55 protein-coding genes and 1 tRNA gene (2 of these 56 only partly in view) are annotated in these 55,023 nt (G+C 61.6%); 33 read left to right on the top strand and 23 right to left on the bottom strand.

The annotated features are described in order from the left end of the window. A protein-coding gene (locus EFQ99_RS08145) for an acyl-[ACP]--phospholipid O-acyltransferase (RefSeq protein ID WP_126920519.1) crosses the window boundary here: on the top strand, window positions 1–1,823 show its 3' portion. The gene continues 1,573 nt to the left of window position 1, outside the view; the window shows 1,823 of its 3,396 coding nt (coding positions 1,574–3,396); its start codon lies off the left edge, out of view; its stop codon occupies window positions 1,821–1,823. Window positions 1,824–1,958: 135 nt separating this feature from the next. Here the strand turns inward: EFQ99_RS08145 and EFQ99_RS08150 are convergent, their stop codons facing one another. Further along, window positions 1,959–2,366, bottom strand: coding sequence for a hypothetical protein (locus EFQ99_RS08150; protein WP_126920520.1), 408 nt, complete (start codon window positions 2,364–2,366; stop codon window positions 1,959–1,961). Window positions 2,367–2,629: 263 nt separating this feature from the next. Here EFQ99_RS08150 and EFQ99_RS08155 point away from each other — a divergent pair. Then, a tRNA-Pro gene (locus EFQ99_RS08155) sits at window positions 2,630–2,706 on the top strand. A 268-nt stretch (window positions 2,707–2,974) separates the two neighbouring features. Further along, window positions 2,975–3,160 (top strand): hypothetical protein, encoded by a 186-nt coding sequence (locus EFQ99_RS08160; RefSeq protein WP_126920521.1) that lies wholly within the window; start codon window positions 2,975–2,977, stop codon window positions 3,158–3,160. A gap of 201 nt (window positions 3,161–3,361) precedes the next feature. Here EFQ99_RS08160 and EFQ99_RS08165 read toward each other — a convergent pair whose 3' ends face one another. Together EFQ99_RS08165 and EFQ99_RS08170 are read right to left on the bottom strand one after the other, a co-directional pair. Beyond that, window positions 3,362–3,562, bottom strand: a complete 201-nt coding sequence (locus EFQ99_RS08165; protein WP_126920522.1) for a hypothetical protein — start codon at window positions 3,560–3,562, stop codon at window positions 3,362–3,364. A 374-nt stretch (window positions 3,563–3,936) separates the two neighbouring features. Continuing rightward, a complete protein-coding gene (locus EFQ99_RS08170) occupies window positions 3,937–5,442 on the bottom strand; it encodes a DegQ family serine endoprotease (protein ID WP_126920523.1) in 1,506 nt (501 codons plus the stop codon). 555 nt (window positions 5,443–5,997) lie between these two features. Here EFQ99_RS08170 and EFQ99_RS08175 point away from each other — a divergent pair. Together EFQ99_RS08175 and EFQ99_RS08180 are read left to right on the top strand one after the other, a co-directional pair. Next, window positions 5,998–7,035 carry a LacI family DNA-binding transcriptional regulator gene (locus EFQ99_RS08175; protein WP_126920524.1) on the top strand — a complete coding sequence of 346 codons (1,038 nt, stop codon included), beginning with the start codon at window positions 5,998–6,000 and terminating at the stop codon, window positions 7,033–7,035. Window positions 7,036–7,207: 172 nt separating this feature from the next. Further along, window positions 7,208–8,053 carry a dienelactone hydrolase family protein gene (locus EFQ99_RS08180; RefSeq protein WP_126920525.1) on the top strand — a complete coding sequence of 282 codons (846 nt, stop codon included), beginning with the start codon at window positions 7,208–7,210 and terminating at the stop codon, window positions 8,051–8,053. Between the two features lie 190 nt (window positions 8,054–8,243). Here EFQ99_RS08180 and cysN read toward each other — a convergent pair whose 3' ends face one another. From cysN to EFQ99_RS08195, 3 genes are all read right to left on the bottom strand, one after another. Beyond that, a complete protein-coding gene (gene cysN / locus EFQ99_RS08185) occupies window positions 8,244–9,740 on the bottom strand; it encodes a sulfate adenylyltransferase subunit CysN (protein WP_126920526.1) in 1,497 nt (498 codons plus the stop codon). 1 nt (window position 9,741) lies between these two features. Further along, window positions 9,742–10,695 carry a sulfate adenylyltransferase subunit CysD gene (gene cysD, locus EFQ99_RS08190; protein ID WP_012556948.1) on the bottom strand — a complete coding sequence of 318 codons (954 nt, stop codon included), beginning with the start codon at window positions 10,693–10,695 and terminating at the stop codon, window positions 9,742–9,744. A gap of 136 nt (window positions 10,696–10,831) precedes the next feature. Next, window positions 10,832–11,572, bottom strand: a complete 741-nt coding sequence (locus tag EFQ99_RS08195; protein ID WP_126920527.1) for a phosphoadenylyl-sulfate reductase — start codon at window positions 11,570–11,572, stop codon at window positions 10,832–10,834. A gap of 420 nt (window positions 11,573–11,992) precedes the next feature. On the opposite strand from EFQ99_RS08195, the gene EFQ99_RS08200 reads away from it, so the two are divergent. Then, a complete protein-coding gene (locus tag EFQ99_RS08200) occupies window positions 11,993–12,439 on the top strand; it encodes an RrF2 family transcriptional regulator (protein WP_126920528.1) in 447 nt (148 codons plus the stop codon). 16 nt (window positions 12,440–12,455) lie between these two features. Here EFQ99_RS08200 and betA read toward each other — a convergent pair whose 3' ends face one another. The 3 genes from betA to betI form a co-directional block, all read right to left on the bottom strand. Continuing rightward, entirely contained in the window at window positions 12,456–14,108 is a 1,653-nt protein-coding gene (betA, locus tag EFQ99_RS08205; protein WP_126920529.1) for a choline dehydrogenase, read from the bottom strand. Between the two features lie 200 nt (window positions 14,109–14,308). Continuing rightward, window positions 14,309–15,772: a betaine-aldehyde dehydrogenase gene (gene betB / locus EFQ99_RS08210; protein ID WP_126920530.1), complete on the bottom strand. Its 1,464-nt coding sequence runs from the start codon at window positions 15,770–15,772 to the stop codon at window positions 14,309–14,311. A gap of 52 nt (window positions 15,773–15,824) precedes the next feature. Continuing rightward, window positions 15,825–16,412 carry a transcriptional regulator BetI gene (gene betI, locus EFQ99_RS08215; RefSeq protein WP_126920531.1) on the bottom strand — a complete coding sequence of 196 codons (588 nt, stop codon included), beginning with the start codon at window positions 16,410–16,412 and terminating at the stop codon, window positions 15,825–15,827. A gap of 139 nt (window positions 16,413–16,551) precedes the next feature. Between betI and EFQ99_RS08220 the strand changes: the two genes are divergently transcribed. The 4 genes from EFQ99_RS08220 (at window position 16,552) to EFQ99_RS08235 (ending at window position 20,583) form a co-directional block, all read left to right on the top strand. Further along, the gene (locus EFQ99_RS08220) at window positions 16,552–17,100 is read left to right on the top strand and encodes an HdeD family acid-resistance protein (protein ID WP_126920532.1); all 549 of its coding nucleotides are present in this window, start codon (window positions 16,552–16,554) and stop codon (window positions 17,098–17,100) included. A 205-nt stretch (window positions 17,101–17,305) separates the two neighbouring features. Beyond that, window positions 17,306–17,548, top strand: coding sequence for a ribbon-helix-helix domain-containing protein (locus EFQ99_RS08225; RefSeq protein ID WP_126920533.1), 243 nt, complete (start codon window positions 17,306–17,308; stop codon window positions 17,546–17,548). 154 nt (window positions 17,549–17,702) lie between these two features. Continuing rightward, window positions 17,703–19,508 (top strand): GGDEF domain-containing protein, encoded by a 1,806-nt coding sequence (locus EFQ99_RS08230; protein ID WP_126920534.1) that lies wholly within the window; start codon window positions 17,703–17,705, stop codon window positions 19,506–19,508. Between the two features lie 76 nt (window positions 19,509–19,584). Next, window positions 19,585–20,583 (top strand): NAD(P)H-quinone oxidoreductase, encoded by a 999-nt coding sequence (locus tag EFQ99_RS08235; RefSeq protein WP_126920535.1) that lies wholly within the window; start codon window positions 19,585–19,587, stop codon window positions 20,581–20,583. Here EFQ99_RS08235 and EFQ99_RS08240 read toward each other — a convergent pair. Continuing rightward, the gene (locus tag EFQ99_RS08240) at window positions 20,564–21,991 is read right to left on the bottom strand and encodes an MFS transporter (protein ID WP_126920536.1); all 1,428 of its coding nucleotides are present in this window, start codon (window positions 21,989–21,991) and stop codon (window positions 20,564–20,566) included. The two genes, EFQ99_RS08235 and EFQ99_RS08240, sit on opposite strands and share 20 nt — an antisense overlap. Before the next feature lie 94 nt (window positions 21,992–22,085). Here EFQ99_RS08240 and EFQ99_RS08245 point away from each other — a divergent pair, with 94 nt between their 5' ends. Further along, a complete protein-coding gene (locus EFQ99_RS08245) occupies window positions 22,086–22,718 on the top strand; it encodes a helix-turn-helix transcriptional regulator (RefSeq protein ID WP_208722731.1) in 633 nt (210 codons plus the stop codon). A 28-nt stretch (window positions 22,719–22,746) separates the two neighbouring features. On the opposite strand, the gene EFQ99_RS08250 is transcribed toward EFQ99_RS08245, so the two are convergent. Next, a complete protein-coding gene (locus tag EFQ99_RS08250; RefSeq protein WP_126920538.1) occupies window positions 22,747–23,958 on the bottom strand; it encodes an MFS transporter in 1,212 nt (403 codons plus the stop codon). Between the two features lie 410 nt (window positions 23,959–24,368). Between EFQ99_RS08250 and EFQ99_RS08255 the strand changes: the two genes are divergently transcribed. Both EFQ99_RS08255 and EFQ99_RS08260 read left to right on the top strand, forming a co-directional pair. Continuing rightward, entirely contained in the window at window positions 24,369–25,376 is a 1,008-nt protein-coding gene (locus tag EFQ99_RS08255) for an asparaginase (protein ID WP_126920539.1), read from the top strand. Between the two features lie 132 nt (window positions 25,377–25,508). Continuing rightward, window positions 25,509–26,246, top strand: coding sequence for a hypothetical protein (locus EFQ99_RS08260; protein ID WP_126920540.1), 738 nt, complete (start codon window positions 25,509–25,511; stop codon window positions 26,244–26,246). Here the strand turns inward: EFQ99_RS08260 and EFQ99_RS08265 are convergent. After that, on the bottom strand, window positions 26,221–26,976 hold the full coding sequence (locus EFQ99_RS08265; RefSeq protein WP_126920541.1) for a DeoR/GlpR family DNA-binding transcription regulator: 756 nt from the start codon (window positions 26,974–26,976) through the stop codon (window positions 26,221–26,223). The genes EFQ99_RS08260 and EFQ99_RS08265 overlap by 26 nt on opposite strands. Window positions 26,977–27,117: 141 nt before the next feature. Between EFQ99_RS08265 and EFQ99_RS08270 the strand changes: the two genes are divergently transcribed. Both EFQ99_RS08270 and EFQ99_RS08275 read left to right on the top strand, forming a co-directional pair. Continuing rightward, on the top strand, window positions 27,118–27,474 hold the full coding sequence (locus tag EFQ99_RS08270; protein ID WP_126920542.1) for a DUF4406 domain-containing protein: 357 nt from the start codon (window positions 27,118–27,120) through the stop codon (window positions 27,472–27,474). Between the two features lie 101 nt (window positions 27,475–27,575). Further along, window positions 27,576–28,196: a glutathione S-transferase family protein gene (locus EFQ99_RS08275; protein WP_126920543.1), complete on the top strand. Its 621-nt coding sequence runs from the start codon at window positions 27,576–27,578 to the stop codon at window positions 28,194–28,196. Here the strand turns inward: EFQ99_RS08275 and EFQ99_RS08280 are convergent. Both EFQ99_RS08280 and EFQ99_RS08285 read right to left on the bottom strand, forming a co-directional pair. Next, window positions 28,187–28,540 carry an MmcQ/YjbR family DNA-binding protein gene (locus tag EFQ99_RS08280; RefSeq protein ID WP_126920544.1) on the bottom strand — a complete coding sequence of 118 codons (354 nt, stop codon included), beginning with the start codon at window positions 28,538–28,540 and terminating at the stop codon, window positions 28,187–28,189. The two genes, EFQ99_RS08275 and EFQ99_RS08280, sit on opposite strands and share 10 nt — an antisense overlap. Before the next feature lie 39 nt (window positions 28,541–28,579). After that, a complete protein-coding gene (locus EFQ99_RS08285; RefSeq protein WP_126920545.1) occupies window positions 28,580–28,771 on the bottom strand; it encodes a hypothetical protein in 192 nt (63 codons plus the stop codon). 177 nt (window positions 28,772–28,948) lie between these two features. Between EFQ99_RS08285 and EFQ99_RS08290 the strand changes: the two genes are divergently transcribed. Further along, complete coding sequence (locus EFQ99_RS08290; RefSeq protein ID WP_126920546.1) at window positions 28,949–29,845, top strand: LysR substrate-binding domain-containing protein; 897 nt, start codon at window positions 28,949–28,951, stop codon at window positions 29,843–29,845. A gap of 3 nt (window positions 29,846–29,848) precedes the next feature. Here the strand turns inward: EFQ99_RS08290 and EFQ99_RS08295 are convergent, their stop codons facing one another. Continuing rightward, window positions 29,849–30,514 carry a glutathione S-transferase family protein gene (locus tag EFQ99_RS08295; RefSeq protein ID WP_126920547.1) on the bottom strand — a complete coding sequence of 222 codons (666 nt, stop codon included), beginning with the start codon at window positions 30,512–30,514 and terminating at the stop codon, window positions 29,849–29,851. A gap of 99 nt (window positions 30,515–30,613) precedes the next feature. Then, the gene (locus EFQ99_RS08300; protein WP_126920548.1) at window positions 30,614–31,984 is read right to left on the bottom strand and encodes a TIGR03808 family TAT-translocated repetitive protein; all 1,371 of its coding nucleotides are present in this window, start codon (window positions 31,982–31,984) and stop codon (window positions 30,614–30,616) included. Window positions 31,985–32,229: 245 nt separating this feature from the next. On the opposite strand from EFQ99_RS08300, the gene EFQ99_RS08305 reads away from it, so the two are divergent. After that, on the top strand, window positions 32,230–34,521 hold the full coding sequence (locus EFQ99_RS08305) for a sensor domain-containing protein (RefSeq protein ID WP_126920549.1): 2,292 nt from the start codon (window positions 32,230–32,232) through the stop codon (window positions 34,519–34,521). A gap of 3 nt (window positions 34,522–34,524) precedes the next feature. Here the strand turns inward: EFQ99_RS08305 and EFQ99_RS08310 are convergent, their stop codons facing one another. After that, window positions 34,525–35,496, bottom strand: a complete 972-nt coding sequence (locus tag EFQ99_RS08310; protein WP_126920550.1) for a glycerophosphodiester phosphodiesterase family protein — start codon at window positions 35,494–35,496, stop codon at window positions 34,525–34,527. A gap of 111 nt (window positions 35,497–35,607) precedes the next feature. Here EFQ99_RS08310 and EFQ99_RS08315 point away from each other — a divergent pair, with 111 nt between their 5' ends. From EFQ99_RS08315 to EFQ99_RS08365, 11 genes are all read left to right on the top strand, one after another. Further along, entirely contained in the window at window positions 35,608–36,438 is an 831-nt protein-coding gene (locus tag EFQ99_RS08315) for an alpha/beta fold hydrolase (RefSeq protein ID WP_126920551.1), read from the top strand. A 211-nt stretch (window positions 36,439–36,649) separates the two neighbouring features. Beyond that, window positions 36,650–38,008 carry a tetratricopeptide repeat protein gene (locus EFQ99_RS08320; RefSeq protein ID WP_126920552.1) on the top strand — a complete coding sequence of 453 codons (1,359 nt, stop codon included), beginning with the start codon at window positions 36,650–36,652 and terminating at the stop codon, window positions 38,006–38,008. A 196-nt stretch (window positions 38,009–38,204) separates the two neighbouring features. Beyond that, complete coding sequence (locus EFQ99_RS08325) at window positions 38,205–39,215, top strand: ligase-associated DNA damage response exonuclease (protein ID WP_126920553.1); 1,011 nt, start codon at window positions 38,205–38,207, stop codon at window positions 39,213–39,215. Window positions 39,216–39,449: 234 nt separating this feature from the next. Beyond that, window positions 39,450–41,075, top strand: a complete 1,626-nt coding sequence (locus tag EFQ99_RS08330; RefSeq protein WP_126920554.1) for a cisplatin damage response ATP-dependent DNA ligase — start codon at window positions 39,450–39,452, stop codon at window positions 41,073–41,075. Between the two features lie 104 nt (window positions 41,076–41,179). Continuing rightward, window positions 41,180–42,103: an alpha/beta hydrolase family protein gene (locus EFQ99_RS08335; RefSeq protein ID WP_126920555.1), complete on the top strand. Its 924-nt coding sequence runs from the start codon at window positions 41,180–41,182 to the stop codon at window positions 42,101–42,103. A 188-nt stretch (window positions 42,104–42,291) separates the two neighbouring features. Beyond that, entirely contained in the window at window positions 42,292–43,098 is an 807-nt protein-coding gene (locus EFQ99_RS08340; RefSeq protein WP_126920556.1) for a L,D-transpeptidase, read from the top strand. A gap of 177 nt (window positions 43,099–43,275) precedes the next feature. Beyond that, entirely contained in the window at window positions 43,276–44,010 is a 735-nt protein-coding gene (locus EFQ99_RS08345; RefSeq protein WP_126920557.1) for a L,D-transpeptidase family protein, read from the top strand. A gap of 298 nt (window positions 44,011–44,308) precedes the next feature. Further along, window positions 44,309–44,518 carry a cold-shock protein gene (locus EFQ99_RS08350; protein WP_008529019.1) on the top strand — a complete coding sequence of 70 codons (210 nt, stop codon included), beginning with the start codon at window positions 44,309–44,311 and terminating at the stop codon, window positions 44,516–44,518. Between the two features lie 144 nt (window positions 44,519–44,662). Continuing rightward, window positions 44,663–44,947, top strand: coding sequence for a cold-shock protein (locus EFQ99_RS08355; RefSeq protein WP_126920558.1), 285 nt, complete (start codon window positions 44,663–44,665; stop codon window positions 44,945–44,947). 53 nt (window positions 44,948–45,000) lie between these two features. After that, entirely contained in the window at window positions 45,001–45,237 is a 237-nt protein-coding gene (gene rpsU, locus EFQ99_RS08360) for a 30S ribosomal protein S21 (protein WP_003569533.1), read from the top strand. A 153-nt stretch (window positions 45,238–45,390) separates the two neighbouring features. Further along, window positions 45,391–45,624 carry a hypothetical protein gene (locus EFQ99_RS08365; RefSeq protein ID WP_126920559.1) on the top strand — a complete coding sequence of 78 codons (234 nt, stop codon included), beginning with the start codon at window positions 45,391–45,393 and terminating at the stop codon, window positions 45,622–45,624. Between the two features lie 33 nt (window positions 45,625–45,657). Here EFQ99_RS08365 and EFQ99_RS08370 read toward each other — a convergent pair whose 3' ends face one another. After that, window positions 45,658–46,146 carry a MarR family winged helix-turn-helix transcriptional regulator gene (locus tag EFQ99_RS08370; protein WP_126920560.1) on the bottom strand — a complete coding sequence of 163 codons (489 nt, stop codon included), beginning with the start codon at window positions 46,144–46,146 and terminating at the stop codon, window positions 45,658–45,660. Window positions 46,147–46,270: 124 nt separating this feature from the next. Here EFQ99_RS08370 and EFQ99_RS08375 point away from each other — a divergent pair, with 124 nt between their 5' ends. Further along, window positions 46,271–46,693, top strand: coding sequence for an organic hydroperoxide resistance protein (locus EFQ99_RS08375; RefSeq protein WP_126920561.1), 423 nt, complete (start codon window positions 46,271–46,273; stop codon window positions 46,691–46,693). 61 nt (window positions 46,694–46,754) lie between these two features. On the opposite strand, the gene EFQ99_RS08380 is transcribed toward EFQ99_RS08375, so the two are convergent. Further along, the gene (locus EFQ99_RS08380; protein WP_126920562.1) at window positions 46,755–47,276 is read right to left on the bottom strand and encodes a MarR family winged helix-turn-helix transcriptional regulator; all 522 of its coding nucleotides are present in this window, start codon (window positions 47,274–47,276) and stop codon (window positions 46,755–46,757) included. 87 nt (window positions 47,277–47,363) lie between these two features. Between EFQ99_RS08380 and EFQ99_RS08385 the strand changes: the two genes are divergently transcribed. The 3 genes from EFQ99_RS08385 to EFQ99_RS08395 are packed head-to-tail and all read left to right on the top strand — an operon-like array spanning window position 47,364 to window position 49,448. Next, window positions 47,364–48,092, top strand: coding sequence for a DUF899 domain-containing protein (locus EFQ99_RS08385; RefSeq protein ID WP_126920563.1), 729 nt, complete (start codon window positions 47,364–47,366; stop codon window positions 48,090–48,092). A 58-nt stretch (window positions 48,093–48,150) separates the two neighbouring features. Beyond that, window positions 48,151–48,618 carry a DUF1579 domain-containing protein gene (locus EFQ99_RS08390; RefSeq protein WP_126920564.1) on the top strand — a complete coding sequence of 156 codons (468 nt, stop codon included), beginning with the start codon at window positions 48,151–48,153 and terminating at the stop codon, window positions 48,616–48,618. A gap of 50 nt (window positions 48,619–48,668) precedes the next feature. Then, window positions 48,669–49,448, top strand: a complete 780-nt coding sequence (locus EFQ99_RS08395; RefSeq protein WP_126920565.1) for a VOC family protein — start codon at window positions 48,669–48,671, stop codon at window positions 49,446–49,448. Window positions 49,449–49,517: 69 nt separating this feature from the next. Here the strand turns inward: EFQ99_RS08395 and EFQ99_RS08400 are convergent, their stop codons facing one another. Both EFQ99_RS08400 and EFQ99_RS34945 read right to left on the bottom strand, forming a co-directional pair. Continuing rightward, a complete protein-coding gene (locus EFQ99_RS08400; protein ID WP_126920566.1) occupies window positions 49,518–51,038 on the bottom strand; it encodes an ABC-F family ATP-binding cassette domain-containing protein in 1,521 nt (506 codons plus the stop codon). A gap of 168 nt (window positions 51,039–51,206) precedes the next feature. Further along, window positions 51,207–51,383, bottom strand: coding sequence for a hypothetical protein (locus EFQ99_RS34945; RefSeq protein WP_164736348.1), 177 nt, complete (start codon window positions 51,381–51,383; stop codon window positions 51,207–51,209). 35 nt (window positions 51,384–51,418) lie between these two features. On the opposite strand from EFQ99_RS34945, the gene EFQ99_RS08410 reads away from it, so the two are divergent. Then, entirely contained in the window at window positions 51,419–51,937 is a 519-nt protein-coding gene (locus tag EFQ99_RS08410) for a metal-dependent hydrolase (protein ID WP_126920568.1), read from the top strand. Window positions 51,938–51,944: 7 nt separating this feature from the next. On the opposite strand, the gene EFQ99_RS08415 is transcribed toward EFQ99_RS08410, so the two are convergent. Then, complete coding sequence (locus EFQ99_RS08415; protein ID WP_126920569.1) at window positions 51,945–53,540, bottom strand: ABC-F family ATP-binding cassette domain-containing protein; 1,596 nt, start codon at window positions 53,538–53,540, stop codon at window positions 51,945–51,947. A 239-nt stretch (window positions 53,541–53,779) separates the two neighbouring features. After that, on the bottom strand, window positions 53,780–55,023 hold the 3' portion of the coding sequence (locus EFQ99_RS08420; protein WP_126920570.1) for a helicase HerA-like C-terminal domain-containing protein. Its footprint extends 319 nt past the window's final position; 1,244 of the gene's 1,563 nt are visible here — the last part of the coding sequence; its start codon lies off the right edge, out of view; the stop codon is at window positions 53,780–53,782.

The raw sequence follows: 55,023 nt of genomic DNA on the forward strand, positions 1-55,023 counted from the left end.
CCGAGGGCCGCCTGACGGTCACCGGCACCTTGATGAAGGTCTATGATGGCGCCGCCATGGTCGCCGACAAGACCGGCTCGATGGTCGTGCCGGTCAGGATCGACGGGCTGGAGAAGAGCTATCTCTCCTATCTCGACAACGGCAAGATCCGCCGCCGGCTGTTCCCCAAGGTCAAGGTCACCATTCTCGAGCCGGTGAAGCTGGAAGTGCCGCCGGAGCTGAAAGGCCGCAAACGCCGCACGGCGGCAGGTGCTGCCCTTTATCAGGTGATGTCGAACCTGCTGTTCCAGACCGCCGATACCTCCTCGACCGTTTTGGACCGCGTCATCCGGGCGGGCCACGAATTCGGGATGAAGAAGCTCGCCGTCGAAGATCCGGTCACCGGCCGGCTGACCTATGGCAAGCTGCTCACAGGGGCTGCCGTGCTCGGGGCCAAATTCCGCGCCCGCTTCCAGGAAACCAACCTCGGCGTCATGCTGCCCAATGCCAACGGTGCCGCCGCCACTCTTCTCGGTGTGATGACGGCTGGCAAGGTGCCGGCGATGCTGAACTTCACCGCGGGCGCGGCCAATATCCTCTCCGCCTGCAAGGCGGCCGAGGTCAAACATGTGCTGACCTCGCGCGCCTTCGTCACCCAGGCCAAGCTCGGTGCCGTCATCGAGGAGATGGAAAAGCAGGTGAAGATCGTCTGGCTCGATGATCTCAGGGCCGAAATCTCACTCAAGGACAAGATCCTGGGTTATCTGAGAAAGGCGCGACCGCTGGCAAAACGCCAGCCGGACGATCCGGCCGTCATTCTCTTCACGTCGGGCTCCGAAGGCACGCCGAAGGGCGTGGTGCTCACCCACCGCAACATCCTGTCTAACGCCGCCCAGGCCGCCGCCCGCATCGATTTCCACAGCGGCGACAAGGTGTTCAACATCCTACCCGTTTTCCATTCTTTCGGGCTGACGGCCGGCGCGGTGCTGCCGCTGATCTCCGGCGTGCCGGTCTATTTCTATCCTTCGCCGCTGCATTACCGTATCGTGCCGGAGCTGATCTATGTCTCCAATGCCACGATCATTTTCGGTACTGACACCTTCCTCAACGGCTACTCGAGAACGGCACATCCCTACGATTTCCGCTCGATCCGCTATATCTTCTCCGGTGCCGAGCCGGTGAAGGCCGCAACCCGCCAGACCTATATGGAAAAATTCGGCTTGCGCATCTTGGAAGGCTACGGCGTCACCGAGACGGCGCCTGTGATTTCCATCAACACGCCGATGTACAACAAGTCGGGCACGGTCGGCAAAATCCTGCCGGGCATGGAATGGAAGCTCGAACCGGTGCCCGGCATCGATGAGGGCGGCCGGCTGCATGTGCGCGGCGCCAATGTCATGGCCGGCTATCTCCGCGCCGAAAAGCCCGGTGTGCTCGAGCCGCTCGCCGACGGCTGGCACGACACCGGCGACATCGTCACCATCGATGAGGACGGCTTCGTCAAGATCCGCGGCCGCGCCAAACGCTTCGCCAAGATCGGCGGCGAAATGATCTCGCTCGCCGCCATCGAGACGCTGGCCGCCGAACTCTGGCCGGGGGCGCTGTCGGTCGTCTCCTCGCTGCCCGACGCCAAGAAGGGCGAGCGGCTGGTGCTCTTGACCGACGCCCCCACCGCCACCCGCGCCGAGTTCCTCGCCTTCGCCAAATCCAAGGGCGCCATGGACATGATGATCCCGGCCGAGGTCAATATCGGCACGGTGCCGGTGCTGGGTTCAGGCAAAGTGGATTTCGTTGCGGCGCGCAAGTTGGCGGAAAGCGCGGTGCAGGCGGGGGAGGCGGCGTGAGGGACAAGTTCTTCAGACGATAGCCTGGTTGAAAAGTGCCTCGATCCCTACAGGTCGAACGGCAGCAAAACGATGCCTGCCAAACTAAAACAGGCGGCACTGGGCCGCCTGTTTCCACATCGAACAAACCGTCCGTTACTTCTGTTCCGGCGCCAGGAATTCGGCGCAATAGGACGGACCGTCCACGCCGGGAATGTCGGCGACGGTGCGGATGTCGCGGATCGTGTAATCGGAGCTGGTGGTGATTTCGGTCTGGCAGCGCAGATAAGAGGTGCGGGCAGACGAAATCTGCTTGCCGCGCTTGCCGTCGGCGCCTTCGGCGTATTTCGCAGGGATGCGCACGGTCTTGTAGCCGCCGCGCCAGGTGTAGACTGTGGTCGAGCCTTCCTCGCGGTCGCTGATCGGCGGCCCGTAGGCAGCAAAGAAGATGCCGGCCGATTTGCCGACCCAGCGGGCCTCGATCGGATTGCCGGCGGAAGGTATGGTCGTGCATCCGGCAAGCGCAATTGCAAGCCCGGCCGCGGTCATGGTGCGGAGTTTCATCGTGTCGTCCCTGATCTCTAGCGCATTGGCTGCGAAGCCGCTGTCCTGAGCGGTTTCGCCTGTCCCGTCGAGCCCTTTAGCGCGGAACCCGACAAAAGAAAATTGCCCCTTTGACACTTGTGTTCGATTTGCAGGAGGTGTGGCTTTTTGCTGCAGGAGCCATGCCCGCGCTTTGTCATAAGCCCGTCAAAAATTCCGCCGGATTTTTGGAATTTGGTGCTTGTGCAACCAGATAGGCTGTTCTATAGAAGCGCCGCTGGTCACGGAGTGTAGCGCAGTCTGGTAGCGCACCACGTTCGGGACGTGGGGGTCGAGTGTTCGAATCACTCCACTCCGACCAGCTAGAAACCCCGCTTCGGCGGGGTTTTTCGTTTTCGCCGATATATGCTGATTGATCCCACAGAATGCGCTGTTGCGCCGTCCGGTGCGGAAACGTACGGGAAACTATCCAGTCGGCCATGGTCGATGTGCATCGTCACGCTGCAGGGCTGCGGGCAGACTGGCGTTTGTTCTCTCCAGCGGAACTGGGACAAGCAGGCTTTTAATTTTAGATATTTCTAACGAACAAATCGGCCGCGTGCTGGTTCTCCTCTCAAGGAGGAATTGTCATGAAGACCATGAACAATCGCCAGGTTCGCGTTCCGGGTCCCCGAGAGCACGATGTTGCGGAACATTGCCGTAAGTTCGGCATCGGTCCTGCGGAAGAAAAGAAGCTGAAGAAACTTCTCGGGTCTCGGGCGCCGCTCCATGAAATTCAGGCGAACGCTCCGCCGCGGCAGCCGAGGTGGCGTTAGGCTGAGGCGATGTACGGCAGCAATGACTGCCGAGATCATCGATTTCGTCCGCTACCTCTGGGAACTTCCAGCCGTGTTTGGCGGTTTGGCCGCCGGATCGTGCGGCAGGTCTTGTCTCCTGTCCCCTGCTTACCCCTGCAGGGTTGCCGCGCGATCCACTCGCGCCCCAGAGGCGCTGAGAAGCGAGCCTAGAAACGCGTGTCAGCGCCGCGGTTGCCGCGACAGCATGAGAATGTAGTCATCGGCGATATCGGCTACCACCATTGCAGCTTCCGCAGGCGAAAATCCTCTGCCGACGGCGTCGCCGACGATCTTCATTACGGCCGATTCAAGCGCTTCCCGGCAATCGGAGAGAGTCTCGACCTGCGGGCATTTAGCACGAAATTCCAATACGTTGTTCATGGCATACCCTCCGTTTGATATTGCTGAGCCATGCGTGGACGCCCGTCAACCGAGCCATGGTCCCGGTGGAGTGCCCTCTCCGAGACCAGAATGATTTTCGCAAGGCTACGATGGCACAGGAGCGGTGGTATTCAAGCGGATGCTGATATTAAGGTAAGCCAGTAGGGTTAATTCGTCCGTCGATTGTGGGTCGACGTTAAAGAGAGGCTGTCAGGCAATAGTGCAGCGTCTGTTCCTCTGTCACCTTCCTGGACAGGGGCGCGGTCTTTCTGCACCGAGGCTGGACATTTCATCCTCCAACACCCGGTCCGGCATTAACGCTTGCTCCGGTCAGGAAAGCCCGTTTTCACGGGCTTTCTTTATAGATCGCGGTCTCAAGCTGCCGCAAACGGCACGGCTACGAAGGTCTTGTTGCCGTCGCGTTCAATGAGCAGCAGCACCGATTTGCGGCCGGCCTTGCCGGCCTCGGCAACCGCGGTCTTGACGTCGCGGGCGTCGTGGACCGGCCTGTCGTTCACCGAGACGATCACGTCGCCCGACTGGATGCCGGCAGCAGCAGCCGACTTGTCCGCATTGACGCTGGCGACTACCGCGCCGTTGGTGTTGTGCGGTAGGTTGAGTTTCTGGCGAAGGTCAGGCGTCAGATCGGCAAGACCGATGCCGAGGCTCGGCTGGCCGGTGCTCTGGCCCTGGATGTCGGAGCTTTCGGCAGCAGCCTGTTTCTGGCCGTTCTCGTTGCCGCCGACCGTGACGTTGAGGTCGATCGTCTTGCCATCACGCCAGACGCTCAAGGATTCCTTGGCACCCGGCGAAAGATCTGCGACGAGGCGCGACAGGTCTTTCGGCGTCTTGACTGTCTCACTGCCGACCGCGGTGACGATATCGCCCGGCTTCACGCCGGCCCGTGCGGCTGGCGTATCGGTGGTGACGGCGGCAACCAGCGCGCCGCCTGACTTATCGAGGCCGACGGCATCGGCGACGTCTTTCGTTACCGGCTGGATCTGCACGCCGAGATAGCCGTGATCGATCGAGCCGTCCTTCTGCAGCTTGGCGACGATCGCCTTCGCCTCGTCCGAGGGAATGGCGAAGCCGACGCCGACGCTGCCGCCGTTCGGCGAATAGATGGCGGTGTTGATGCCGACGACATTGCCATTGCGATCGACAAGCGGGCCGCCTGAGTTGCCGTGGTTGATCGGCGCGTCGATCTGGATGAAATCGTCATACGGCCCGCTGTGCAGGTCGCGGCCGCGCGCCGAGACGATGCCTGCCGTCACCGTGGTGCCGATGCCGAAGGGATTGCCGATCGCAAGGATCTGGTCGCCGAGCTTCAGCTTGTCGGAATCGCCCCAGGCAACCGTTTGAAGCGGCTTCGGCGCTTCAATCTTCAAGACGGCGACATCGGATTTCGGGTCGGTGCCGATGAGCTTGGCGGGAAGCTCCGTGCCGTCATCCAACGTCACCTTGATGTCGACGGCATTGTCGATGACGTGGTTGTTGGTGACGATCACGCCGTCGCGGCTGATGATGAAGCCGGAGCCGAGCGCCATCGCATGCTGGGAGCCTTGATGTTGCGGCGCCGGGTGCGGCAGCGGGATGCCCTGACCCTCGAAGAACTGGCGGAACTGCTCGTCCATCGGCGATTCCTGTTGGTCGGCGCTGACGTCGGTCGCCTTCATCGTCGTGGTGATGGTGACGACCGCAGGCTTGTCGGCGTCGACAATGGAAGCGAAGGAGCCGCTGGAAGCCAGAACGCCGCCTGTATCCGAAGGTGCGGCAAAGGCGTTGGACGAGTTGATGGTGAAGGGCAGGTATGCGGCGCCGGCGATGATGGCCGCCCCGACAAGCGCTGCGGCACGATGTTTGCGGAGAATATGTGACATGGTGATAGTCCCTTGCGAGAGCGTTGGCTTTTGATGGCGTCGTGGTTCCATGTCAGGGACCTGGCGTCGGATGGCGTATCAGCCCAATTCCTCTGTTCAGAACGCGCTGTCGTCGAAATACTGTGACGACGGAGAGGGAATAGAGAAATTCGTGCTGGGGATTCATATGACCCCGCCAGACAGATTTACAAATTAAATATTGATCATGTTTATATTGCCAATTTGTAAGATATTACTGGAATTTAACCTTTGTTTCCGGATGCCCCGATCCTGTTGTCGCGCTGCGGAGATCTCGGGCGCGGTTCCCGTCTCGCATGGCGTTCCGCTGAGAATTTCATCCTGCAATAAATGGACTTAACCTCCGCCGGCGGTGATCCGATTGCCGGGTGGGCCCGTAATTTCCCGGCAGACGACCTCGCTGCTCTTTCTTGAAGTTGCGTTGCCAGATCTCGTTGCAAAATATAAAATGTTAGTAGACTCTAAATTATTTCTTCTTCAGAAAGTGAAGACCGCGAATCGAGGGCAGGCGAGTCTCGCGGCGGCAGACGAGGGGCGATGAGGAAGTCAGTGGAGCCGGGGCGGACGGCCAGGCGCGGGGCTCATGTGAAGTTGAGCGATGTGGCAAAGAAGGTGGGGGTCAGCCCCATCACCATCTCACGCGCGCTTCGCAATCCTGAAGTCGTCTCGGAGGAACTGCGCGAGATCATTCTGCGCACGGTCGAGGAGATGGGGTACATTCCCAATCTTGCCGCCCGGGCGCTGGCCGGCCGCCACAATGGCATCGTCGGCGTCATCACGCCCGCTTTGCATCAGTACGGCTTCGCCGGGCTGATGCTCGGTATCGAGGATCGCTTCCGCGACACCGAATTTACCGTGCAATATTCCAGTACGCTGCACCATGCCGAGGGGGAGGCCGGCCTGCTGAAATCCTTCCTGACGCAGAAGCCGGCCGGCGTCGTCATCGCCGGCGCCGAATCCTATCGTGATCTCCTGCCGCTGATCGGGAATGCCACCTGTCCCATCGCGCATATCACCGATCTCAGCCAGGAGCCGGAAACGCTGGTCGTCGGCCTCGATCATTATGCCGCAGGCGCCGAGCCCACCCGCTTTCTGTTGTCGAGGGGCTATCAGAGGATCGGTTTCATCGGCCGCGGCGCGGATGTCCGCTCGCGCCGCCGGATTGAGGGTTATGAGGCTGTGATGCGGGAAGCCGGGCGTTGCGACCCAGATCTCATCATCGGCGGGGATGCGACAAGCCGCATCGGCCTCGGCAGGGAGCTGTTTTCCCGCCTGTTGCAGCGCGTGCCCGATGTCGATGCCGTCTTTGCCCAGAGCGACGAATTAGCACTCGGCGTGCTCATCGAATGCAAGGCGCGTGGTATCCGTGTGCCGGAAGATTTCGGCATTTGCGGCTTCAACGATCTCGAATTTTCTTCCTTCACCGAGCCGACGCTGACGACGGTGCACATCCCGCGCTACGATATCGGCTACCGCGTCGCCGACATGCTGTTGCGCGCCATCAGCGATGAGCCGCTTGATGAAGACAAGGTCGATTGCGGCTTCTCGATCATCCCGCGCGGCTCGACGCGCTGAGGACGGCTCGATTTTGTCCCGGCCACTGATGCCGGGTTCGCTGGAATCCATCGCAGCTTTGGGCCGGAAGACGCCATCCATCGACGGGACTTGCTGTCCGGGCAATACTATCGAAAAATAGGCGAGGAATTCCACTGATAGTAGGCTGTTGATCAAACGGTGGAGAAGTTCAGTGAAAACCTCGAGACGTTTTCTTGGCCTTGTCGCTGTTCTCAGCGCCACACTCGCTGGAAACCCAGCTGCTGCCGACGAACTGGTTCATTTCGAAAGCGCGCCCGTAAAGCTCAGCCCATTTCGAATACGCAAGGCCAATGAACAGGGAGAAATTCTCCCCCAACCGCAGGGCACGCCTTTACTCGGATATTTGAGCCGACCCCAGGGTAGTGGTCCGTTCCCGGCGATCGTCGTCATGCACGGCTGCGAGGGCATGCGTTTAAGCATCAAGGACCTTTGGCCGAAACGGTTGGTCTCGTGGGGCTACGTCGTGTTGGTTGTCGACAGCCTCACCACCCGCAACATCAAGGATACGTGTCAAAGCTATCTCCCCGATCGCGTCTTCGACGCCTATGGAGCTTTGAATTTCTTATCGAAACAAGGCTTTGTCGATGCTCAACGCGTCGCCTTGATGGGCTTTTCAGTGGGCGGCACCGCGACGCTGGAGGGAACAAAAGTCGAAGGCAACGAGCAGCTTATGGACCGCAAATTCAAGGCAGCGGTTGCCTATTATCCGGCCTGTGCCGGAAATCAGGGCGATGCGACAGTGCCGATCTTGATTTTGAGTGGCGACCGGGACAATTGGAGCCCGGCTGACCCATGCAAGAAGAGGCTTGCCAATCTGAGTGACAATAGCCCGCCGATCGAGCTCGATATCTACAAGGGTGTTTACCACGATTTTGATGCCCCGGAGTTCAAGGTGGGACGGCAGGTGTTCGGACATATAGAAAAATACAATCCAGACGCTGCAGAAAAGTCCATCCGCAGCGTTCACTCATTCCTTCAAAAGTACCTCTCGAACTAATGCATGTCGCTCAAAGTGTTGAGCGGTTCGGTTGTCCGCCGCTTATTGCACGATCCCAAATTCTGAATTGATTTTGCGAGTGCGACGCAAAATCCGCCGGCAACACGTCTGCTGCAAGCGGATTTGGCACCATCAAATGTGGTAATCTATATTTCGGCGAGGGGGCCGTTCTCCCGGCCCCTATTTCTCATCAGATGTCGCTTGCAGCGCTCGACCAGAGGTCGGCCGCTTCGGCTGCCGTCATCCGACGTACCTCGGCCTCATGGCTGCGGCTGGCGAAGAGTTCGCTTGCCATGATCTGCTCGGCTAGGTCGGCCGGAAGCGAGAGGATGACGCGGGCTTCGCCATTATGCAGCCCACCCAGCTCGGTGCGCTTGCCGGTCACCATGCCGCCGGCGACCGTGTTGTTGGTCTCCGGATCGATCAGGATGAAGGAGCCGGAATTGCGGTTCTGCTCATAGGGGTCGAAGATCGCCGCTTCGTCGAAGACAAGCCGGACTTTGCCGATTGCATTCATGTAAAGCCGCTGGGCGGCATTCCAGGTACCGGTCTTCAGCTCAAGCTGGCTGAGCGGCTGTACCTGGACACGCTGGCGGCGGCTACCGCTCTTTAGCCAATAGCGCTTGCCGGGCTCGATACCCTCAGGCTGCAATGCGACGATCTGTGCGTCGAAGGCAAGGCCGACCTGCGGCTGGGCGTCGATCGAGACGATCATGTCGCCGCGCGCCACGTCGACCTGGCGGTCGAGCACCAGCGTGATCGCGTCGCCGGCAACGGCGGCGTTGCGGACGAGATCGAAGGTAACGATCTTGGAGACGTTGGCGACCATGCCGGAGGGCAGGATCATGACGCTGTCGCCTGGTTTGACCGAGCCGCCGGCAACCGTGCCCTGGTAGCCGCGGAAGCTTTCGCCCGGACGCGAGACGCGCTGCACCGAAAGACGGAAGCCGACCGTCTGCGACGAGCGCACTGTGGCAAGCTCCAGCGTCTCCACCAGTGTCTGCCCGGTATACCAGGGCATGGCGCCCTGGCCAGAATAGACGACGTTTTCGCCCTTCAGCGCCGACATCGGGATGGCGGTGATCTGCTTGACGCCGAGCGACAAGGCAAATTCCCGGAATTCATGGCTGATCTTGTCGAAGCCGGCGCGATCATAGCCCGTCAGGTCGATCTTGTTGACGGCAAGCACGAACTGCTTGATCCCGAGCAGCGAGGCGATCGTCGCGTGACGGCGCGTCTGCTCGAGAATGCCGAAGCGTGCATCGACGAGCAGGATGGCGAGATCGGCGGTCGAGGCGCCGGTCGCCATGTTGCGGGTATATTGCTCGTGGCCGGGCGTGTCGGCGACGATGAACGAGCGCTTGTCGGTCGAGAAATAGCGATAGGCGACATCGATGGTGATGCCCTGTTCGCGCTCGGCCTGCAGACCGTCGAGCAAGAGCGCGAAGTCGGGCAGGCCGAGATCGTTCTGCTTGCCGGTGGAATCGCGCTGCAAGGTGGCGGCCTGGTCTTCCTTGACCGCCTTGGTGTCCCAGAGCAGGCGGCCGATCAGGGTCGACTTGCCGTCATCGACGCTGCCGCAGGTGATCAGGCGCAGCGGGCGCGAGTCGCGCAGGGCCTTCTGCGGCTCGGCGGCAGGCAAGCTGGCGACGGTTGCGGCCGAGACGGCGGTTTGGGCTGCGGTCATCTCAGAAATATCCTTCACGCTTCTTCTTTTCCATGGAGCCGGACTGGTCGCGGTCGATGGCGCGGCCCTGACGTTCGGACACCGTTGCAATTTCGAGTTCGGCAATCACCTCTTCGAGGGTGGTAGCCTGGGAGCGGATGGCGCCGGTCAGCGGGAAGTCGCCGAGGGTGCGGAAACGGATCATGCCTTCCTGGCGGACTTCGCCGGGCAGCAGCTCCAGGCGTGGATCTTCGGCCAGGATCATCATGCCGTCGCGCTCCACGAAAGGCCGCTTCTTGGCGTAATAGAGCGGCACCAGCGGAATGTCTTCAGCCTGGATGTAGCGCCAGATGTCGACTTCGGTCCAGTTCGACAGCGGGAAGGCGCGCACGCTTTCACCCTTGCGGATCATGCCGTTATAGACGTTCCAGAGTTCCGGCCGCTGGTTGCGCGGATCCCAGCGATGGTCGGGCGTGCGGAAGGAATAAATCCGCTCCTTGGCGCGGCTGGCCTCTTCGTCGCGCCGCGCGCCGCCGAAAGCGGCGTCGAACTGGCCAGCATCGAGTGCCTGGCGCAGGCCCTCGGTCTTCATGATGTCGGTAAAGGCGGCCGAACCATGGGTGAAGGGCGTGATGTTTTCGGCCGCACCGCGCGGGTTGATGTGCTCGATCAGATCGAGATCGTATTTTTTCGCGGTCTCGTCACGGAACGCGATCATCTCCCGGAATTTCCAGCCGGTGTTCACATGCAGCAGCGGGAAGGGCACGCGGCCGGGATAGAAGGCCTTGCGCGCCAGATGCAGCAGCACCGAGGAATCCTTGCCGATTGAATAGAGCATGACCGGACGCTCGAATTCGGCCGCAACCTCGCGGAAGATGTGGATGGATTCGTTTTCCAGCGCTTTCAGATGTGGGTCGAGCGGCGCCTTCGCGCTCTGCGGATTGCTGAGTTCCGTATCCGGACGGCTATCGGGCATGTTTTACTCCAGGCTATCGGTCGTTTGCGGCTCACCGCAAAACAATTCCTTGATATTGCATTCCCCGGGAATGTTGGCTTTCCCAAGGCTGCGGCGGTCGCCGCGCCTTGGATTTGGGAAAGCCGTGGGGGGTGATTTACTGTGCGGTGATCGCCGCGGCCTCTTCGGCGACATGCAGGCCGCATTCGCGCGTCTCGTCCTGCTCCCACCACCAGCGGCCGGCGCGCTCCGGCTCGCCGGGCTTGATCGCCCGCGTGCAGGGCTCGCAGCCGATCGAGGGATAGCCGCGCGCATGCAGCGGGTTCACCGGCACACTGTTGTCCGCGACGAATGCCTTGATCGTGTCGATGTCCCAATCTGCGAGCGGGTTGACCTTCAGCAGGTGCCGTTCGGCGTCATATTCGGCAAAAGGCGTGACGGCACGGTTGGCCGATTGTCCACGGCGCAGGCCGGTGATCCAGATCGCAGCACCTTCGAGCGCACGCGCAAGCGGCTTCAGCTTGCGCACGCCGCAGCAGGCATGCCGGGCCTCGACGCTCTCATAGAAACCGTTGAGCCCGTATTGCGCCGCGTAAGCGTCGATATCGGCCTGCTCGGGCTCGTAGCGATGGATATGGATGTTGTACTGGCTCTCGGTCTCGCCGATCAGCGAAAGCGTCTCGGGAAACAGCCGGCCTGTCTGCAGCGTCGCGATATCGATCGGCAGGCGGTGCGTGCCGATCTCGGCGGTGATGACCTGGTCCTCGATGCCGAGCGAGGTGGTGAACACCACACGGCCTCCGAGACCCGAGGCCAGCGACAGACGTCCGGCAAGGTCGAGGCCTGCCAGCTTGTCATTCAGCGCCTCGGCTTCTGCAATAGGATTGATAACCGTCATGAGAATCCTGTCCTTAGTTGACCGGAGTATCGCAGCTCAAGCATGGCTCGGACAGAAAAACGGATTTCGAAAGCTGCGGCCGGAGGAGCAAATATCTCTCCGAAGCTGCTGCAATGCAGAAAAGCAGCCGCCCGCGGACAGAATCCACGCGGACAATCTTAATGTCTACAGAAATAGTAGAGTTACACGCAGCCTGTCAATTGGAAATGTGAATTGATGCCGAAAAAGATGCGAAACGCCCGGTTTTGGTCTAGATTATCTAGGGTTGGGTAAGAACTAAAAACAATGCCAAAAACGCTTGTCTCTCAAGGCTTTCTCCGGCGCGTTCAAATTCAGTTCATGCTGGCTGTGCAATAGAGACGTGAGTATTCGTGAAGCGGTGCGGAGATTCGCGCCGCCTGTGTGTGTTGATGGTCTGAGATGATTACGCAAAAGGCGAAATATGCGCTGCGTGCGCTCACGGTCTTGGCTGATGCCGACGCCGACGAACCGGTGATGATTTCCGATATCGCGGCGCAGCAGAAGATCCCGAAGAAGTTTCTCGAACAGATCCTGCTCGACCTGAAACATCACGGCGTCGTCGCCAGCCGCCGCGGCAAGCAGGGCGGTTATCTTCTCCTGAAGCCGGCCCACGCTATCACCTTCGGCGAGATTCTCCGCATCATCGACGGCCCGCTCGCCCCGCTTCCGTGTCTCTCGATCACCGCCTACCGGAAGTGCGACGATTGCGACGGCGAACAGAACTGCCAGATCCGCCACGTCTTCGCCAAGGTGGCCGACGCCACCCGCAAGGTGCTGTTCTCGACGACCATCGCCGATGCCGCGCAGCCGGCCCGCACCGCCGAAGTCACCCGGCTTCTCGCCTGAACACCGGGATCGCTTCCTATCTGTCGCTCACCGCCCAGCGGGGATTGGTCCACGGCTCCTGGTTCGAGCGCGCCAGCGGCTGCTTGCCGAGAATATGGTCGGCCGCCTTCTCGCCCGTCATGATCGACGGGCCGTTCAGATTGCCGTAGGTGACATGCGGGAAGATCGAGCTGTCGGCGACACGCAAGCCATCGACGCCGATCACCCGTGTCTGCGGATCGACCACCGCCATCGGATCGTCCTTGGCTCCCATCTTGCAGGTGCCGCAGGGGTGATAGGCGCTCTCCAGATGTTCGCGCAGGAAGGCGTCGATTTCATCGTCGCTTTGCACCGCTTCACCCGGTTGGATCTCCGGGCCGCGATAGTGGTCGAAGGCACTCTGGCCGAAGATCTCCCGGGTCAGCCGCACGCAGTGGCGGAATTTCTCCCAATCCTCGGCATGGCTCATATAGTTGAAACGCAGCACCGGGTCGGCCTTGGGATCGGCGGAGCGTAAGCTCACATTGCCGCGCGATTTCGACAGGTTGTAGCCGACGTGAACCTGGAAGCCGTGGCTTTTGGCTGCCGCCTTGCCGTCATAGCTGATCGCCACCGGCAGGAAGTGGTATTGGATATCGGGCTGCTTCAGCCCCGGTGCTGAACGCAGGAAGGCGCAGGCTTCGAACTGGTTGGAGGCGCCAAGCCCGCCCTTGGAAAGCAGCCATTGCGCGCCCGCGACCCCCTGCCAGAACCAAGGCAGCCAGGAATAGAGCGATACCGGCTTGGTGCTCACCTGCTGGAAATAGAATTCCATGTGATCCTGCAGATTGGCGCCGACACCCGGCCGGTCGGCCTTCACCGCAATGCCCATATCCTGCAGATGCTGGCCGGGGCCGATGCCTGACAGCATCAGCAGCTTCGGCGAGTTGAAGGAGGAGGCCGAGACGATCACCTCGCGGTTGGCCTTCACCACCTCGATCTTGCCGTTGCGTTCGATCTCGACGCCTGTCGCCCGTCCGTCCTCGATCACGATCTTGCGCGCCAGGCCATAGACGATCGCGACATTCGCCCGCTTCAGCGCCGGTTTCAGATAGGCATTGGCGGCAGACCAGCGGCGGCCGCCGAAGATGGTCTGCTCCATCAGCCCGAAGCCTTCCTGCTTGCTGCCGTTATAATCTTCCGTCGTCTCGAAGCCTGCCTGTTTGCCGGCCTCGACGAAGGCGCGAAACAGAGGATTGGTGAAGCCGCCGCGCTGCACGTGCAGGGGCCCGTCCGTCCCGCGCCAGCCGTCCTCGCCGCCATGCGAATGCTCCATCCGCTTGAAATAGGGGAGAACGTCGGCATAGGCCCAGCCGCTAGCGCCAAGCTCCTCCCAGCGGTTGAAGTCTTCTGCATGGCCGCGCACATAGACCATGCCGTTGATCGAGGAGGACCCGCCGATCACCTTGCCGCGCGGCGCGGTGATGCGCCGGTTGTTGAGGTTCGGTTCCGGCTCGGAAAGATAACCCCAGTTATACCGCTTCATGCTCATCGGCCAGGCAAGGGCCGCCGGCATCTGGATGAACGGGCCGAAATCGCTACCGCCCGCCTCGATGACGATGACGGTATTTTTGCCGTCCTCGGAGAGGCGATAGGCGAGGGCGGAACCGGCCGAGCCGGAGCCGACGATGATGAAATCTGCTTGTTGCATGACGTTCCCTTAGATTCTTTTGCAACGGCCTGAAGACCCCGCCCCAAACCCCTCCCCACAAGGGGGAGGGGCTTAATCTGCGGCACCGCCTCACTTCAAAATCAGCGTCACGCGCGATGAGATCGAAGGAGAGTAAAACCGGTGCCGCATGCTAGGCCCTCCCCCTTGTGGGGAGGGGTTGGGGAGGGGCCTTCGTATTCTCAATAAGGCGCCACGACCGGCCCCATGCCAACGTAAACTGTCTTAAGCTCCGAATAGTGCTCCAGCGCCGCCAGCGAGTTCTCCCGCCCGAAGCCGGATTGTTTCGAGCCGCCGAAGGGGATTTCCACCGGGCAGAGATTGTAGGTGTTGATCCAGAGCGTGCCCGCCTCCAGCCGGTCGACGACGCGGTGGGCGCGGGTGAGGTCGGCGGTGAAGACGCCGCCGGAAAGGCCGAATTCGCTGGCATTGGCGCGGGCGATTACCTCGTCCTCATCCTCGAAATCGAGCACGGACATGACCGGTCCGAAGATCTCTTCGCGGGCGATGGTCATGTCGTCGGTGACATCGGCAAAGACCGTCGGCTGCACGTAATAACCTTCGCCGGAGACATTGTTCGGAATGCCGCCGCCAGCAATGAGGGTCGCGCCCTCGGCTTTGCCCTTCTCGATGTAGGAAATCACCTTCTCGCGCTGCGCCCAGGAGACCATTGGGCCGATCTGCGTCGCCTCGTCCATCGGATCGCCGATCAGCATCGCCTCGGTGCGTGCCTTCAGGCGCTTCAGAAATTCTGATTTGATCGCCTTCTGTACGAAGACACGTGTGCCGTTCGAGCAGACCTGGCCGGTCGAATAGAAATTGCCGAGCATCGCCCCGCCGATCGCCGAATCGATGTCGGCGTCATCGAAGACGATGAGCGGCGACTTGCCGCCGAGTTCCATCGTGACGTGCTTCAGGTTTCCGGCCGCGGCGGCGGCGACCCTGCGCCCTGTCGGCACAGAGCCGGTCAGCGACACCTTGGCGACGTCGGGATGGTTGACGAGCAACGGTCCGGTGTCGCGATCTCCCTGGATCACGTTGAAGAGCCCCCTCGGCAGTCCCGCCTCGTGCAGGATTTCGGCGATCTTCAGCGCACCGAGCGGCGTGTTCTCGGACGGTTTGAATACCATGGCATTGCCGCAGACAAGCGCCGGCGCGGCCTTCCAGCAGGTAATCTGCTGCGGATAGTTCCAGGCGCCGATGCCAACGCAGACGCCGAGCGCCACGCGCTTGGTATAGGCAAAATCCTGCCCGAGCGGGATATGAGAACCGTTGAGACCGGCCGGCGCGACGCCGCCGAAGAATTCGAAAGCGTCTGCACCCGAGGTCGGATCGGCGACGATCGTTTCCTGGATGGGTTTGCCGGTATCGAGCGTTTCGAGTTCGGAAAGCGCCTGGTTTCTCTCTCGCATGATGTCGGCCGCCCGTTTCAGGATGCGCCCGCGTGCCATCGGGCTCATCGCCGCCCATTCCGGCTGGGCGCGTTTAGCCGCGGCGATCGCCCGTTCGACGATTGCCGGCGTTGCCGCATGCAGCCGGGCGATCACCTCGCCGGTCGCGGGATAGAGGCTCTCGATGACGGTGCCGTCGGTATCCTCGACATATTCGCCGTCGATGAAGTGCGAGGCTTTCGGCTGGGCTTTCATGTCGTCGGTCCTTGTTTGATGCGGCTGTTTGCCGGAATTGTCATGGGTGCGGTCATCTTCCGAATGCCTGCAACTGGGTTGTCACATGATCCTCGGTGAGCGCGATCGAGGCTTCAATGCCGATCGGCGCCGATTTCAAACTCTGCCTGATATAGAGCCCGTCGATCATCGCCGCAGCGCCTTCGGCGATGCGTTCTGCGGCCTCGGTGGGCAGGAGCGCCTTGAGATCGGCAAGCAGATTGGAGCGCAGCCGCCTGGCATAGATCACCAGGAAGCGCCGCGTCTCCTCCGAGCGCTGCGCCTCGGCATAGAAGGCAAGCCAGGCGGCGATCGTGTCCGGTGCGAACTGGTCGGCGTGGAAGCTGACCCGGATGACGGCCGAAAGTCGTTCGCGTGGTGTCTTCGCTGCCTTGAGTGCCATCACCGTATCGTCGCGCAACTGCCTGAGAAGCGAGCGGATCGTCTCGATCAGCAATTGCTCCTTGCTGCCGAAATAATGATGCGCAAGGGCTGGCGACACGCCGGCCTGCCGGGCGATATCGGACATGGTGACAGCAAGCGAGCCGTGATCGCCGATCACCCGCAGCGCTGCATCGACAAGCGCCTTGCGGCGCACCGGCTCCATTCCGACCTTCGGCAAACGAAAAACTCCCTGAGATCGGACCAGATTATTTTTGATTGACTGATCAATCAATAAAAATCTTTGCCGAATTGATCTGACGCAGATCTTTTCGGGAAGAATTGGCGCAACATATGCGAAGTTGATCAGGAGGTGTGTTATGACCAGTCTCTACGATGGAATGCCCGCATCCTCGCTGCGGTCGAAATGGGTATGGTTCGTCGGCCTCGGCGTGCTGCTTCTCATCTGCGGCCTCATCGCCCTCAGCAACCTGTTGATGGCGACCGTCGCTTCGGTCTTCTACGTCGGCATGCTGATGCTGGCAGGCGGCGTCATTTATCTCATCCATGCCTTCCAGGTGCGCGGCTGGGATCAAGTGCTCTTTTGGGCTTTGAGCGGCGTGCTCTATGTGCTCGCCGGTATCTTCGCTTTCATCAATCCCATCTTCACCTCGGCGGCCTTGACCCTGTTTCTGGCCATTGCACTGCTGGTGGCCGGCATCTTCCGTCTCTGGGTCGGCATGCGCATGCGGCCGCTCAAAGGCTGGCGCTGGATCGTCGCAAGCGGTCTCATCACCGCCCTTGCCGGCTTTGTCATCGCACTCGGTTGGCCGGTCAACAGTCTCTGGATCCTTGGCCTTTTCCTGGCTGCAGATCTCATCGTTCAGGGCTGGACGATGATCGCCTTCGGCTTTGGCATCCGCAGTTGAACCCGTGGAGAGGGTTGTTGCCTGTTTTTTTGACAAGCACATGACAGGGGATTAGACTTGAAGGATTAGGTGGCGATCCTAATTACCAGGATCGTCCGATGTGCGAATGCACCAAGGCAGCCGGTGATATCGCCGAGAATGCCGAAAATGGTCATGCGTCCCCCAAGAGGCAGGTTCTGCCTGATCAGAAAAAGGGAGGAAGTCCATGCCGATGGTCACAGTTTCCATCTCTCCGCAACAGGCAGCGGGCATCCGCGCCGCCGTCGATAACGGCGGCTATGCCTCGAGCAGCGAAGTCGTCCGCGAGGCGCTCCGCCTCTGGGATACCGCCCGCAAGCTCAACGAATTCCGCGCCGACGTCCTCGACGAGGAGGGCGTTCCCTCAGGCGGCAGGTGCGTCGCCGACATGTTTGCCGATCATGAGGCTGAGCGGCGTCGCTCCGCCTGAGCAAGCGTTTGATTGTATTGGAGAAATCAAATAAACGCAAAACGCGCAGAAAGGCCCTGCGCGTTTCATAAAACTTTCACACTGGCGAAAGAGTTCATTGACCCTTCTGCGGCATGTTCCTGGCACAAAAGAACAAGTCACAGTGGAGATTGGCATGTCTTTGGCTGCCACCGTCGAGCCTGGTGTTCTGCGCCGCTACGCCAGCGATCAGATCGTAACGCTCGCCAAGCTCGTGGTTGAAAATGCCTTTCAACCGATTGTCGAGGCCGGCACCGGTACCGTTTTCGGTTACGAATCCCTCATGCGCGGTCAGGAACGCATCGGCTATGACACGCCGGCCGACATTCTCGACGAGGCCCACCAGACCGGCCAGCTGTTGCAGTTCGAACAGATGCTGGCCAGCCGGGCGCTCGCCAAATTCGCGACGTTGCCGAACTTTGCGACCTCGACGCTTTTTCTCAATCTCGACGTCCGGCTCATTCCGCATGGCGAACGCCTGGTCGAAAATCTGCTCCAGCATCTGAAGACGGCCAATATTCCGCCGTCCTCCGTCTGCTTCGAATTCTCGGAGCGTTTTGACAACACCAGTGTGCCGGAATTTTCCGCCCTCGTTTCGAAGCTGCGTAAAGCCGGTTTCAAGCTGGCGATCGACGATTTCGGCGTCGGTCACGGCGAGATGAAGCTGCTCTGCGATCATCCTGTCGATTACCTGAAGATCGATCGTCACTTCGTCGCCGAAATCGACCGTAGCCCGCGCAAGCGTCATCTCTTAAAGAGCATCGTCAACATCGCCCACGTGCTCGGCACGCGCGTCATCGCCGAAGGCATCGAGACCGAGGCCGAATTCATCGCCTGTCGCGAATACGGCGTCGATCTCGTCCAGGGCTGGTTCATTTCCCGCCCGACAACGCATACTTCCGAGCTCGCGCCATCCTTTCCGCATCTGCAGGAGCTCGGCAAGAGTAAACGGGGCAGCCAGTCGCTCGACGAAATCCTCATCCGCAAGCAGATCGAACTGCTGCCGACGGTCTACGAGAATGACAGCATCGACAGCGTCTTCGAACTCTTCCGCCGCAATCCGCGCCAAGCCTTCTTTCCCGTCCTCAATGCTAATAACGAGCCGCGCGGCATCATCCACGAGCATCACCTGAAGGAATATATCTATCAGCCCTTCGGCCGCGATCTCCTGAAGAACAAGATGTATGAGCGCTCCATCTCGCATTTCGTCGAGATGGCGCCGATCGTCGGCCTCGATAGCGATGCCGAGCAACTGATGGCGATCTTCGCCAATATGGAAGGCAGCAATTGCCTGATCCTGACCGATAACATGCGTTATGCCGGAGTCGTCTCTGCCGCCTCGCTGATCAAGGTCATCAACGAGAAGCAGCTGAAGACCGCACAAGACCAGAACCCGCTGACCGGCCTGCCGGGCAATCGCGCCATCCGTGATTTCATGCGCCAGTCCGGCCGCGATGGCGATGAGCTCCGCCACTTCTGCTATTGCGACTTCGACAATTTCAAGCCGTTCAACGATGCCTATGGTTTCCATCTCGGCGACCACGCGATCTCGCTGTTTGCCGCGCTGATGCGCCGATATTTCTTCGCCGAGCGCCATTTTCTCGGCCATGTCGGCGGCGACGATTTCTTCATCGGCGTCGTCGGCTGGACCAAGGAAGAGCTGACGGAGATTCTCGACCGGCTGATCAGCGATTTCCATGACGATGTGCGCGATCTCTATTCCGACGAGCACCGCGCCGCCGGCCGCATCCTCGGTCACGACCGTGCCGGCGCCGAAGCGCTGTTCCCGCTGATGCGCTGCTCGATCGGCGTTATCGAACTGCCGGAAGGCCTCGTCATCGACGATATCAACCGCGTCAGCGCCGAGATCGCCATCATCAAGTCGGCAGCCAAGGAGAGCGAAGAAGGCCTCGTCTTCCATCTGCTGGGCGAGGCGAATTGACGCCCTTGCCACTTCCAGCCTTCCCAAGCCTCCGGGGCTGATCTATTCCGAACAACAGGGATAGGAGGGCCGCGACATGTCACTGCCTCAGGAAATGCGTTTCGTTGATCTGCCGTCCTTCGGCGGGCCGGAGGTGATGGTGATCGGCAAGCGCCCGCTTCCCGTGCCTGGAGACGGAGAGGTTCTGGTGCGGGCCGCGGCGATCGGCGTCAACCGTCCCGATATCTCCCAGCGCCAGGGCAGTTATCCCCCACCTAAGGATGCGAGCCCGATCCTCGGCCTGGAACTGTCAGGCGAAATCGTTGCCATCGGCCCCGGCGTCAGCGGCCATGCCATCGGCGACAAGGTCTGCGGCCTCGCCAATGGCGGCGCCTATGCCGAATATTGCCTGCTGCCGGTCGGCCAGATCCTGCCGTTCCCCAAGGGCTACGATGCGGTAAAGGCTGCAGCCCTTCCCGAAACCTTCTTCACCGTCTGGGCCAATCTCTTCCAGATGGCCGGGCTGACGGAAGGCGAGACAGTGCTGATCCATGGCGGTTCCAGCGGCATCGGCACGACGGCGATCCAGCTTGCCCGCGCGTTTGGCGCCGAGGTCTATGCAACCGCCGGCTCCAAGGAGAAATGCGAGGCCTGCGAGAATCTCGGCGCCAAGCGCGCGATCAACTACAAAACCGAGGATTTCGCCGAGGTGATCAAGGCCGAGACCGGCTATGGAGTCGATATCATCCTCGATATGATCGGTGCTGCCTACTTCGAGCGCAATATCGCCTCGCTCGCACGGGATGGCTGCCTGTCGATCATCGCATTTCTTGGCGGTGCGCTCGCCGAAAAGGTCAATCTCTCGCCGATCATGGTCAAGCGCCTGACGGTGACCGGCTCGACCATGCGTCCGCGCACGGCGGAGGAGAAACGCGCCATCCGCGACGACCTGCTCTCGGAGGTCTGGCCGCTCTTGGAGGCCGGTACCGTCGCCCCCGTCATCCACGAGGTCTTTGCCTTCGAAGAGGTTGTCGAAGCGCACCGGCTGATGGAAGAGGGCAGCCATGTCGGCAAGGTCATGCTGCGCGTCGGCTGAGTGTCAGCGAGACGCCGATCGCCAGAACACCGGGTAGTGCCATAATGAGATAGAGCCAGTGCGCCGCCGAAAGCGCGCCTTCTATGCCGCCTGGATGGACGAGGCCGGCGCCATTGGCGATGACGCCGGCAAAGGCCGCCCCGAAGGCGCCGCCGAGCGAGCTCATCGTCGGGATCGCCGCGGAGGCCTTGTCTTGTTCGTTGTCGGCAACGAGCTTCAGGACCGTGGCGACGAGATGCGCCCAGCCGAGCCCGACGCCGAAGCCCATCATGAACATGCCGATCGCCGCCGGCACGATCAGGAGCATATGGCCCTCAGGATTGTCGCTGGCGAGGAAGATCGCGAGGCAGGCGGTCGCCGCCGCCTCGATGAGAGCGCCGATGACGATGGCCGCATAGGCCCGCCGGCCGGTCAGCGAACCGCTGAGAAAGGCCGCAAACGCCCAGCCGAGAGCGACCAGCGCCACCAGATAGCCCGATGCGAGTGGCGTCACCCCGTGCAGCGTCTGCAGGAAATAGGGAATGAAGACGTCGCTGACGAGCACGACGGTCATGGCGAGCATTGTCAGATAGACGCGCGAAATCGGTTGGGAAAGGCTGACGGCGCCTAAGGGCAGGAGCCGGTTCGCGCTACGCCTCTCGATAACAAGCATGCCGGCGACCGCAGTGACCGAAGCTGCAATCAACACCACACTCGCGCCCGTCGTCTCGATCGCGCTGGCCGCACTGACCATCAGAACGGCGGCAAGTAGCAGCCCGATCTGCGCGACCGGGGTCTTGGCCTGCTCGCGATCGTCTTGGACTTCGGGCAATAGCCGTGGCGCCAGCGCCGCCATCAGCAGGCCGAACGGTACGAGCACGATAAAAGCGTAGCGCCAACTGCTGCCTGACGAAAAGAAGCCGCCGAGCGTCGGCCCGATGACGGTCGCCACTCCCCAGATCGCCGCATAGAGCGTCGATGCCTTCGGCCAGAGCGGCTCGGGATAGACGAAGCGGATGAAGGCATAGCCGAGGGCGGCGAGCGCTCCTGTTCCCAAACCCTGTACCGCGCGTCCGATCAGCACCACCGGCATCGACGGTGCGGCTGCGGCAATCAGGCTGCCGACGCCGAAGACCAGGGCTGCGATCACATAGACGGATCGAAGGCCGACGCCCCGCGGCCGCATGGCGACGAAGATCGAGCCGAGCACGGCTGCCGCCACGAAAAGGCTGGTGACCCAGGAAAATAGGGCAAGCCCGCCGATATCGCGCACGATCGAAGGCGCGATCGTCGCCATGATGTAACTCTCCACGGCATAAAGCGTCACGCCGCCGGCCAGCATCAGCGTTGCCGGCAGGTGCTGGGGCAGGAACAGGCGGAAGACGGAGCTGGCGTCGGGAAGGGCTGCAGTCTGGTCGATATTCGACATGGGATGATTCCCTCGGATTTTTGCTGGCGCAGGATTATTTTCCAAGTTATAAATTGGAAAATTGCATGTCGCCCCGATTAAAACAAGATGTAGCTTGGAAAATATGCGCCAGTCCCCAGCCAACCGGATATTGATCCTGATGAAGACCGAAGGTCCGCAGCTTGCGGCCGCCATCGGCGATGCGCTCGGCATTTCAGGGGAGGCGGCTCGCCAGCAGCTGGCGAAGATGGCGGAGGAGGGACTGGTGGAACCAATCACCGTTGCCACCGCCGGTCGGGGCCGGCCGCGCCAGCTCTGGCATCTCACCGCCGCCGGCAACCGACAGTTTCCCGACGGTCATGCAGAACTGACGGCAAATCTGCTGGGAACGCTCGTCGAGCAACTCGGGTCTGAAGCCCTCGATACCGTGATCTCAGCCCGGGAGGCTGAGACGCTGACACGTTACCGACAGGAACTCGAGCGCGCCGACGATCTCGCCACGCGCATCGAGGCGCTCGCCGCCATCCGCACCCGCGAGGGTTATATGGCCGATAGCTGGAAGCAAGCAGACGGTTCGTTCATGCTGGTCGAAAACCACTGCCCGATCTGCGCGGCCGCCACCGTCTGCGCCGGTTTCTGTCGCTCCGAACTCGAAACCTTCCGCGCCGTTCTCGGCGCCAGGGTCGAACGCAGTGAACATATCCTCGCCGGCGCGCGGCGCTGCGCCTATCGCATCACGCCGGATTGACCGATATCGGCGGAAAGCGAGCAGCGTTTCACGCCGGCTGTCGCATCTGCTGCCGGCCGCTTTCGAGATAGAGCAAGGCTCCGATCGACGCGAGACCCGCGGCCGCGCCGACGAAGGCGGTGCCGGAATAATCGGTGACCGATGTGCCGAAGGCAAAGAGCGCTGCGGCGATGCCAACCCCGATGAAGGTGTTGAGCGAGATCAGCGAACTCCCGAGCCCCGGCCGATCGGCGATCAGATCCTGCAGATAGGTGATCGGCACGCTGAGGATCGCTGCCACCCCGCAAGCATTGACGAGGAGCAGCGCATAGATGTGCCAGCGCGCGGAAGCAAAGCCGAGCAGCATCAGATATATGCAGTAGATCAGCGTGCCGAAGGCGAGCACATGCACGGTCCGGAAGCGGCGCTGCGCAAAGCCCCACATCACCATGAATGGCATTTCGAGAAAGGCCGTCAGCCCGGCCATGAAGCCGACATCGACCACGGTGCCGCCGGCCGCATGGGTGATGATCAGCGGCGAGAGCATGCCGTTCAGCCGCTGCAGCCCGAACAGCATCGCCATGACGATGACGCGCGACAGCACATAGGGCTCAAAGATCCGTTTCAGCGACGCAAAGAAGCCGACATGATCGGGGCCGGGGCCGGCGGCGCCATTTCCGGGCGCGAAGAAGAAATACAGACAGAAGCAGGTGCAGCTTGCGAGCGCCGCAATCCCATAGGCCGGCGTCATCGACGGTGAACTGACGAGATAAAGGCCGATCATCCCCGGCGCCAGCGCCCATGAGCCGGAATAGAGTGCACGCACCGTCGCGGTGATTGCCGCCCCCTGGCCGCGTTCCATCTGGTTGGTCCTGGCGCGCAAGCTGGCAAATAGCAGCGAATAGGTGGAGTTGCTCATCGGCACCAGCAACAGCGTGGAGATGATGAAGACCGCCGGGCTGTGGATGATTGCGATCGACCCGAAGCCGAGCATGCCGGCGACCGAAAGCCCCAGTACCAGCGGCCGCCGCTCTTTCAGCCTGTCCGACCAGATGCCGAGCGTGAGACTCGTCGTGACATTGACGATCGCCGAGAAGAACACCAACGCCGAATAGGCGCCATTGCTCAAGCCGAGTTCGTTAATCCCGATGATCGACTGGTAAGGTACGGTCGAGGCATAGGTGAAGGCGAGCGCGACGAGCGTCACGGTCGGGACGCGGATCCTGTTGTCGCGAAGGATCAAGGAGAAAGTGGAGGGCATGGCGCTATTCCTGATGCACCACTCATAGCTGCATCGGGCACATCAGAGAAACGATAGTTTTCGATCGCCTCCGTCAACTTTTGTGATGAATGCTTGAACTGTGTGATCGCCTCCGGAGTCCGTCAAACCGTGCCCACCTCCCGAGAAATTATTCCGGAAGTGTCAGGCATGTCTCCGAACATCTGTCAGGTATGTATCAAGGCCGTACATCAAAGCCGAGGATAAGGGAATGCACGGTGATGCTTCCGCCAAACGCGCCGCAGTCGCGTTGGCCACTCTCTCAGTCAGGCTCCACCTTCATCCGGATGACGACCGCCGTCACCCGAATTCCCGCACCACCTAAACCCCGTTGGCTTTCGTCCCCTGACGCGTTATGCCTGCGCATCCCGCCAGCATCCGGATGAGAGCTCATGACCAATCCCGTCACCGTCGAAGTCACCCGTGGCCTGCTCGTCGAAAGCCGCCATCGCGGCGCGGTGGCCGTCGTCGATGGCGATGGTAAGCTTGTGTTTTCGGCTGGCGACATTGAGGCAGCTGTTTTCCCGCGGTCTTCCTGCAAGGCGATGCAGGCGCTGCCGCTGGTCGAGAGCGGCGCGGCAGATGCCTATGGCTTCGGCGACAAGGAACTGGCGCTTGCCTGCGCCTCGCACAACGGCGAGGAGGAGCATGTGGCGCTCGCCGCTTCCATGCTTGCGCGCGCCGGCCGCGGTGTCGAAGCGCTGGAATGCGGCGCCCACTGGTCCATGAACCAGAAGGTCCTGATCCAGCAGGCCCGCACGCTCGACGCGCCGACTGCGCTTCACAACAATTGCTCGGGAAAACATGCCGGCTTCATCTGCGCCTGCTGCCATAAGGACCTCGATCCGAAGGGTTATGTCGGTTACGACCATCCGCTACAGGTCGAGATCCGTGCGGCGATGGAAAGCCTGACCGGCGCCGTGCTCGGCGCGGAGAGTTGCGGTACGGACGGCTGCTCCATTCCGACTTATGCAGTGCCGTTGCGCGGCCTTGCCCACGGATTTGCGAAAATGGCGACCGGCGTCGGCCTGGAGCCCCTGCGCGCCAAGGCGTCCCGCCGTCTGGTCGAGGCTTGCATGGCCGAGCCCTTTTATGTCGCGGGCTCCGGCCGCGCCTGCACCAAGCTGATGCAGATCGCTCCCGGCCGCATCTTCGTCAAAACCGGCGCCGAAGGCGTCTTCTGCGCGGCGATCCCGGAAAAGGGCATCGCCATCGCACTCAAATGCGAGGACGGCACGACCCGCGCCGCCGAAGCCATGGTGGCGGCGACGCTCGCCCGCTTCTTCGAGACGGAGGAAAAGATCCACGCAACCCTGATGGGTTTTGCCATGACCTCGATGCACAATTGGAACGGTATCCATGTCGGCGATGTCAGGGTCACATCCCTCTTGACCGAATGAGTGCGCGAAGCGCGTACATAAGTTATAAAAAAATAAGAATTACCTAATATAAAGAGATGCGCCCTGCGTCGGACGTGCTTTGCGTATCGACGCGGAGGCGAGAGCGTTCCCTGGAAGCCGTGGGGGCAGGGTATGTTTGCAGGCCGCTATCTCTGGTGGGTGCTGACCGGTACCGGCATCTTCATTTTCGCTGCGCTCGGTCTCGACCATATAACCTGGCTCACAATCCAGTTGTCAGGCTGCGAGAAGATGGCCGGCGCCTGCGAGTCGACCATCTGGTGGATATCGCGCATGCTCAAACCCGGCTGCATCTGGATCGCCATCGGCATGCTTTTCATGGCCACCCTGGTTCGGCTTCACTATCTGTCGCTGCTCTGGTTCTGGGGACCGGTTGCAGCCGTCTGGTTCGTCGCCGCCACACCGTTTCTTCTCTTCATCTCAGCGGATACGGCGGCGTCGTGGCCGGTCATCCTTGCGATGCTGCCCGTTCCGCTCCTGTTCCTGGTCGCCTTCATCGTCTATCTCATGGTTCCATTCGAGGATGGCGACGCGCGCTCGCTCGAAGCGTCGGTCCCGCTGCGTCTCGCGGCCCGTCTGACGGCGGTCTACGGTGTGCTTGCAGCGGCAGCCTTCATGGCGGACTTATCTCGAGTGGTCGGAACCCTGCTCGACATGCCGGCCCTTTCCGTCGTCGTCGCGCTGGCGCAGCCTTATCTGCAGACGATGCTGACCTTTGGAACCGGCAGCATGGCGCCGGCCTACGTCATGCTGGCGCTGTTCATCGCAGCCCTTGCCGCAAGTCTTTTGCCGCAGGCCGCAGCGCGCGCGCCGTCCCGCAGCACCATTATGCTGCGGCGATTGCGCCGTTGAGGTCGCGATAGGGCTTCAGCCGTTCGGCCGACATGTCAGCAGGCACGATCAGCCCCGCCACCTCGGCAACGCCGAGCACCGGGCACGGTGACACGAGGTCGAATTTCTCCTCGGTCAGCAGGACATGGGTTTCGGCCGAACACCGCGCGATATGTCGCTTGATGGCCGCTTCCTCGAAATCGCCGGTGGAAAGTCCGTGCACCGGATGCGCCGCCGTGACGCCGAGGAAGAAAAGGTCGGGGCGGAGTTGCGAGATCGCCGCCATCGCCGCTGCTCCCGTCGCCACCATCGAATGTTTATAGAGCCGTCCGCCGGTGAGGATCACCTCGGCTGTCGGGTGGTGTTCCAGTTCGGCGGCGATCGTCGGGCTGTGGGTCGCGACCGTCAGCGGCATGTCGCGCGGCAGGTGCCTGGCGATCTCTGCCGTCGTCGTGCCGCCGTCGAGGAAGATCATCTGCCCCGGCTTGATCATTGCCGCTGCCCTCGCTCCCAGCCGCACCTTGATTTCCGACGAAACGCAGCGCCGTGCGGTGAAATCCGGCAGGTCCGGCGCAAGTGGCATTGCGCCGCCATGCACCCGCTTCAACAGCCCCTCCGCTGCCATTTCCCGGAGGTCGCGCCGGATCGTGTCCTCCGAAAGGGCGAATTCCTCGGCGACGCGCTTGGCGATGACTTGGCCGTCGCGGCGCAGGATATCGAGGATCAAGGTCTTGCGTTGGGTCGTCAGCATGGTCTCTCTGCACGAAAATTTACGAAGTATCGTGAATGTGCACGAATTGACTCGACATTCAAGAAATATCATGCATTTTCACGCAATCCCGTGCATGATGCCGGGAGTGCTCACGCCTAAGGCGGAGTGAAGGAGTGGATCATGTTGATATTGATTGCCGGCCCTTATCGGTCCGGAACGGGCGACGACCCGGAGAAGATGGCCGCCAACCTGAAGCGGTTGGAGCAACCCTCCCATGCGTTGTTTGAGGCCGGCCATGTGCCGATGATCGGCGAATGGGTGGCGTTGCCGATCTGGCACGCCGCCGGCGGCAGAGCGGTCGGCGATGCGCTCTATGAAGAGATCTTCCACCCGGTCGCCGGTCGGCTGCTGCAGCTCTGCGAGGGCGTGCTGCGCCTGCCCGGCGATTCCAAGGGGGCTGATAATGATGTCCGCATCGCCAGGGAACGCGGCATCCCGGTCTGGCACCGGCTGGAAGATGTACCGGGCTGCGGCTGAGCGCGGAGGAGGGGCCGGAGATTGCCGGCTCCTCCCGATCTTGCCGGTTCCGGCGCGCAGGCCGCCGCGCTATAACCCTTGCAGAAAGGGAGTCGAGAACCATGCTGACATTGTATTACGCGTCGGGAACCTGCGCGCTCGCAAGCCTCATTGCCTTGGAAGAATCCGGCCTAGCCTTCGAAACGAAGAGGATCAGCATTCGCGACGGCGAACAGCGCTCGCCGGACTATCTGAAGATCAACCCGAAGGGCCGGGTGCCGGCGCTTGTCACCGATCGCGGCGTGCTGACGGAAACGCCGGCGATCCTGGCTTACATCGCCCAAAGCGCGCCGGCCGCCAAGCTCGCTCCGCTCGACGATGCCTTCGAATTTGCCAGGCTGCAGTCCTTCAACAGTTACATCTGCTCGACTGTGCATGTGAACCATGCCCATCGACCGCGTGGTTCCCGCTGGGCCGACGACGCGGCCGCAATAGAGGCGATGAAGGCCAAGGTGCCGCAGAACATGGCAGATTGCTTCACGCTGATCGAGCAGACCATGTTCGAGGGCCCATGGGTCATGGGCACAGCCTACTCGGTCGCCGATCCCTATCTCTTCACGATGACGAGCTGGCTGCCTTCGGACGGCGTCGATCCCACGCGCTTCGAAAAGGCGAGCGATCATCGCGTCCGCATGCTGCAGCGCCCTGCCGTACAGCGGGCGCTCGCCTACGATCAGGCCTGATAGCGGGCGGCAATCTTCTTCGGCGCCCGGAACAGCCAGGCGCCAAGCAGCCGCAACCGTAGTTCCTCGTCGCCGATCACGGCGGCGCGTAGCGGCAGGTGCGGCCAGCCGACATAATGATCGGTCTGGAAATAGACGTCGGGCGCCATCTCCAGCAGGTGATCCTTGTCGTCGAGCGAAATCGAGATCACGATCGTCTCGGCATTCTTCACCGCCACAAAACTCTTGCCGCCGACCTTCAGCGCCGGATTGCCGTAGGACGTGCTTTCCTCGACCGCGGGCAGGCCGGCTTCCGCAGCCAGTCGCTTCAGGCGCGCGAAGATCGCATCGACATCGTCGGCCATTGTCCCGCCTTTCCGTCCGGACGGAAACCTAGCATGTTTTCAGGCGCAATTCGCCAGCGGCTTGGCCTCCTCGGGAAAGCCGGCCTGCATTCCAAGCGGCAGATCGGCGATTTCCCGCATCGACATACGCTCAACTTCGGGATGCAGCAGCGGATCGTTCCGCCAGGCTGGGGCAGTTTCCGAGCTTCCCGCGTGAAGGATAGGTCTCAAGAAAAACTTCAGCAACGACATGGCATGCCTCGCTTTCTCCAGTGACGCAGAAGGGTGACCGCAAAGTGGCTTGTGGCTGCTGAGCCATCCCGTTCGTCCTGCGGCTGCGTTCGGATGGCTTGATTAATGCTTGCAATATCAGCTTCCGCAGACCGATTTTCAATTGAGATTAACGCGGAGGCGTTATAGAAAAACTATATGAAGAACCTGAATATGGTCCATCTCAACGGCCTTCGCGCGCTCGAAGCCGTCGGTCGTCTTGGCTCGCTTCAGGCCGCCGCTGATGAACTCGGCGTGTCGGTCGGCGCCGTCAGCCAGCAGGTCATCAAGGCAGAGGCGCAGCTTGGCCAGGTGATCTTCGAGCGCACCGCCCGGGGAATGATCGCCACCGAAGCTGGCCGGCCGGTACTTCTCGCGCTCGACGAGGGTTTTGCCCGACTTTCGGCGGCGGTGTCGATTGCGAGCCGCAAGGACGATACGATCCTGACCATATCGGTGGCGCCGGTCTTCGCCGCCCGCTGGCTCGTCTGCCGGCTCGATCGCTTCGCCGAGCGTCACCCTGACATCAAGCTGCGGCTGGACGCGACGACCAATCTCGTCAGTCCGGCGCTTTGCGACGTCGATATCGGTATTCGCGTCGGCACCGGCAAATGGCCTGACGTGAAGGCCGAGTTGCTCCTGGAACAGGAAGTCTTTCCCGTCTGTTCGCCCGAGATGGCAGCGAAATTGAAAGAGCCCGCCGATATCCTCGGCCTGCCTGCCATCATCGATGGCCATGCCATGTTCACCTGGGAGGTCTGGATGCGCGAGGCCGGCCTTTCAGGCGCGACGCTGGCAACGCGCCACGTCTTCAATGATGCCTCGCTCTGCCTCGATGCGGCGATCGCCGGGCAAGGCGTCATGCTTGCCTGGCAGACCCTTTCCGGCTTTGCGCTCGCCGAAGGCCGGCTGGTCGCCCCCTTCGGCATTCGCGCCCGTACCGGCTTCGGCCACTACTTCGTCACCGCCGAAGGCATACGCGAGCCGAAGAAGGTCAAGGATTTCAAGGCCTGGATTCGCGAAGAGATGGCCGGCACACTCGCGCTTTTCCAGTGACGTTCATACCTCGATTGGTTCTTTGGCCCGCGTTGCCTGCATCGCTTTATAAGCCGGGCGGGACTGGCAGCGCTCGATCCAGGCCTTGATATTGGGATGCGCCTGGAACAGGGCCTCTTCGCTCTGGGCGTAGCGCAGTACCTCGGCGAGGTTGAGATCGGCAGCGGTAAAGCGGTCGCCGACAATCCATTGCCGACCGACAAGGTGGCTTTCGAGAACCTTTAGCGGCCTGCGCAGCGAACGGCAGGCGACGGCGATCGTCTGTCTGCCACTTTCGCTGTTTTCGAGCCCATTATCGTAGGTCAGCACGATCTTCACCGTATGCGGCTCGACCTCCGTCGCCGCCCAGACCGTCCACATCGTCAACAATCCGTCTTCTTCGACGGTATTGCCGGAAAGCGGTCCGCCATATCGACGCGCAAGGTAGAGATTGATCGCCAGAGACTCGTGCATGACGAGGTCGCCATCGCGAATGCTGGGGATCTGCCCCATCGGGTTTACGGCAAGGAAATCCGGTGAGTGCGTGTTGAGCGGCGCCCCAGGCGCCAGCGGATCTGCGAGCCGCCTTGCCTGTAGCACCGGTACCGACTGGAATTCAAGCCCGAGTTCCCCAGCCATCCAGTAGACGCGCGACGCACGTGATCGATAGACTCCGTAGATTGTCAGCATGCACGATATCCCCTCAATGTGTCGGAGAAACCGTAAACGCCGGATCACGCTCGGAAAAGTCCTAGCCGCTGATGGGACGATGAAAGCTTTTGATAGCCCTCAGGAGACGCGATTTCGCTCGACGGTGAGCTGCGCATAAGGCGCACCGCCGCCCGCCATTTCGCTGGAGACCTTCTTCTGCCACTGGAAACCGAGAACCGCCCCTTCGGCGGTTTCCTGGAACACGTTGTCGGTAATGACGGCAGTCCCGGCGCCATCGGCGACCGAGACCGCGCATCCCACGGGCGCCTTGCGCACCACGTTGCCGCTGACGACGACGTTTCTGAGATAGGGTCCCCAGCCGATCTGCAGCCCCCAGCGCGGCGCGCCCTCGATCACATTGCCTGAAATCAGGGTGTCGGCCTCCGCCGCGATGCCAATGCCGAAACCGACCTCGTGCTTGTAGGGGCCGCGCAGCGTCAGGTTGCGCACAACGTTGCCGGTGACGCTCGCCAGCCGGCCGCCCTCGTCGAAATTAGCAATCGAAATGCCGTTCGCTGCCCCGTCGATCAAATTGGCGGAAACGACGGCGCCCTCGAAAGCGAATTCGACATAGATCGCCGTCTCGCCGGAACGCCGGCATTGATTGCTGCTGATCTGGATGTCCGAGGCGGAATTGGCGCGGATCGCGGTGAAGGCGCAGTCGGAAATGTGGTTATTCGTCACCATCACGCCGTCGGCGCGGAAGATGTTGATACCGTTGCCGTTTTCGCCGGTGCCGCCGTCATTGGCGCGGATGTTGGAAATGCGGTTGCCGGAGACGACGGTGCCGTCCTCCGCCTTCTTCCAGCGATGCACGAGGATGCCGCCATTGCCGCAATCGGAGACCGTATTTCCTGTAATGGAAAGATTTGCCGATTCCACCGCATAGAGCCCGGATTGGGCCGCACCCGAAATGCGGCTGCGCTCGACACGCCCGCCGCAGCGCTCCAGCTGCAGCCCGTGCTTGCGGCTACCGCCGATTTCGCAATTGTCGATCAGCACCTCATCGACGCCGGTAAATTGCAAAAGCCCACCGGCGTAATCGCCGAGCCAGCGGTTGCCGCCGTCAATGACGAGGTTGGAGAGCTCGATCCGCCGCACGTTTTCGGCGGCAAAGAGATGGCCTTCGCCGGTATAGACGATCCGCGACGCCCCAGGCACACCAGTAATGCGCGTATTGTCGGGCAGGGTGAGATTGGAGATCCGGTAGGTGCCCGGCGGCAGAAAAACCGGCACGTTCTCGCGCGCGGCCTGATCGATCATCTGCTGCAGGTTTCTTGTCTTGCGATCGCCGCTTTCAGGAACGGCGCGATAATCCACGGCGTCGATCGCGCCGCGCAAATCGGGCTCCGCAGCTGCCGTCAGCGGTGCGGCGAGCGCGCGTGGCGCCGCCCATCCGGCAACCGCCGAGGCGGCGAGGAACAGAAGCATGTCGCGGCGTGACGTCATCCCGGAATCTCTCGTCATAGCGCACTGGTAGCAGGAAACATGCCAGTTCAGCCTGTACTGTTTTGGTACAGGCGACCGGAATCGCGGTTGCTGCAACCGATGAGGGCAGGATATCGCCGCAGATCTTGTCGCCTTGTTCACTCTTTCATTTAAGCAAGCCGAAGGAAATGCCGACTACTCTCACAAGGGAGTTTGAATGATGACTGTTGCGGGATGGCTTACGGGCCGCCGGGGAGAATGGCGTCATGCCGGAATTGAGTGCCAGGGAATCGACCGATGCCCTGACGGCGGAAACGCGCCGTATCGTCGCCGCAACGGAGGCAATGATGGCATCGACCGCCCACCATTTGTCCGAGGGCATCGAGAACCTGCGCCTCAAGGCGATCGTCCATGAACTTCCCGACTTTCTCTACGTCAAGGACCGCGACAGCCGCTTCGTCTTCGCCAATGCCGTCACCGCCAGCAGCCTCGGCCTGGAAAGCGCCGACCTGATCACCGGCAAGCGTGATTTCGATCTGTTCGATTTCGAGACGGCGCGCCGCCATTTCGATATCGAGCAGCAGATCATGGCGACGGGGCAAGCCCGCATCGACATGGAGGAATCCTACACCCTTCCCGGCAGCAAAATGCCGATCTGCCGCCTGACTTCGAAGATACCGCTGCGCAATGACCGCAGCGAGGTCGTCGGACTGATCGGCGTCTCCCGTGATATCACCGAACGCAAGCTTCAGGAGGATCTCTATCGCGGCCAGGCGAAACTGCTCGAAATGATCGCCCGCAACGAGCCGTTGTCGATGATCCTCGAGGCACTGGTGCTGATGATCGAGGCGCAGCTGACCGGCATCGATGGCTCGGTGCTGCTGCTCGACGGCGAGGGCACGAGGCTCTATCATGGCGCGGCGCCCAACCTGCCCGGCGGCTACAGTCGCCTCATCGATGGTGTCACGATTGGTCCCAAGGTCGGCTCCTGCGGCACCGCCGCTTGGCGCGGCCAGACCGTCATCGTCGAGGACATCATGAGCGATCCGCTCTGGGAGGACTTTCGCGTGATGGTCGCCCCCTTCGGTTTTCGCTCCTGCTGGTCGACGCCGATCGCCACTTCGCAGAACAACGTGCTCGGCACCTTCGCGCTCTATTCGAAAGAGGTCCGCCGTCCCACAGAGCACGAGATGAAGCTGGTGGCGCTCGCCACCCACATTGCCGGCATTGCCATCGAGCGCAAACGTGTCGACGACCGCATCCATTTCATGGCCCATCATGACGATCTCACAGGTTTGCCGAACCGCGCCTTCCTGAAGGAACGGCTGGCCAATATCCTCGACCAGGCCCGCCGCCATAATCGCAAGGTCACCGTCGCTTATATCGATCTCGACAATTTCAAGGACATCAACGATGGCCGCGGCCATGCCGCCGGCGATGAGGTGCTGAAGGAGATCGCAACCCGCATGGCCAACAGCGTGCGGGCGTCCGATATGGTGGTGCGCCTCGGCGGCGATGAATTCCTTGTGGTGCTTGTCCACCAGTCGAGCCACGATGCCGGGATCACCCGCCGCCTTCGCGAGCTGCAGAAAGCGATCAACCGGCCGATCCTCGGCGAGGACGGTGAGATCACCGTTACGTCGAGCATCGGCGTCGCCGCCTTCCCCTTCGATGGCGCGACCTCGGAAGAGCTTCTCGCCAATGCCGATCGCGCCATGTATCGCGCCAAGGAACTCGGCCGCAACACGTTGCAACATCACGATGCCGGCAGCACACCTGTGGGAATGCCGCTCGGCGAGCAGGAAGAACTGCACCAGGCGATCACCGGCGACCAACTGTTCCTGCAATACCAGCCGCAGGTCGATGTCGCCACCGGCCGCATCACCGGGCTCGAGGCGCTGGTGCGCTGGAACCATCCGGCAAAGGGCAGGGTGCCTCCCGTCAATTTCATCCCGCTCGCCGAAGAGACCGGGCTTATCGTTCCCCTCGGCCTTTGGGTGCTGAACGAAGCTTGCCGTCAGGCGCGCAGCTGGCAGGATATGGGTCTGACGCCGCTGACGATCGCCGTCAATGTTTCGGCCAAGCAGTTTGCCGATCCGGATTTTTCAAAACATGTTGCCGAGGCGCTCGAGCGGCACGGACTGCAGTCCCGTTGGCTGGAACTGGAAGTGACCGAAAGCGTGGTGATGCAGGACGCTGAGCGCGCGCTCGCCATGATGGAATCGCTGCGCGCGCTTGGCGTGCGCCTGTCGATCGACGATTTCGGCTCCGGCTATTCCAGCCTTGCGGCGCTGAAGACCTTCCCCTTCGACCGCCTGAAGATGGATCGCTCGCTGGTCGAGGCGCTGCCGGGCGATAAGACGGCAGTCGCCATCGTATCGGCCGTCATTTCGCTGGCGCAGACGCTGAAGCTTTCGGTTCTGGCCGAAGGTGTCGAAACCGACGACCAGATGGATTTCCTGCGCCAGGCTCGCTGTGAGGAGGCCCAAGGCTACCGCTTCTCCAGGCCCGTCTCGCCGGAGGAGATTGTCGTGCTGCTGAAGGTCGGCAGCCTCTGAAGGTCATTTCACGAGCTTGCCGATCGTCTCGATCTCGTTGGTCCATATGCCCGCCGCAAAATCCTGCGGCAGCCGCGCCAGTTGTGCGGGATCATCGATGCCGGTCGAAAAGTCGCTGCCGCGATAGGGGCCGAGCACGAAAACCTCGGTTCCGGCATCCTGCATCCTGTTGAGAAAACGCTCCGGCCAACCCCAGAGCCACGGCGCGATATTGATCGGCACCAGCATCATCGCATGTTTGCAGGTATCCGGCAGCGCGCCGGTCCATCCATAGCCGATATAACCGAACAGGCAGCCCTTCAGGCTCTTGCGCGACGCCGTCTTGATATCGGGCGAAAGCCGACGCAGGACGTCGATCGGCTCGTCACCGCCATAGACGATGATCTCAGCCCGCCGCCCGGCGGAAAGTCCGTTGAGCACAGAGGCGAGCTTTTCGCCCTCGGAGGGATCGCGGCTCTTGATGTTGATGAGGAAGCGCCTGTCCGGAAAGGTCGAGAGCACCTCTGCAAGCGTCGGCATCATGCCGATGCCCCGGCCGCGAAAAGGAAAAGTCTTGCCGCCATCGGCGGTGTAGCCATAACCGATGTCGAGGCTCCGCATGTCAGCCATCGAATGCTCGCGCGTGACGCCGTGCCCGTCGGTGCGGCAGTCCAGCGTCCAGTCGTGAAAAACCGCGAATTCTCCGTCCGTCGTCGGATGCACGTCGATCTCGACGATATCGGCACCCGCCGCGAAGCCTGCCTGCATCGACCGGATGGTATTTTCGAGATAATCGTGTTTCGGCGCCAGCATGCGGCTTGCCGTGCAGGTATCATTCTTCAGATCGGTTTCGTCGAACCGCTGGGCGATGCCGCGGTGCGCAAGCAGCACCGGTTTCCCAGGCCGATGCTGCGCTAACGTACTGGTATTGTTGAGATAAAGTCCAACTGCGGCAACGGCGATCGCCGCCGCGCAATAGAAAAGCTTCCTGCCCAATGTTGATCCCCCTGGTTGCATCGCAAGGGCTAGGAAACGATTCCGGTTGTTGTTGGGCTGTTTTCCGGCTTTTCTACGCCAGGGGTTGATTTACCGGAGGAGCTTCATTTCATGGAAACAAAGGACGATGAACTCATCCATTTCGAGGCACATGGCGCTGCTCCCTTGCCGCCGGCTGTAAGCGAAGGCCATGTCGAGCACGATGGCGCCCGCATCTGGTACGCGGCCTATGGCGCCGGCCCGCCGGTCATTCTGCTGCATGGCGGCCTCGGCCACAGCGGCAACTGGGGTTATCAGGTCCCGGCACTCCTTCGTAGCGGCCGCCGCGTCGTACTGATCGACAGCCGCGGCCATGGAAGAAGCACCCGCGATTCCCGCCCATATACCTATGAACTGATGGCTTCGGATGTGCTTGCCGTCATGGACGAACTGCACCTGGAAAAGGCGGCGTTCGTCGGCTGGAGCGATGGCGCCTGCATTGCTCTGATCCTCGCCATGACCGTGCCGTCACGTGCCGAAGGGGTCTTCTTCTTCGCCTGCAACATGGATCCGAGCGGCACGCTGGAATTTCATCCGACCCCTGTGATCGACCGATGCTTCAGCCGACACGCCAGCGATTACGCCGCCTTATCCGCCACGCCGGATGATTTCCATCCCTTCGTCGAGGCGGTGAGCCTGATGATGCGGACGGAGCCGAATTATGACGCCGCCGACTTGGGCCTGATCCGCGTGCCGATCGCAATCGTGCTCGGCGAACATGACGAATTCATCAAGCCCGGCCATGCCGAATATCTTGCCCGCAGCATTCCGGACGCGCAGATGATTTATCTCCCGGGCGTGAGCCATTTTGCGCCGTTGCAGCGGCCGGCCGAGTTCAACGCCGCGGTGATCACCTTCCTTGACGGCATCGGCACACCCGGAAATGAGGGCTTGCGGCGTTGAGCCGCAGCAGCGGAATTTCTTAAGAATTCAGTAACTTTTCTCAAGCGGCAAACGTAGAGTCCTGTTGAAGGATTCGTTTTGTCGTGCGCTCACAAAAACCTTCGAGCCGCTGCCCGCTCATGTCAGTCTTGTGCATGGCAGGTTGCGCGGCCGAAGGTGTGTGCTCGTCCGCGGCTCCTCCGCTTGTCTCGAGAAGGCCCAGGGAGCCGGAATGATCAGCATCGACATGGAAGATAGAATTTCGATCGCGCGCAAATCGCTGAGTGACGCCATGAGTTTTCAGGCGTCGGGCGATTTCGAAAACGCCGAGAAAGCCTATGTCAGAGTCCTGCACAAGGACTACCGCACGATAGACATTCTACCGCTGCTGGCGGGCGTCGTCGCAAAGAGAGGCGATGCCGAAACCGCTCTCTATTACTGGAACAAGCTTCTCGGCCTCAATCCCGGCCATCTCGTCGCTCTCATGGAAAAGGGTGCGCTGCTGCGCCAGCTCGGCCGGTCCGCGGAGGCGGTCGGCTGCTATGAGATGGCGCGTGGCCTGTCACCCGAAAATCCTGTCGTGCGCAACAACCTCGCCGTTGCACTGGCCGATTCCGGCCGGCAGCAGGAGGCGCTGGTCGAATTCCGTCATGTTTTGCGGCTGCAGCCGGACAATATCAATGCCTGGCATCAGATAAGACGCATCTCCTCGTCGATCGTGCCCTTCTGGCACATCGCCATGATGAACGACACCAGACGCAACGACGCGTTCGAAGCGGCGATCCGCCGTGCCATAGAGCTGCGCGGAGCCGATGCGCAGATCCTCGACATCGGTGCAGGCAGCGGCCTGCTGTCGATGATGGCGGCGCGCGCCGGCGCCACCAATATTGCGACCTGTGAGAGTGTGCCGGCGATCGCGCAGACAGCGGAGAAGATTATCGCCGCCAATGGTTATCGCGAACAGATCGACATCTTCGAAAAGCCCTCAACCGAACTTTCTGTCGGCAGGGAGATGAAAGCCCGCGCCGACATCCTGATCTCCGAGATTCTTTCCAGCGATCTCCTGGCGGAAGACGTGCTGAAAACCTTCGAGGACGCCCACGCCCGGCTGGTCCGCGAGGACGCCATCGTCATACCGCGCGCCGCTGCCGCCATGGGCTGTCTGGTCTCCAGCGAAACGCTCTCCAACTATGTCCATGTCGGCGAGGTCTCCGGCTTCGATGTGTCGCAGTTCAATGCGCTCGCCCCGCTGCGTCTGCCTGTTCACGGGACGATGACGGAGTGGACCAGGCTTTCGGACGATTTCGAGATCGCTGCGGTGGATCTCGCCGCCCATAAACATGCCGCAGCGCTGCGCAAGATCTCGGTGCCGGTTCAGGCAGACGGCACTGCGGTCGGGGTCGTCCAGTGGATGAAGGTCGATCTGATCGAGGGCGTCGTTTTCGACAACCACCCTGACGGCTATCACGATGGCGGCTGGCTCCAGGTTCTTCACACCTTCCCGCAGCCGGTGGAGGTCCGGGCAGGTACGTCACTGGCCATGCTGGTTGGTCACGACAGGACGAGCCTGCTGATGACGCCCATCGCCTGAGCGACGGGCTTTCGTCGCAGCCAAGGAAGATCGCCATGGCCGTCTTGAGGAAAGGCGGCCATTGTCGTTTCTGCAGAATATTTTCGACCGGTATCACGAGGGCGACGAGCTTGCGTCGTGGTCGTGATGGCGCTTTCGGTGGCCACCTTCCTCCACCCCTCTGGCCACGCGTTCATTTCTCGCTATCTCTAGCTTCATGAGACCTGACGCGTTGCTCTATCCAGCCCCGGAGGGGCTCTATTGCCCAGAGGGCGGATTCTATGTCGATCCGGTGCGGCCGGTTGAGCAGGCGTTGGTCACCCATGGTCATTCGGACCATGCCCGGCCGGGCCACGTGAACGTGCTCGCCACCCGCCAGACACTCGACATCATGCGCCTGCGTTACGGCGACGGTTTCTGCGCCAGCGAGCAGGCCGCAGCCTTTGGCGAGGAACTGCTGGTCAACGGCGTCAAGGTGAGCTTCCACCCTGCCGGCCATGTACTGGGCTCCGCTCAGATCGCCATCGAGAAGAACGGCACCCGCATCGTCGTCTCCGGCGATTATAAGCGCCGCCCCGACCCGACCTGCGCGGCCTATGTGCCGGTTCCCTGCGATGTCTTCATCACCGAGGCGACCTTCGGCCTGCCGGTCTTCCATCATCCCGATCCGATGGACGAGATCGGCAAACTGCTGGCGTCGCTGCGGCAATTTCCCGAACGCACGCATCTCGTCGGCGCCTATGCGCTGGGCAAGGCCCAACGCCTCATCCGGCTGCTGCGCGATGCCGGTTATGCCGAGCCGATCTATATCCACGGCGCCATGGAGAAACTCTGCGACTATTATATCGGGCAGGGCATCGATCTCGGCGAGCTGCTGCCGGCGACGATCGAAAGCCGCGACAAATCGGCCTTTAGGGGCGCCGTCGTCGTCGGCCCGTCGTCTGCCTTCGCCGACCGCTGGGCCCGCCGCTTCAACGAGCCGCTGCCGGCCTTCGCCTCCGGCTGGATGATGGTGCGCCAACGCGCCAAACAGCTCGGTGTCGAACTGCCGCTCGTCATATCGGACCATTGCGACTGGCCGGAGCTGACGGAAACGATCCGCGAACTGCACCCCGCCGAAGTCTGGGTGACGCATGGCCGGGAGGAGGCCCTGGTGCGCTGGTGCCAGTTGCAGGGCATCAAGGCGAAACCGCTGCATCTGGTGGGGTATGAGGACGAGGGCGATTGAGGAGATGAGCTTGCGCGCACGTCAAAACCCCTCCCCAACCCCTCCCCACAAGGGGGAGGGGCTTAACGCGCGGCCCTCGCCGCATTCATTCTTGAGCGCAGCATATGCAGCCGGCTTGTTGTTTTGCGAGACGGTGCCACGGCTTAGCCCCTCCCCCTTGTGGGGAGGGGTTGGGGAGGGGTCTTTTCCATATGCCACTGGGGAGGGGACTTTTCCCCGAGTCCGGAGGCCGACATGAAAGCCTTCGCCGACCTCCTCGACCGTCTGGTCCTCACTCCGAGCCGTAACGGCAAGCTGAAGCTGCTCACCGACTATTTCCGCGACACGCCCGATCCTGACCGCGGCTACGGCCTTGCCGCCATTGCCGGCACGCTGGAGGTGCGCAATGTCAAACCCGCCATGCTGCGCGAGCTGGTGCTGGAGCGCATGGACGAGGTGCTGTTTCGCTATTCTTACGATTATGTCGGCGATCTCGCCGAAACCATCTCGCTCGTCTGGGACAATGAGAGGGATATAGACCGCACGGCCCTTGCCCAGCCACGCCTCGGTGAGGTCGTCACGGGCATGAATGCGCTCGGCCGCACCGAGGTGCGAAGCTTCGTCCGTGACCTCCTCGACCGGCTGGATTCGTCCGGCCGTTTTGCCTTCATCAAGCTGGCGACCGGCGCCATGCGCATCGGCGTTTCCGCCCGCCTTGCCAAGCAGGCGCTGGCCGATCTTGGCGATAAGGACGTCACCGAGATCGAAACCCTCTGGCATGGCCTGCAGCCGCCCTATGAGACGCTGTTTACATGGCTGGCGGGTGGCGGCGAAAAACCGGTGCTGGCCACACCGGCGATTTTCCACTCCGTCATGCTCGCCAATCCGGTGGAGGAGGGCGATCTCACCGGTCTCGATCCGGCCGATTACGCCGCAGAATGGAAATGGGACGGCATCCGCGTCCAGCTCTCCCGCTCCGGCGACCGGTGCAAGATCTATTCCCGTTCCGGCGACGATATTTCGGGCGCCTTTCCCGATGTTCTCAACGCCATCAATTTTTCCGGCGTCGTCGACGGCGAGTTGCTGGTCGGCGGCACCGCGCGCTCCAACAGCCCGACCCGGACCTTCTCCGACCTGCAGCAGCGCCTGAACCGCAAGACGGTGATGGCAAAGATGCTCGCAGACTACCCCGCCTTCATCCGCACCTATGACCTGCTCTTCGACGGGGAGGAGGATGTTCGCGGCCGCACCTATGTCGATCGCCGCGACCGGTTGACCGAGATCATCGACCGCGCGCCCCACGACCGTTTCGACCTGTCGCCGCTCGTGCCTTTCTCCTCATGGGAAGAGCTCGACGCTTTGCGCGCCACCCCGCCAGATCTCGTCATCGAAGGCGTGATGATCAAGCGCCGCGACAGCATCTACCAGGCCGGCCGCATGAAGGGTCCCTGGTTCAAGTGGAAGCGCAACCCTTATAATGTCGATGCGGTGCTGATGTATGCCCAGCGCGGCCACGGCAAGCGGTCCAGCTACTATTCCGATTTCACCTTCGGCGTCTGGGCCGATGACGAGGACGGCGAACAGCTGGTGCCTGTGGGAAAGGCCTATTTCGGTTTCACCGATGCCGAGCTCGAGGTGCTCGACAAGTTCGTCCGCAACAACACCACCGAGCGCTTCGGCCCTGTGCGCGCCGTGCGCGCCGACAAGGATTTCGGCTTCGTCGTCGAAGTGGCCTTCGAGGGCATCAATCGCTCGACGCGGCACAAGTCGGGCGTCGCCATGCGCTTCCCCCGCATTGCGCGGCTTCGGCCTGACAAACCCTCCTATGAGGCCGATCGGCTGCGCACGTTGATCGCCATGATCGACGCCAAGCCGGAGTGATCCCTGCGCAACAATGACGCAGGGCCAATTTTCAACAGTATGTGTATTGGCGGCAACGGCCTTCCAGTGCAGATTTTGCATGCTGGGGAAATGATGGGTGCGTTATGAGCTCGCATGAACAGAATTCCTTTTTCCGCCAACGCCGCGCCGTGCTGGCCGGTCTTGCCGGTGCACTCGTCCTGCCGCAAATGGCGGCCGCTTTCGACGTTCCCGACGAACCGCGCCTTGCCAAGCACGACTATGCCAAGGCGCGTCACCATTTCCGCACGAAGCTGCTGAAAAAGGGCCCGGCGCCGGACAAATACGAACTGCTGAATGCGCCTGCCGACGCCGACAAGATCTTCTATCGCTCCGGCTCTGGCGGCGAGCTGGAGCTTGCGGCCTGGGTCTCGCGGTACAAGCGCGAGCGGACCGCCAAGCCCGCCGTGCTCTTTCTCCACGGCGGTAACGCCATGGGTATCGGCCACTGGCAGCTGATGAAGCCCTATATGGATGCCGGTTACGTGGTGATGATGCCGTCGCTACGCGGCGAAAACGGACAGATGGGCAACTTCTCCGGCTTCTACGATGAGGTCGACGACGTTCTTGCGGCCACCGAGCGCCTGGCCCACTTGCCGGGGGTTGATCCCCAGCGCCTCTTCATCGCCGGACACAGCATCGGCGGCACACTGACCATGCTGGCGGCGATGAGCACCCATAAATTCCGCGCCGCTGCGCCGATCTCGGGCAATCCCGATGCCTTCCGCTTCTTCAACCGCTATCCCGAGGACATCCGCTTCGACGATAGCAACGCGCATGAATTCGAAGTGCGTTCGGCGCTGTGTTACGCCCACAGCTTTAAATGCCCGGTCCGTGTCGTCCACGGCACCGAAGAGGCCCATTTCAACGACCGCGCCGATCTGCTTGCCCGCCGCGCCCGCGCCGCCGGCATCCATATCGAGACCGAAACTGTCGCCGGCAACCACACTTCGGCGCTGCCTGCCGAGATCGAACAGAGCATCCGCTTCTTCCATGGGGTGGCGGCGTGAGGTCACTGCTGCCAACAATACCGACTGGGTGTGGCGCCAGATAAACTCGAACCGGCTGCCGATGGCGACGACCGGTTCATCATTTCCTGATTTTGGCTTTCCACCCCAACGCCAGCCTCGCGCCAGCCGCGGATGCCATCCTTTCGGAAGATATCGCTGTCTTGCCGATCGTTGATAAGGGTGGTTCCATGAATTTTCTGCGCCGGGTCTTCCCGATTGCCGGGCTTGTGATGGTTGTGGCGTCGCTGAGCGGCTGCAACATTCTCATTCCCGATGTTGCCGCCGATTCGCCCGCCCGCTTCGTGCAGGAAACCTCGCCGGTCTTCTATCAGCCGCCCGGTGTCGATCCCCGCCGGGTGCGGCCGATCCCCGATCAGCCGGTGCCGCAGACGCGCGAGCTCTATAAGACGCAGTTCCATCAGACCTTCGGCCTGCCGGTCGCCAACCCGGTGCATGCGGCAATGTATGGCCAGTTGCGCGACGAGGATTTCACGCTGCCGTCGATCCCGGTCAGCCGCGTGCAGCCGCAATTCCTGCGCCAGGAGGTCGATTATCAGACGGCGGAGCGCCCCGGCACCGTGATCGTCGATACCAAAACGCGTTTCCTCTATCTCGTCGAGGGCAATGGCAAGGCGATGCGCTATGGCGTCGGCCTCGGCCGCGACGGTTATGCATGGTCCGGGCGCGGCGTCATCCAGTGGAAGCAGAAATGGCCGCGCTGGACGCCGCCGGTTGAAATGGTCTCGCGCCAACCCGAGGTTCGCCCCTTTGCGGCTGAGAACGGCGGCATGAATCCGGGGCTCCAGAATCCGCTCGGCGCGCGCGCCATGTATATCTTCAAGGACGGGCAGGACACGCTTTACCGCATTCACGGCACGCCCGACTGGCAGTCGATCGGCAAGGCCACGTCATCTGGCTGCGTGCGCATGCTCAACCAGGATGTCATCGATCTCTACGACCGTGTTCCCGCCAAGGCCGAGATCGTTGTGATGTAGCGCTGCAACAGCGCTGCCCATATCGTCGGCTCGGGGCCGGACACGTCTGCGTGAAGCTATGGTTTATTTGGCGCAAGCCGATAGATTTTCTGATGTCGTTATCGGCATAGAACGAATCGTCGGTATATCAGGCGCCTCGTTCGGCTTCCCGCATCAAAAGGAAATCAGTCCCGCGTCATGAGCTTCGATAGACATCTTTCCCGCCGCAGCTTTCTTTCCTTTTCGGCATTGACCGCAGCCTCCGCGCTCACCGGCTGCGCCTCCTCGGCCAATACGGTGACGTCGGGCGATTCGACGATCATCTACCGCTCGCCCATGCGCCTGTTCCAGCCGATGGGAACGTCGAGCGTGCCCAGTGACGCCGAGCTTGCCGTCATCTACGGTCCCGTCGAGGATGGCGGTTTCCTCATTCCCGCCGTTCCCTACGAACAGATCGATCCGCGCTATTATCGCCAGCGCGTCGTCGATCCCACAGGCCAGCCCCCCGGCACTATCGTCGTCGATACGCCGTCGCGCTTTCTCTATCTCGTCGAGAATGGCGGCATGGCGATGCGATATGGTGTCGGCATCGGCCGCGAGGGCTTCGCGTGGCAGGGGTCTGGCGTCATCCAGTGGCGCCAGAAATGGCCGCGCTGGAAGCCGCCGAATGAAATGGTCGCCCGGCAGCCGGAACTCGTCAAATATTCGATCGATAACGGCGGCATGGAGCCGGGTCTGAAGAACCCGCTCGGCGCCCGCGCGCTTTATATCTTCTCGAATGGAGAGGATACGCTCTACCGCCTGCACGGCAATCCGGACTGGCGCTCGATCGGCAAGGCCGTCTCATCGGGCTGTGTCAGGCTGCTGAACCAGGATATCATCGATCTCTACGATCGCGTTCCCACAAAGGCGCCGATCGTCGTCTGGCAGTGATCGTCGCCCGGGGCGGCCGTAAGCGCGCCGCCTCGCTTTGCCTAAGGCAAGCGGTTTGCGCGCCCGGGCAAAATGCTCGCGGTGCCGGGGAGCAAAACCGTTTCGGTTTCCGTGCCCGGAAAAGTTTTATTTTCAAAATACCATTGCTTAATTCGATAAATATCCTACATGGTGCGTATCGAATTGCTTGTGACCTTTGTCCATGCGCTTAAGCGCTTCGTCAGATCTCCTGCCAACATCGATATTGCCCGCGGATATTTTTCCGGGGCCTCCTCCAACGGTTGAAAAGGAAATCGTTATGAATTCAGGCGTCGTCAAGTGGTTCAATGGCACCAAGGGTTTTGGCTTCATTCAGCCCGATGATGGTTCCACCGACGTTTTTGTCCATATTTCGGCGGTTGAACGCGCCGGCATGCGCGATCTCGCAGAAGGTCAGAAGATTCGCTACGATATCGTTCGCGACAAGAGGTCCGGCAAGAATTCGGCCGATAACCTTCAGGCCGCGTGATTGTCATTCGCCTGCGCTGACCGCCTATTGGCGGCGCAACGGCTGAGTGACGGGAAGAGGTCGGGTTTCAGCCCGGCCTTTTTGTTTTCGTTGCCTGGCTTTTCGTGATTGATCGAGCAGCCGAAGAGCCGAAGGGGCGCTGAAATGGGCAGACCAAACTATAAAGTCGGCGACATGATCGTGCTGAAATCGGGCCTCACCCGCACGGCGAAGACCGACAAGCGCTGCCGGATCGCCAGCATACTGCCCAACGACCACGGGCATGTGCAATATCGCGTCCAATTCGCGGCGGAGAATTTCGAGCGTCGCATCACCGAGGCCGACATCGATGCCGGGGAGTCCCCATCGAGCGCTTCCCCCGAGGCTGTGGCCAAGACCGATAACGCCGCACCCTGGCTGACGTTTTCGAGCATCAAGATCAGGAAGTAGACTCGCTTTATTATTGACAGCGCGGCCTCGCCGCCGACAGGAAGGATATCGTTTTGCAGGTACTCGTCAGAGATAACAACGTCGATCAGGCGCTCCGCGTGCTCAAGAAAAAGATGCAGCGGGAAGGCCTGTTTCGGGAAATGAAGGCGCGCAGCGCTTTCGAAAAGCCGTCCGAGAAGCGCGCCCGTGAAAAGGCCGAGGCCATTCGCCGCCAGCGCAAGCTCGCCCGCAAGAAGCTGCAGCGCGAAGGTCTGCTGCCGGCACCGAAGAAGGTTCTCCGCGCCCGCTGATCTCAGCCGTGGAATCACGGCTCGGGCGGTGGAATCACGGCCAGCCGTGGAATCATGGCGCCAGCCGTTGGACCATGATTCCAGCCGTGGAATTTATGGCTTTTCAGCCGCGGAGCTATGGCTTGAGAGAGCCATCACCTCAGAAAGGGGCATATGACCGCCACCAAGGGAGAATTCTTCAATCCCGCCAAGCTTTCGCCTCGCGACAAGGCTGAGGCCACCGATCATACGGCGCGCGCCATCATCGAGGCTGAGGCCTCGGCGCGCGACAAGAAGACGGAGAAGCTGAGAGCGCTACGTCTGCAGCAGGCCGCCGAGGCCGCATCTGAGGCAGCACCTGCAAAGAAACGCCGGTCGCCGGCCAAGTCCCCTACACGGCGGCCCTGATTCGGGAGCCGTATGCCGAGCGGAGGGATCCGCTCAGCCGCCGCCCACGCCAGCCCGTCCGAGATTGCCCCGCAGCCGGTGCAGCATATTGCGCAGTTCGGCCATTTCCTCGAGCGTGCAGCCTGCTGCTTGCCCGATCGCCGTCATGATCGTATCGATCTCCCCCTTCATCGCCTGACCTTTCGGCGTCAACGACACGATCACCTGCCGTTCGTCGCGCAGGTCGCGCAGGCGCTTGATCAGCCCGCTCTGTTCCAGCCGTTTCAACAGCGGCGATAGCGTGCCGGAATCGAGGTCCAGCTGCTCGCCGATTGTCTTCACCGGCAATTCGCTGCCTTCCCACAGCACCAACATCACCAGATATTGCGGATAGGTGAGGCCGACCCTCTCCAGAATCGGTTTGTATGCGCGGGTGAAGGCATGCGCCGTCGCATAGACCGCAAAGCACAACTGCTTTTCCAGGCGCTTTTCTTCCTGCGGTATCTCCATCGTCTTTGTCGTCTGCGCTTTCATATCCATCATCCCCGAGGCGCCGATTGTCCTCTTTTCGAACTCCAAATGCAATTTGCAAAATTCACTTGCGTGCAATTTAATTGTGCGATACTGAAAATCAACCCGATTGAAGGGTCAACCAAAGGAGATTGTCATGCCTATTCTCTATACGACCAAAGCCTCTGCCACCGGCGGCCGCGCAGGCCGCGCCGTTTCCGAAAACGGCGTTCTGGACGTGACGCTGACCGTTCCGAAGGAGCTCGGCGGCGACGGTGCAACCGGCACCAATCCTGAACAGCTCTTCGCTGCCGGCTATTCCGCCTGCTTCCTCGGTGCCTTGAAATTTGTCGCGGGCCAGCAGAAGGTCAAGATTCCAGAAGACACGACGGTCTCCGCCAAGGTCGGAATCGGCCCGCGTGAAGATGGCGCAGGCTTCGGCATCGAAGTGGCGCTGACGGTCAACATCCCGGGCGTCGACCGCGAAACGGCTGAAAAGCTCGCAGCTGCGGCCCACATCGTCTGCCCCTACAGCCACGCCATGCGCACCTCGACCGAAGTTCCGGTCACGGTTGCCTGATCAGTTCTGAAACGCGGCTGCAGTATCGGCGGCCGCGATCTTTCTGGGGTGGAGGCGAAGTCTATTCGACGGTTGCTTCTCCGCCCGCACGGGGCCGGCGCGGCGAACGCGTCGGTTTTGCCGTCTCGGCGGTCATCGATGACGCCGCTTGCAGATCCTGTCGCAGCCGCGCGGGGCCGCCATCCGGCAATCTGCCGTCGATCGCCGCATGCGTGCTTTCCCAGATCGGCAGCGCCTTCGCCAGTACCGCCTTGCCTTCGGCAGTGAGCCTCAGCAGCCGGCGGCGCCTGTCCTTCGGGTTCTCCATTACATCTATCCAGCCTCTGCGCTGCAGGGGTTTCAGGGCGGCCGTGAGCGTCGTCTGATCCATGGCGAGCAGGGCTGCGACCGGTCCCATCGGCGGCGGCTCCGGCCGGTTCAGCGACATCATTAGGGAAAACTGGCCGTTGGTCAGCCCGACCGGTCTCAGTGCATCGTCGAACAGCCGGGCAAGCGCGCGCGCCGCCCGCTGCACATGCAGGCAGAGGCAGGTGTCACGCACCAGCAGCGTTGTAGAAAAAGGAATCTCAACCAAGTTTGACATGCTCAATTTCTATTGATATCAATGTATTTAGTCAAGGAGAAGGAGTGATGCCGGTTTTGCCGGCAGCGCCGGAGGAGGGCGCAGGTCATGCAGAATGAGGTTGTTTCCCGTGAGGAATGGCTCGAGGCCCGCCGCATCCTATTGGCAAAAGAAAAGGAGGCGACGAGGCTGCGCGACAGCATCAACGCCGCCCGCCTGGCACTTCCTTGGGTCAAGGTCGACAAGGACTACCTATTCGAAACGCCTGAGGGAACGAAGTCGCTCGCCGATCTTTTCGACGGCCGCAGCCAACTGCTGATCTATCATTTCATGCTTGGTCCCAATTGGGATGCCGGCTGCCCCGGATGCTCCTTCCTGTCGGACCATGTCGATGGCGCCCTGCCGCATCTGAACCATCACGACGTCACCTGGGTCGCCGTTTCGCGCGCGCCGCTCGACAAGATCGCCGCCTACAAACAACGCATGGGGTGGAAATTTCCGTGGGTCTCTTCCTACGGCGGCGACTTCAATTTCGATTATCACGTTTCTTTCAGCCCCGAGGACCTTGCCAAAGACAAGGTCTTTTACAATTTCACTCCCATGGAGCCGTCAAACGCTCATGACGAACTGCCGGGCCTGAGCGCCTTCTACCGCAACGAGAAGGGCGAGGTCTTCCATACCTATTCGAGTTATGCCCGCGGGCCGGAAGAACTGATCGGCACGCTGATGATCCTGGACCGTGCCCCGAAGGGCCGCAACGAGGACAGCACGATGAACTTCGTGCGCCGCCATGACGAATATGAGGAGGCTCCGGAGGCGCCATCCTGCTGTCACTGAGAAGGAGCGGTTCCAGCAAGAAACGCTTCCAGGCGACCATCACTCAAGGGAGGAGAGGATGATGAAGACCGCTGAAGTGCTGAAGGAACATTTTTTTCTGGAAAGACTTGTGGGAACATGGACCGTCACCGCGCCCGACATGACGGGCGACGAGGATTGGACGGAAACCGTCCGCTCGCTGCACGGCATATGGTTCGTCGCCCAAGGGGAGGGCCGCATGCCCGGCGGCAAGGATGCCACCACCATCCTGACGCTCGGCTACAACGCTTCGAAAGGCAAGTATGTCGGCAGCTGGATCGGCAGCATGATGGATTATATGTGGGTCTATGAGGGCGAAGTCGATGCGTCGGGCAAGGTGCTCGATCTCTATACGACGGGTCCTGACTTCAATGGCGAAGGGCTTGCCGACTATCGCGAACGGATCACCTTCATCGACGCCGATCACCGCACGTTCACCTCAAGCGCCAGACAGCCTGATGGTTCATGGAAGCAGTTCATGGAAGCGCATTACACACGCAAGGTCTGACAATCACGGCGCCCCAGACGCTTGAAACGGGCGCGAAAAGGGAGAGTTTGATGTCTGAGACGCATGGAAAATTCATTTGGTGCGAACTGATGACCCCCGACACGGCTGCCGCCGCGAAATTCTACAGCACGGTCGTCGGCTGGACGACTTCCGAAATGACGGTGGAAGGCATGCCCACTTATACGATCTTCGAGGCGAACGGCATCGGCGTCGCCGGCCTGATGGAATTCCCGGCCGAACTCGAGGGTAAGGGCATTCCACCGAACTGGACGGGCTATGTCGACGTCGACGATGTCGACCAGACGGCAAAGGATTTCGCCGCCAATGGCGGTGCGGTCCGCCGTCCGCCGGAAGACATTCCGACCATCGGCCGTTTCGCCGTCGTCGCCGATCCGCATGGCGCAGTCATCTGCATCATGACTCCGGCGCCGATGGAGAAGCCCATGCCGGAACTGGCCGCCGACGCGCCCGGCAACATCGGCTGGCACGAACTCTACGCCGGCAACGGCGAAGAGGCCCTGGCCTTCTATTCGAAACAGTTCGGCTGGAAGCGGGACAGCGATTTCGACATGGGGCCGATGGGCGTCTACTATCTCTTCTCCCATAATGGGAAGCAGATCGGTGGCATGATGACCAAGCCGGAAAATATCCCGATGCCTTTCTGGAGCTATTATTTCATCGTGCCGGCCATCGATGCCGCGATCGAACGCGTCACATCAGGTGGCGGCAAGGTCGTCCACGGCCCGATGGAAGTCCCCGGCGGCAGCTGGATCATCCAGGCGATGGACCCGCAAGGCGCTTTCTTCTGCTTGGTGGCGCCGAAGCGGTAGGTGTTTGGCGTATTGTTGGCGGCACGTCGTAAGCACGGCGCGCCGCCGACACCAACCATCCTCGAGGCGTCACCCTGCAACCGAAGAAAAGAACCCTTCCGGGCTCTCGACCTCCACTAGCCGCTTCTTCTCGATCAGCCAGAACCGGTTTCCCACCGCCCGCACGAAACTGCGGTCGTGCGATACCAGCAGGCAGCTCGCCTCGTGGGCCATCAGCTCCTTCTCCAGCGCTTCCTGTCCCTCGATGTCGAGGTGGTTGGTCGGCTCGTCGAGAAGATAGAAATTCGGTTCCGCAAGTCTCAGAACCAGCATGCCGAGCCGCGCCTTCTGGCCGCCGGAAAGCTGGCCGATCGGCTTTGCCTGCATCTCGATCGTCATGCCGGCCCCGGCGAGCAACGCCCGCGCCCGTTGGTCGCCGACATCGAAGCGGCGGATAATCGTGCCGATCGGCGTGTCCTTGTCGGCAAGGTCGGCAAGCGCCTGGTCGCCATAGCCAAGAACGAGCGAAGGCGTCGCCTTGATGCCGTCTTGTCCTGCCTCTTGTCTTTCGATCGCCTGCTTCAGCATCAGGACCAGCCGCGACTTGCCGGCGCCGTTGAGACCGAGCAGCACGATGCGGTCGCCCTGGCAGATGAACTGCCGTCCGGTCCGGAAGAGCAGTGTTCCATCAGGCGTCGTCACCGCCGCATCTTCCAGCGTCACCAGCACCTTGGCGTGGGTGCCGCGATTGGAAAGCCGGATCGCGCCGGCCGAACGCTCGAGATGCGTAGGTTTTGCCGCATCCTCCAGCTTCTCCGCCCGCTGCTTGAGCTGCTTCGTCTTGACGACGAGCAGGTCGCTGCCGGAATTGATGCCGATATTGTTCAGCTTCGCCGCCTGCTTGCGCAGCTGCTCCGCCACCTTCATATCGCGCTCGTAGCGCCGTGCGTCCGAAGCGTCAGCCTCGTCGAGGGCTGCGCGCGCCCTGGTATAGGGCAGGGCGAAGATCGGCGACTGTTCCGGCCGTAGGAACAGCGTCCGATTCGTGGTCGCATCGAGGAAGGCGCGGTCATGGCTGGAGAGGATGACCGGCACGTCGCGCGGCAGCGCATTCAGCCAACCCTCCAGCTGCGCCATCTTTTCGAGGTCGAGATGGTTGGTCGGCTCGTCGAGCAGGAGCACGTCGGGTTCGCGGACCCAGGTACGGGCAAGCAGGGCCAGCCGCTGCCATCCGCCGCTCAGTTGCTTGAGTGGCCGGGAGCGCATGACCTCCGGCACTTCGAGCGATTCCAGCACCACGTCGACGCGCCAGCTCTCGCTTTCGGCTTGATCGGCGGGCAGCGCCTGCAGCACCGCGTCGTAGAACGGCGTGTCAAAAAGTGCCGCCGGCACATTCTGCGCGACATGGCCGACGGTCAGCCCGCGCGCTTTGGTGATTTCACCTGCGGTCGGCTCCAGTGCGCCGGTGATGCAGGCAAGCAGCGTCGACTTTCCGCGCCCGTTGGCGGCGACAAGACCGATGCGGTCACCGGCATTGACGACGAGGTTGAGCTTGGAAAACAAAGGATTGCCCAGCGTCACGCCGAGATTGCGAATGTTGATGAGGGTCATGATCGTTCTCTGGTCTTGACCGGGTGTCGATGCGATCCGGGGCGTTCAGCCATCACGGATTGCGCCTGTCAGGCCCGGAAAATGAAAGGAATGCGCGCTGTATTTCGCACGGCGCCGCATTGGCCACGAAGGGCAGACCAGGAAGAGATGTCGAGAAACGGTCTCTGGTCAGCCCTGCAAACGCATTTGCAGGGCGTTGACGGGACCACGCTGGCGGTGAAACCGGAAATAATATTGCATGGCGTGATCCTCCTTTCTCAAAAATTGCGGGATTGAAATAACATCGCCCGCAAAAAGAGGCAAGGGAGCCGCAGGCGCGCCGATTTCCAGCCATAAACCCCGCATAGGGAATCTTCGGGCCGGCCGGGAGGATAAGACGCATGCTCGTTGCACATTTGCCTGCGGGCTACATTCTGGTGCCTGCGGGCTACATTCTGGCGAGCGCCGCACGGCGGCGATCCGCCGCGCCCGGTATTATGGCTGCCGCATTGGTCGGCAGCGTGCTTCCGGATTTCGACATGATATTTTTCGTCCTGACCGGCGGCAAGGTCCACCACCACGACTATATCTCCCATTGGCCGCTGTTCTGGCTTGCTCTCGCCGTCGTGGCTTTGCCGGCTGTCGGGCGGCTGGCGCCGCGCTGGTTTTCCGCAGCCGCAGTCTTTTTTGCGGCTGTCATGCTCCACATGCTCATGGATACCGTCGCCGCGCCGATGCTCTGGCTGGCACCGTTCGATTGGTCCAGATTCGAGCTGACGACGGTGCCGGCGACCTACAGCAACTGGGTCGTCAGTTTCATGCTGCACTGGACCTTCGGTCTGGAGCTGCTGATCTGCGCGACGGCGCTGATCGTTGCCCAGCGCCGTAACCGCCGCGTTCGAAGCGCACAGCGAGGATAAGCCGGAATTAACCGGCCGGGTCGGCGGCAGAGAGCTCCAGGCGCCGCGTTATCCCGATGCTTTCGAGGAACGTCTTGTCGTGACTGACGACGAGCAGCGCGCCATCATAAGCGCGCAGTCCGGCCTCGACCGCTGATATCGAGTCGATATCGAGATGATTGGTCGGCTCGTCGAGGATCAAGAGCGGCGGAGGCGCTGAACCCAGAACGCAGGCGAGGCCGGCGCGCAGCAATTGCCCGCCGCTCAACGTCGAGACGACCTGCAGCGCAGCGTCGGCCCTGAACATGAAGCGCGCAAGGGCGGCCCGGCAGGTATTTTCGTCGGCTTGCGGGTTGATCCGGCGAAAATTGTCGCGGATCGAAGCCAACGGATCGAGAAGGCTCACTTTCTGGTCGAGCATGGAGAAAGCGGTCATGACGCCGACCGTGCCGGTCCAGGGCTTCATCTCGCCAGCGACGAGCGAAAGCAATGTCGTCTTGCCCGAGCCGTTGCGGCCGGTGACCGCGATGCGTTCCGGTCCCGTTATGTCGAAGGAGAGATTGCGGATGACGGGCTCGTCAGGCAGGTAGCCAGATGTCACGCCGTCCATCTTCAGCACGATCTTGCTGGCGGGCAGCCCGGTCGGTGGCAGGGTTACTGACAAGGGCTGGAGAATCTCGATCTTCTCGCACGCGGCCTTTGCCTCTTCGAGTGCCTGAGTTTGCCGGCGTTCGGCCAGGCGCGCATTGTCGCCACCCGTCGTTTCGCTCCGCTCCTTCATGCCGCCGAGCATGATGCGCGGGATGCCGCCCTTGGCGGCCATCTTCCGTCCGGTGCTGTCCCGGTGCGCCTGACGCTCCATCGTCGACTGCGCCTTCCTCGCAACTTCGGCAACGCGTTTTTCGGCTTCAGTGCGATCATGCTGGGCGGCCGCAAGCTCGAGAACCTTGCGCTCGCGATAATGGCTCCAACTGCCGCCGTAACGCGTGGCGCCGAGCGACGTCAGTTCCACGATCGCGTCGACGCTTTCGAGCAGTTCCCGGTCATGGCTGACGATGATGGCGCCAGCCCGCCAACCTGAAATCAGCGCGATCACCGCCTCGCGGCCTTCGCGGTCGAGATTGTTTGTGGGTTCGTCGAGCAACAGGAAATCCGGCTCGCGGAAGACCAGCGCGGCAAGCCCGGCGCGCGTGCGCTGCCCGCCGGAAAGTGTGGCTAGCGGCGTCTCCGGCGGTGCATCGAGCCCCGTGCGATTGAGCGCCGCGGCAATGCGTGCCTCCAGCACCCAATCCGCGGTTGCCAGCTCTTCAGCCGTTGCCTCGCCGGCTTCGGCGCGACGGAGAACGGCGAGCGCGCCGGCCACGCCGAAGAGATCGGCGATCGTCTCCTCAGGCGCCACCTGAACGCTTTGGGTGAGGATGCCGAGGCTGCCGCTGACGGATATCGTTCCCGAATGCGGCTGGATCTCACCCGAGACGAGCTTCAGCAGCGTCGTCTTGCCGATACCATTCCGGCCGACAAGACCGGTACGGTCCGCCCCGAAGCTTAGGTCGAGATTGGAAAAAAGCGACCGTCCGTCAGGCGCGGCCCATGAAATCTGGGAGAGGGTGATTGATGCAGGCATGGATATGGATTTCCCCGTTGGCAAGGCGAACTGGCGTTGCGATCGGGTTGAAATCCATTGCGGCACACATCCTGTTGAAATGGTCGACGACCGGGAATTTAGGGAGGAAAGGCTAAAGGTTCAAGGAGGGGAGCGATTTTGCCCTCTTCCAGAGAAGCCTGAGAAGTTGGTCACGCTTACCCTCTCCCCGTCAGCGGGGCGAGGGGACGTACCCTACGAGAGAGTGAGAGGGGAGACGCTTACCGCTTCAAGCTCCCCAATATTCCGCGCACCAGCGCCCGGCCGACCTGCGTTGCCACGGTGCGTGCCACGCTCTTCATCGCCGCTTCCACCACCGTTTCGCGCTGGTAGCCGGAAGCTCGGCCGCGCGACTGGCCGCGCCCCTGATTGCTGTCGTCATTGCCGCCGCCGAAGCCCGGCAGGCTCCAGCCGGAGGTGGTGCTGCCCTGCTGCGGTGCTTCTTCCTGCGCCCGTTTAGCCGCATCGGCGTCGGCAGCCTTCTTGGCGCGTGCCGCCAGTATTTCGAAAGCGGACTCGCGGTCGACATCCTCGTCATAGACGCCAAGAACAGGGCTCCTGTCCATGATCTGCTGGCGCTCGGCATCCGTCACCGGGCCGACGCGGCCCGATGGCGGGCGGATCAGCGTGCGCTCGACGATCGAAGGCGCGCCCTTGGCCTCCAGCGTCGAAACCAGCGCTTCGCCGGTGCCGAGATTGGTGATGACGGTGGCGCAATCGAAGGCCGGGTTGGGGCGGAAAGTGTCGGCCGCAGTCCTCACCGCCTTCTGTTCGCGCGGCGAATAGGCGCGCAAGGCATGTTGCGCCCGGTTGCCGAGCTGCGCGAGCACCGTTTCCGGTACGTCGAGCGGGTTCTGCGTCACGAAATAGACACCGACACCCTTGGAGCGGATCAGCCGCACCACCTGCTCGACACGTTCCGTCAGCACCTTCGGCGCATCGTTGAAGAGCAGATGCGCTTCGTCGAAGAAGAAGACCAGCTTCGGCTTGTCGGGATCGCCCACCTCGGGCAGCTCCTCGAACAGTTCCGAGAGCAGCCACAGCAGGAAAGTGGCATAAAGCCGCGGGTTCATCATCAGCTTGTCGGCTGCTAGCACCGAGATCTGGCCGTAGCCGTTATTGCTCGTGCGCATGATGTCGGAGATCTTCAGCGCCGGTTCGCCGAAGAAATGCTCCGCACCCTGCTGTTCGAGAACCAGCAGCGCCCGCTGGATCGAGCCGACCGAAGCCTTGGAGATCAAACCGAACTGGTTGGAAAGCTCGGTGGCGTTCTCGCCCATATAGTTGAGCAGCGAGGTGAAATCCTTGAGGTCGAGCAGCGGCAGCCCGGCCTGGTCGGCGATCTTGAAGGCGATGTTGATGACGCCTTCCTGCGGTTCGGAGGCATCCATGAGGCGAGCGAGCAGCAGCGGCCCCATCTCGGCGATGGTGGTGCGCACCCGATGGCCCTTCTCGCCGAACAGAT

It is taken from the genome of Rhizobium vallis (assembly GCF_003985155.1).
Lineage (GTDB): Bacteria > Pseudomonadota > Alphaproteobacteria > Rhizobiales > Rhizobiaceae > Rhizobium > Rhizobium vallis.

Excerpts from the sequence above, each read along its gene's own strand:
- EFQ99_RS08220 (WP_126920532.1), top strand. The coding sequence starts at position 16,552 with ATGACCAGTCTCTACGATGGAATGCCCGCATCCTCGCTGCGGTCGAAA.
- EFQ99_RS08330 (WP_126920554.1), top strand. The coding sequence starts at position 39,450 with ATGAAAGCCTTCGCCGACCTCCTCGACCGTCTGGTCCTCACTCCGAGC.
- EFQ99_RS08410 (WP_126920568.1), top strand. The coding sequence starts at position 51,419 with ATGCTCGTTGCACATTTGCCTGCGGGCTACATTCTGGTGCCTGCGGGC.
- EFQ99_RS08325 (WP_126920553.1), top strand. The coding sequence starts at position 38,205 with ATGAGACCTGACGCGTTGCTCTATCCAGCCCCGGAGGGGCTCTATTGC.
- EFQ99_RS08255 (WP_126920539.1), top strand. The coding sequence starts at position 24,369 with ATGACCAATCCCGTCACCGTCGAAGTCACCCGTGGCCTGCTCGTCGAA.
- EFQ99_RS08175 (WP_126920524.1), top strand. The coding sequence starts at position 5,998 with ATGAGGAAGTCAGTGGAGCCGGGGCGGACGGCCAGGCGCGGGGCTCAT.
- EFQ99_RS08335 (WP_126920555.1), top strand. The coding sequence starts at position 41,180 with ATGAGCTCGCATGAACAGAATTCCTTTTTCCGCCAACGCCGCGCCGTG.
- EFQ99_RS08280 (WP_126920544.1), bottom strand. The coding sequence starts at position 28,540 with ATGGCCGACGATGTCGATGCGATCTTCGCGCGCCTGAAGCGACTGGCT.
- cysD (WP_012556948.1), bottom strand. The coding sequence starts at position 10,695 with ATGCCCGATAGCCGTCCGGATACGGAACTCAGCAATCCGCAGAGCGCG.
- EFQ99_RS08150 (WP_126920520.1), bottom strand. The coding sequence starts at position 2,366 with ATGAAACTCCGCACCATGACCGCGGCCGGGCTTGCAATTGCGCTTGCC.
- EFQ99_RS08350 (WP_008529019.1), top strand. The coding sequence starts at position 44,309 with ATGAATTCAGGCGTCGTCAAGTGGTTCAATGGCACCAAGGGTTTTGGC.
- EFQ99_RS08170 (WP_126920523.1), bottom strand. The coding sequence starts at position 5,442 with ATGTCACATATTCTCCGCAAACATCGTGCCGCAGCGCTTGTCGGGGCG.
- EFQ99_RS08400 (WP_126920566.1), bottom strand. The coding sequence starts at position 51,038 with ATGACCCTCATCAACATTCGCAATCTCGGCGTGACGCTGGGCAATCCT.
- EFQ99_RS08165 (WP_126920522.1), bottom strand. The coding sequence starts at position 3,562 with ATGAACAACGTATTGGAATTTCGTGCTAAATGCCCGCAGGTCGAGACT.
- EFQ99_RS08235 (WP_126920535.1), top strand. The coding sequence starts at position 19,585 with ATGTCACTGCCTCAGGAAATGCGTTTCGTTGATCTGCCGTCCTTCGGC.
- EFQ99_RS08320 (WP_126920552.1), top strand. The coding sequence starts at position 36,650 with ATGATCAGCATCGACATGGAAGATAGAATTTCGATCGCGCGCAAATCG.
- EFQ99_RS08295 (WP_126920547.1), bottom strand. The coding sequence starts at position 30,514 with ATGCTGACAATCTACGGAGTCTATCGATCACGTGCGTCGCGCGTCTAC.
- EFQ99_RS08225 (WP_126920533.1), top strand. The coding sequence starts at position 17,306 with ATGCCGATGGTCACAGTTTCCATCTCTCCGCAACAGGCAGCGGGCATC.
- EFQ99_RS08275 (WP_126920543.1), top strand. The coding sequence starts at position 27,576 with ATGCTGACATTGTATTACGCGTCGGGAACCTGCGCGCTCGCAAGCCTC.
- EFQ99_RS08240 (WP_126920536.1), bottom strand. The coding sequence starts at position 21,991 with ATGTCGAATATCGACCAGACTGCAGCCCTTCCCGACGCCAGCTCCGTC.
- EFQ99_RS08385 (WP_126920563.1), top strand. The coding sequence starts at position 47,364 with ATGCAGAATGAGGTTGTTTCCCGTGAGGAATGGCTCGAGGCCCGCCGC.
- EFQ99_RS08315 (WP_126920551.1), top strand. The coding sequence starts at position 35,608 with ATGGAAACAAAGGACGATGAACTCATCCATTTCGAGGCACATGGCGCT.
- EFQ99_RS08260 (WP_126920540.1), top strand. The coding sequence starts at position 25,509 with ATGTTTGCAGGCCGCTATCTCTGGTGGGTGCTGACCGGTACCGGCATC.
- EFQ99_RS08395 (WP_126920565.1), top strand. The coding sequence starts at position 48,669 with ATGTCTGAGACGCATGGAAAATTCATTTGGTGCGAACTGATGACCCCC.
- EFQ99_RS08300 (WP_126920548.1), bottom strand. The coding sequence starts at position 31,984 with ATGACGTCACGCCGCGACATGCTTCTGTTCCTCGCCGCCTCGGCGGTT.
- EFQ99_RS08345 (WP_126920557.1), top strand. The coding sequence starts at position 43,276 with ATGAGCTTCGATAGACATCTTTCCCGCCGCAGCTTTCTTTCCTTTTCG.
- EFQ99_RS08390 (WP_126920564.1), top strand. The coding sequence starts at position 48,151 with ATGATGAAGACCGCTGAAGTGCTGAAGGAACATTTTTTTCTGGAAAGA.
- EFQ99_RS08365 (WP_126920559.1), top strand. The coding sequence starts at position 45,391 with ATGACCGCCACCAAGGGAGAATTCTTCAATCCCGCCAAGCTTTCGCCT.
- betB (WP_126920530.1), bottom strand. The coding sequence starts at position 15,772 with ATGAAAGCCCAGCCGAAAGCCTCGCACTTCATCGACGGCGAATATGTC.
- EFQ99_RS08415 (WP_126920569.1), bottom strand. The coding sequence starts at position 53,540 with ATGCCTGCATCAATCACCCTCTCCCAGATTTCATGGGCCGCGCCTGAC.
- EFQ99_RS08340 (WP_126920556.1), top strand. The coding sequence starts at position 42,292 with ATGAATTTTCTGCGCCGGGTCTTCCCGATTGCCGGGCTTGTGATGGTT.
- EFQ99_RS08265 (WP_126920541.1), bottom strand. The coding sequence starts at position 26,976 with ATGCTGACGACCCAACGCAAGACCTTGATCCTCGATATCCTGCGCCGC.
- betA (WP_126920529.1), bottom strand. The coding sequence starts at position 14,108 with ATGCAACAAGCAGATTTCATCATCGTCGGCTCCGGCTCGGCCGGTTCC.
- EFQ99_RS08305 (WP_126920549.1), top strand. The coding sequence starts at position 32,230 with ATGCCGGAATTGAGTGCCAGGGAATCGACCGATGCCCTGACGGCGGAA.
- EFQ99_RS08370 (WP_126920560.1), bottom strand. The coding sequence starts at position 46,146 with ATGATGGATATGAAAGCGCAGACGACAAAGACGATGGAGATACCGCAG.
- EFQ99_RS08380 (WP_126920562.1), bottom strand. The coding sequence starts at position 47,276 with ATGTCAAACTTGGTTGAGATTCCTTTTTCTACAACGCTGCTGGTGCGT.
- EFQ99_RS08270 (WP_126920542.1), top strand. The coding sequence starts at position 27,118 with ATGTTGATATTGATTGCCGGCCCTTATCGGTCCGGAACGGGCGACGAC.
- EFQ99_RS08160 (WP_126920521.1), top strand. The coding sequence starts at position 2,975 with ATGAAGACCATGAACAATCGCCAGGTTCGCGTTCCGGGTCCCCGAGAG.
- cysN (WP_126920526.1), bottom strand. The coding sequence starts at position 9,740 with ATGACCGCAGCCCAAACCGCCGTCTCGGCCGCAACCGTCGCCAGCTTG.
- EFQ99_RS08230 (WP_126920534.1), top strand. The coding sequence starts at position 17,703 with ATGTCTTTGGCTGCCACCGTCGAGCCTGGTGTTCTGCGCCGCTACGCC.
- EFQ99_RS08375 (WP_126920561.1), top strand. The coding sequence starts at position 46,271 with ATGCCTATTCTCTATACGACCAAAGCCTCTGCCACCGGCGGCCGCGCA.
- EFQ99_RS08250 (WP_126920538.1), bottom strand. The coding sequence starts at position 23,958 with ATGCCCTCCACTTTCTCCTTGATCCTTCGCGACAACAGGATCCGCGTC.
- EFQ99_RS08195 (WP_126920527.1), bottom strand. The coding sequence starts at position 11,572 with ATGACGGTTATCAATCCTATTGCAGAAGCCGAGGCGCTGAATGACAAG.
- EFQ99_RS08285 (WP_126920545.1), bottom strand. The coding sequence starts at position 28,771 with ATGTCGTTGCTGAAGTTTTTCTTGAGACCTATCCTTCACGCGGGAAGC.
- EFQ99_RS34945 (WP_164736348.1), bottom strand. The coding sequence starts at position 51,383 with ATGCGGGGTTTATGGCTGGAAATCGGCGCGCCTGCGGCTCCCTTGCCT.
- EFQ99_RS08200 (WP_126920528.1), top strand. The coding sequence starts at position 11,993 with ATGATTACGCAAAAGGCGAAATATGCGCTGCGTGCGCTCACGGTCTTG.
- EFQ99_RS08290 (WP_126920546.1), top strand. The coding sequence starts at position 28,949 with ATGAAGAACCTGAATATGGTCCATCTCAACGGCCTTCGCGCGCTCGAA.
- EFQ99_RS08355 (WP_126920558.1), top strand. The coding sequence starts at position 44,663 with ATGGGCAGACCAAACTATAAAGTCGGCGACATGATCGTGCTGAAATCG.